Source organism: Panacibacter ginsenosidivorans, from assembly GCF_007971225.1.
Taxonomy (GTDB): Bacteria; Bacteroidota; Bacteroidia; order Chitinophagales; family Chitinophagaceae; genus Panacibacter; species Panacibacter ginsenosidivorans.
Genome location: NZ_CP042435.1, coordinates 3,869,020 through 3,926,690, shown reverse-complemented (window position 1 = coordinate 3,926,690; position 57,671 = coordinate 3,869,020). Strand labels below are relative to the sequence as shown.

General features: G+C 38.6%; 46 protein-coding genes (1 of these 46 running past the window's edge). 33 read left to right on the top strand and 13 right to left on the bottom strand.

From position 1 onward, the window contains the following. Positions 1-359: the final stretch of a rhomboid family intramembrane serine protease gene (locus FRZ67_RS16470; protein WP_147191234.1), read on the top strand. Its footprint begins 475 nt before the window's first position; the window shows 359 of its 834 coding nt (coding positions 476-834); its start codon lies off the left edge, out of view; its stop codon occupies positions 357-359. 166 nt (positions 360-525) lie between these two features. Here FRZ67_RS16470 and pbpC read toward each other — a convergent pair whose 3' ends face one another. Further along, complete coding sequence (gene pbpC / locus FRZ67_RS16465; RefSeq protein ID WP_225975371.1) at positions 526-2,835, bottom strand: penicillin-binding protein 1C; 2,310 nt, start codon at positions 2,833-2,835, stop codon at positions 526-528. A gap of 260 nt (positions 2,836-3,095) precedes the next feature. Beyond that, the gene (locus tag FRZ67_RS16460; protein WP_147191230.1) at positions 3,096-3,335 is read right to left on the bottom strand and encodes a hypothetical protein; all 240 of its coding nucleotides are present in this window, start codon (positions 3,333-3,335) and stop codon (positions 3,096-3,098) included. A 258-nt stretch (positions 3,336-3,593) separates the two neighbouring features. Between FRZ67_RS16460 and FRZ67_RS16455 the strand changes: the two genes are divergently transcribed. From FRZ67_RS16455 to FRZ67_RS16440, 4 genes are all read left to right on the top strand, one after another. Further along, positions 3,594-4,571 carry a Gfo/Idh/MocA family protein gene (locus FRZ67_RS16455; RefSeq protein ID WP_147191228.1) on the top strand — a complete coding sequence of 326 codons (978 nt, stop codon included), beginning with the start codon at positions 3,594-3,596 and terminating at the stop codon, positions 4,569-4,571. 10 nt (positions 4,572-4,581) lie between these two features. Further along, positions 4,582-6,006 (top strand): sugar transferase, encoded by a 1,425-nt coding sequence (locus FRZ67_RS16450; protein WP_147191226.1) that lies wholly within the window; start codon positions 4,582-4,584, stop codon positions 6,004-6,006. Positions 6,007-6,364: 358 nt separating this feature from the next. After that, the gene (locus FRZ67_RS16445; RefSeq protein WP_147191224.1) at positions 6,365-9,184 is read left to right on the top strand and encodes a M1 family metallopeptidase; all 2,820 of its coding nucleotides are present in this window, start codon (positions 6,365-6,367) and stop codon (positions 9,182-9,184) included. Positions 9,185-9,188: 4 nt separating this feature from the next. Further along, positions 9,189-10,094, top strand: a complete 906-nt coding sequence (locus tag FRZ67_RS16440; protein WP_147191222.1) for a hypothetical protein — start codon at positions 9,189-9,191, stop codon at positions 10,092-10,094. 84 nt (positions 10,095-10,178) lie between these two features. Here FRZ67_RS16440 and FRZ67_RS16435 read toward each other — a convergent pair whose 3' ends face one another. From FRZ67_RS16435 to pruA, 3 genes are all read right to left on the bottom strand, one after another. Next, positions 10,179-10,856: a 2-C-methyl-D-erythritol 4-phosphate cytidylyltransferase gene (locus tag FRZ67_RS16435; protein WP_147191220.1), complete on the bottom strand. Its 678-nt coding sequence runs from the start codon at positions 10,854-10,856 to the stop codon at positions 10,179-10,181. Positions 10,857-10,985: 129 nt separating this feature from the next. Beyond that, positions 10,986-11,240, bottom strand: a complete 255-nt coding sequence (locus FRZ67_RS16430; RefSeq protein WP_147191218.1) for a hypothetical protein — start codon at positions 11,238-11,240, stop codon at positions 10,986-10,988. A 143-nt stretch (positions 11,241-11,383) separates the two neighbouring features. Further along, complete coding sequence (gene pruA / locus FRZ67_RS16425) at positions 11,384-13,015, bottom strand: L-glutamate gamma-semialdehyde dehydrogenase (RefSeq protein ID WP_147191217.1); 1,632 nt, start codon at positions 13,013-13,015, stop codon at positions 11,384-11,386. Positions 13,016-13,407: 392 nt separating this feature from the next. On the opposite strand from pruA, the gene FRZ67_RS16420 reads away from it, so the two are divergent. Continuing rightward, positions 13,408-16,908, top strand: coding sequence for a PAS domain S-box protein (locus tag FRZ67_RS16420; protein ID WP_147191215.1), 3,501 nt, complete (start codon positions 13,408-13,410; stop codon positions 16,906-16,908). Between the two features lies 1 nt (position 16,909). Continuing rightward, entirely contained in the window at positions 16,910-17,275 is a 366-nt protein-coding gene (locus tag FRZ67_RS16415; RefSeq protein ID WP_147191213.1) for a response regulator, read from the top strand. Between the two features lie 242 nt (positions 17,276-17,517). On the opposite strand, the gene FRZ67_RS16410 is transcribed toward FRZ67_RS16415, so the two are convergent. Beyond that, positions 17,518-20,421 carry a leucine--tRNA ligase gene (locus FRZ67_RS16410; protein WP_147193249.1) on the bottom strand — a complete coding sequence of 968 codons (2,904 nt, stop codon included), beginning with the start codon at positions 20,419-20,421 and terminating at the stop codon, positions 17,518-17,520. 358 nt (positions 20,422-20,779) lie between these two features. On the opposite strand from FRZ67_RS16410, the gene FRZ67_RS16405 reads away from it, so the two are divergent. From FRZ67_RS16405 to FRZ67_RS16335, 15 genes are all read left to right on the top strand, one after another. Further along, a complete protein-coding gene (locus FRZ67_RS16405; RefSeq protein ID WP_147191211.1) occupies positions 20,780-21,658 on the top strand; it encodes a cell division protein FtsX in 879 nt (292 codons plus the stop codon). 150 nt (positions 21,659-21,808) lie between these two features. After that, positions 21,809-22,069 (top strand): DUF3098 domain-containing protein, encoded by a 261-nt coding sequence (locus tag FRZ67_RS16400; protein ID WP_147191209.1) that lies wholly within the window; start codon positions 21,809-21,811, stop codon positions 22,067-22,069. A gap of 64 nt (positions 22,070-22,133) precedes the next feature. Then, a complete protein-coding gene (locus FRZ67_RS16395; RefSeq protein ID WP_147191207.1) occupies positions 22,134-22,931 on the top strand; it encodes an undecaprenyl-diphosphate phosphatase in 798 nt (265 codons plus the stop codon). Positions 22,932-23,142: 211 nt separating this feature from the next. Next, a complete protein-coding gene (locus FRZ67_RS16390; RefSeq protein ID WP_147191205.1) occupies positions 23,143-24,423 on the top strand; it encodes an MFS transporter in 1,281 nt (426 codons plus the stop codon). Beyond that, entirely contained in the window at positions 24,420-25,259 is an 840-nt protein-coding gene (locus FRZ67_RS16385) for an MBL fold metallo-hydrolase (protein ID WP_147191203.1), read from the top strand. Before FRZ67_RS16390 ends, FRZ67_RS16385 begins: the two co-directional genes overlap by 4 nt. 175 nt (positions 25,260-25,434) lie before the next feature. After that, the gene (locus FRZ67_RS16380) at positions 25,435-26,658 is read left to right on the top strand and encodes a DEAD/DEAH box helicase (protein ID WP_147191201.1); all 1,224 of its coding nucleotides are present in this window, start codon (positions 25,435-25,437) and stop codon (positions 26,656-26,658) included. A 15-nt stretch (positions 26,659-26,673) separates the two neighbouring features. Beyond that, complete coding sequence (gene nth, locus FRZ67_RS16375; RefSeq protein WP_147191199.1) at positions 26,674-27,333, top strand: endonuclease III; 660 nt, start codon at positions 26,674-26,676, stop codon at positions 27,331-27,333. Positions 27,334-27,632: 299 nt separating this feature from the next. Then, positions 27,633-28,940, top strand: coding sequence for a Gfo/Idh/MocA family protein (locus FRZ67_RS16370; RefSeq protein ID WP_147191197.1), 1,308 nt, complete (start codon positions 27,633-27,635; stop codon positions 28,938-28,940). Positions 28,941-29,146: 206 nt separating this feature from the next. After that, complete coding sequence (locus tag FRZ67_RS16365) at positions 29,147-29,968, top strand: 3-keto-disaccharide hydrolase (RefSeq protein WP_147191195.1); 822 nt, start codon at positions 29,147-29,149, stop codon at positions 29,966-29,968. A 121-nt stretch (positions 29,969-30,089) separates the two neighbouring features. Then, positions 30,090-30,704, top strand: coding sequence for a TetR/AcrR family transcriptional regulator (locus tag FRZ67_RS16360; RefSeq protein ID WP_147191193.1), 615 nt, complete (start codon positions 30,090-30,092; stop codon positions 30,702-30,704). A 23-nt stretch (positions 30,705-30,727) separates the two neighbouring features. Next, the gene (locus tag FRZ67_RS16355) at positions 30,728-31,681 is read left to right on the top strand and encodes an HlyD family secretion protein (RefSeq protein WP_147191191.1); all 954 of its coding nucleotides are present in this window, start codon (positions 30,728-30,730) and stop codon (positions 31,679-31,681) included. 6 nt (positions 31,682-31,687) lie between these two features. Continuing rightward, complete coding sequence (locus FRZ67_RS16350) at positions 31,688-32,605, top strand: ABC transporter ATP-binding protein (RefSeq protein WP_147191189.1); 918 nt, start codon at positions 31,688-31,690, stop codon at positions 32,603-32,605. A 1-nt stretch (position 32,606) separates the two neighbouring features. Then, a complete protein-coding gene (locus FRZ67_RS16345; protein ID WP_147191187.1) occupies positions 32,607-33,353 on the top strand; it encodes an ABC transporter ATP-binding protein in 747 nt (248 codons plus the stop codon). Between the two features lie 171 nt (positions 33,354-33,524). Beyond that, the gene (locus tag FRZ67_RS16340) at positions 33,525-34,631 is read left to right on the top strand and encodes an ABC transporter permease (protein ID WP_147191185.1); all 1,107 of its coding nucleotides are present in this window, start codon (positions 33,525-33,527) and stop codon (positions 34,629-34,631) included. Between the two features lie 149 nt (positions 34,632-34,780). After that, entirely contained in the window at positions 34,781-35,899 is a 1,119-nt protein-coding gene (locus tag FRZ67_RS16335) for an ABC transporter permease (protein WP_147191183.1), read from the top strand. A 195-nt stretch (positions 35,900-36,094) separates the two neighbouring features. Here the strand turns inward: FRZ67_RS16335 and FRZ67_RS16330 are convergent, their stop codons facing one another. After that, positions 36,095-37,018: a PfkB family carbohydrate kinase gene (locus tag FRZ67_RS16330; RefSeq protein WP_147191181.1), complete on the bottom strand. Its 924-nt coding sequence runs from the start codon at positions 37,016-37,018 to the stop codon at positions 36,095-36,097. A 369-nt stretch (positions 37,019-37,387) separates the two neighbouring features. Between FRZ67_RS16330 and FRZ67_RS16325 the strand changes: the two genes are divergently transcribed. Further along, entirely contained in the window at positions 37,388-38,527 is a 1,140-nt protein-coding gene (locus FRZ67_RS16325) for a tetratricopeptide repeat protein (protein ID WP_147191179.1), read from the top strand. 208 nt (positions 38,528-38,735) lie between these two features. On the opposite strand, the gene typA is transcribed toward FRZ67_RS16325, so the two are convergent. Then, on the bottom strand, positions 38,736-40,547 hold the full coding sequence (gene typA, locus FRZ67_RS16320) for a translational GTPase TypA (protein ID WP_147191177.1): 1,812 nt from the start codon (positions 40,545-40,547) through the stop codon (positions 38,736-38,738). Between the two features lie 358 nt (positions 40,548-40,905). On the opposite strand from typA, the gene FRZ67_RS16315 reads away from it, so the two are divergent. Then, positions 40,906-41,202, top strand: a complete 297-nt coding sequence (locus FRZ67_RS16315; RefSeq protein ID WP_147191175.1) for a hypothetical protein — start codon at positions 40,906-40,908, stop codon at positions 41,200-41,202. Between the two features lie 63 nt (positions 41,203-41,265). On the opposite strand, the gene FRZ67_RS16310 is transcribed toward FRZ67_RS16315, so the two are convergent. Together FRZ67_RS16310 and FRZ67_RS16305 are read right to left on the bottom strand one after the other, a co-directional pair. After that, on the bottom strand, positions 41,266-42,084 hold the full coding sequence (locus FRZ67_RS16310; protein ID WP_147191173.1) for a sugar phosphate isomerase/epimerase family protein: 819 nt from the start codon (positions 42,082-42,084) through the stop codon (positions 41,266-41,268). Between the two features lie 308 nt (positions 42,085-42,392). Beyond that, entirely contained in the window at positions 42,393-45,728 is a 3,336-nt protein-coding gene (locus tag FRZ67_RS16305) for a vitamin B12-dependent ribonucleotide reductase (RefSeq protein ID WP_147191171.1), read from the bottom strand. A gap of 486 nt (positions 45,729-46,214) precedes the next feature. Here FRZ67_RS16305 and FRZ67_RS16300 point away from each other — a divergent pair, with 486 nt between their 5' ends. Together FRZ67_RS16300 and FRZ67_RS16295 are read left to right on the top strand one after the other, a co-directional pair. Further along, complete coding sequence (locus FRZ67_RS16300) at positions 46,215-46,412, top strand: hypothetical protein (protein WP_147191169.1); 198 nt, start codon at positions 46,215-46,217, stop codon at positions 46,410-46,412. A 57-nt stretch (positions 46,413-46,469) separates the two neighbouring features. Further along, on the top strand, positions 46,470-46,901 hold the full coding sequence (locus tag FRZ67_RS16295) for a hypothetical protein (protein WP_147191167.1): 432 nt from the start codon (positions 46,470-46,472) through the stop codon (positions 46,899-46,901). Between the two features lie 113 nt (positions 46,902-47,014). On the opposite strand, the gene FRZ67_RS16290 is transcribed toward FRZ67_RS16295, so the two are convergent. From FRZ67_RS16290 to FRZ67_RS16280, 3 genes are all read right to left on the bottom strand, one after another. Continuing rightward, positions 47,015-47,833: an SDR family oxidoreductase gene (locus FRZ67_RS16290; RefSeq protein WP_147191165.1), complete on the bottom strand. Its 819-nt coding sequence runs from the start codon at positions 47,831-47,833 to the stop codon at positions 47,015-47,017. 30 nt (positions 47,834-47,863) lie between these two features. Then, positions 47,864-48,436 (bottom strand): guanylate kinase, encoded by a 573-nt coding sequence (gene gmk / locus FRZ67_RS16285; RefSeq protein ID WP_147191163.1) that lies wholly within the window; start codon positions 48,434-48,436, stop codon positions 47,864-47,866. Positions 48,437-48,509: 73 nt separating this feature from the next. Further along, on the bottom strand, positions 48,510-49,271 hold the full coding sequence (locus FRZ67_RS16280) for an HAD-IIB family hydrolase (protein WP_147191161.1): 762 nt from the start codon (positions 49,269-49,271) through the stop codon (positions 48,510-48,512). 506 nt (positions 49,272-49,777) lie between these two features. Between FRZ67_RS16280 and FRZ67_RS16275 the strand changes: the two genes are divergently transcribed. From FRZ67_RS16275 to FRZ67_RS16245, 7 genes are all read left to right on the top strand, one after another. Next, positions 49,778-50,704 carry a DUF58 domain-containing protein gene (locus tag FRZ67_RS16275; RefSeq protein WP_147191159.1) on the top strand — a complete coding sequence of 309 codons (927 nt, stop codon included), beginning with the start codon at positions 49,778-49,780 and terminating at the stop codon, positions 50,702-50,704. A gap of 73 nt (positions 50,705-50,777) precedes the next feature. After that, positions 50,778-51,701: a hypothetical protein gene (locus FRZ67_RS16270; RefSeq protein WP_147191157.1), complete on the top strand. Its 924-nt coding sequence runs from the start codon at positions 50,778-50,780 to the stop codon at positions 51,699-51,701. Next, entirely contained in the window at positions 51,691-52,701 is a 1,011-nt protein-coding gene (locus tag FRZ67_RS16265) for a vWA domain-containing protein (protein WP_147191155.1), read from the top strand. Before FRZ67_RS16270 ends, FRZ67_RS16265 begins: the two co-directional genes overlap by 11 nt. Positions 52,702-53,018: 317 nt before the next feature. Next, positions 53,019-54,854: an ABC transporter ATP-binding protein gene (locus FRZ67_RS16260; RefSeq protein ID WP_147191153.1), complete on the top strand. Its 1,836-nt coding sequence runs from the start codon at positions 53,019-53,021 to the stop codon at positions 54,852-54,854. A gap of 199 nt (positions 54,855-55,053) precedes the next feature. Continuing rightward, positions 55,054-56,058, top strand: a complete 1,005-nt coding sequence (locus tag FRZ67_RS16255; protein WP_147191151.1) for a VWA domain-containing protein — start codon at positions 55,054-55,056, stop codon at positions 56,056-56,058. Next, positions 56,058-56,795, top strand: coding sequence for a tetratricopeptide repeat protein (locus tag FRZ67_RS16250; RefSeq protein WP_147191150.1), 738 nt, complete (start codon positions 56,058-56,060; stop codon positions 56,793-56,795). The genes FRZ67_RS16255 and FRZ67_RS16250 overlap by 1 nt, the downstream gene beginning before the upstream one ends. 21 nt (positions 56,796-56,816) lie before the next feature. Then, positions 56,817-57,605: a hypothetical protein gene (locus tag FRZ67_RS16245; RefSeq protein ID WP_147191148.1), complete on the top strand. Its 789-nt coding sequence runs from the start codon at positions 56,817-56,819 to the stop codon at positions 57,603-57,605. Positions 57,606-57,671: the final 66 nt, after the last annotated feature.

Below are 57,671 nucleotides of genomic sequence, written 5' to 3'. Positions count from 1 at the left end.
CTATAAGATCAAGATCAAAAAATGTAGGTCATGACGCACATTTAGGCGGGGGATTAGCAGGAATGCTGGTAGCGCTGATCATGTACCCCGCTGTTTTTGCCTATAATTATATACCCATACTGCTTATTGCAATTCCGGCAATTGCGTTTATCTATATCATTATTACAAGGCCGGGCATTTTACTGGTAGATAGCTTTTTTTATAACAAGCACAAATTTTATTCAGTAGATCATAAATACAATTATGAAAAGAAACAAAAGCAGGATGAGTTGGATGAATTACTGGATAAGATAAATCGCAGAGGTATAAACAGTTTATCGCAAACAGAAAAAGAAAGGTTAAAAGAACTATCGCGATAAATATTTTTTAAATACCGGCCTGTAGCTTTTCATGGCAGCATCGTTGCGTCGCAATCACTTCATCAACAGAATATAAATTGAACAATAAGTGGTGCAACTATTTTTTGCAGCACAAGTGTGCGACGCAACAGAAGCTTAATTTATATTCTGAAGTTTGGTACATAAATTACTCATCTTTTTTCTTTTGCAAAATCTCAAAATGTCTTGTAACACTTTCTCCATTTTCATCCACAATAGTAAGTGTATGCAGGCCAGGCGAAGGATCAACAGCCATTTGATGGAACTGTGTTGTAGTGCCAATGTAAGTATCATCGAGATGCCAGAATAATTTTGCTTTATTATTGCGATTTGTTGCAGCAAATATTGTTTTCCCACGATTGCCAGATATTTCCAACGGTACATAAATACGTGCATTTTCATCGGGGTAAATAATGTCAACAGGTTTTATATTTTCATCAACACAATCGGGCATAAAAGGTGGCAAGGTTTTATAATCCCCATGTCGCTGTTTATAATAATATTCAACCGTTGGCGGCAATACAAACCATGAAACATGTTTCATATCTGCAGGAGACATACAATTTTCAGTAACACGATAATTGCCCGATGCATCAAGATGAATGATGCGATGATAAGGACATATTGCAGCTTTTGCAGCACGCTCCGAAACCATGAGCGTATCTACATCGGGGCAATCGGGCCCTGCTTTATAACCTGATTGATGACACACTGGCATATACATAAACCCGGACGCTGGTGGCTCAAACCATTTTGACGTTGGTAACAAACGAAATATTTCGAATAGGATTGGTGCCGCTGTGTTGATACCGGTAAGGTCAGGTCTGCCTTCGCCTGTGGTATTGCCCACCCAAACAATTACACAATACTTTGGTGTAAAACCAACCGCCCATCCATCTCGAAAACCAAAACTGGTACCGGTCTTCCATGCAATATGTTGTGCAGAAGAAAATAAACCCCATAAGCCTTCTTCACCTGGGCGCATTACTTCATTCATTGCATTGAATGTATTCCAGATAGATGTGTAATCGAAGAGTTGTGTTTGCTTTTCCGTCGACTGTCGACCGCCGGCAGTCGACGGAGTATACTTAGGCATGAACCAATCATCGCTATTCCATTTGTCTTTGTTATTGTGTTCATGAATATACATTCTTGCCATGCTGCTGTAAACACCAGCTAATTCATAAGGAGATATTTCACAACCGCCGAGTATTAAACTCATTCCATAAAAACCTGCGGGATTGTTCAATGTAGTAAAGCCACATTGCTTCAAGACATCATAAAAACGCTGATACTTGTATTGCATCAACATTCTTACTGCGGGTATATTTAAACTTCTTGCCAATGCACGATTTGCGGGAACAGCACCATCGTAACCAAGATCAAAATTCTCCGGCATGTACCCTCCAATTTGTGTTGGAATATCTGTTACAAGCTGCCTTGGTAATAATGTTCCTTCAGAAAGTAAAGACGCATACAACAATGGCTTCAAAGTACTGCCCGGGCTGCGTTTGGAAGCAAGCACATCTACATTGCTCTGCAATAATGAATCATCGGGAAGATAAACATTCCCGGTATATGCAAGAATGTTTCCTGTTTCTACTTCAACAATCATTGCTGCAGCATTATTAATCTGATTTCCTTTTAGCTGGTTATGATGCTGCAGAATAATGCTGTTGATTTGCCTTTGTAAATTAATGTCTACGGTTGTTTGTGCATATGTAAGGTTATTCGCATTTTTATTAGCAGCATAATCTTTCTTAAACCTGTCTAGTAAGTGCGGAGCCAATTGCGGTAAGGGTTTCGGCGCACCTGGCAATGGTTCAAGTTTTGCAAGACCGGCTGTTGTTGCATCAATAAATTTTGCTTCAACTAATTTATCCAGTAAGGAATTCCGTTTGCGCAATAATTCATTTCTGTTCTTACCGGGATGCACCAACGAAGGAGCATTAGGCAATACAGCCAACGCTGCTGTTTCACCCCAGCTTAAGGAAGAAGGTGCTCTTCCATAATAACGCCACGATGCCGCATCAAGCCCTACTACATTACTGCCGAATGGCGCATTGGATGCATACAATGCAAGTATCTCGTTTTTGTTGTAAGAAAATTCCAGCCGTAATGCAAGAATAGTTTCTTTGAGTTTATTCCATAAAGAACGTTCATTGTTTTGTTCATGCATGCGTATAACCTGCATCGTTAATGTGCTGCCACCGCTTACAACGGAACCATTTTTTATATTTTGTACCAGCGCCCTTCCTAAAGCAAGGGGGTCAACACCGGGATGATAAAAAAATCTTTTGTCTTCAAAAGTTGTAATGCATTGAATAAATTTTTCAGGAACATTTTCATCGTAAGGAAAACGCCATTGCCCATCTGCTGCAATAGATGCATTCAACAGCTGATCGTCTTTATCTGTAATTACAAAACTGGTTGGCGCAAGAAAAAGTTTCGAGGACAAACAAAGTACAAACCAAATAAGCAGTGCCACAGGAATAATGAACCTGATCTTTAATTTAGCCGAATATTTTTTTATGTAAATAAGAAGGTTGATGAAGCAATAATTATGCTTTTAAAATTCGGGAATTTTATAATTAGTTTAGTGCGTATTTCAAAAGAAGCGCAGTAATTAACATTTTTCTTTTTGCATACGGCTATCGTTCTTTTAGCATCAACTGTTGCGTCGCACCCTTTTACATTAAGAATAAAACTCAACAATGATCATTTATATTTTGAACATAGAAAGCTGCCTATCTTGGAAAGCAACTCTTCGTCTGCAATATTTTCATTCTCCCATTTATGTTCACTACGCTTAATATCGCCAATATTTTTGTCATCCAGTTTGGCATTAAAACAAGCAGGCATTCCGTTTTCAACGGGAAATAAATATGGAGTAGCTGTTACTGCATGTAATTTACCATTATGATAAAGTGCAAAATGTATTTCTTCCAGTATGCTCATACTTTTAAAATTTCAAATAGCTTGCCAACACACCATTAAATAATAATTTAAATTAACGTGTTACTTTTTATAGAATTATTGTGTATTAATTTGCCCAATGAACCTAAAGCTGAAGTGCTTGCGACGCAACAGGTGATGCCATGTAAAACAACAGTTGGTATAATGCTTCATAAAAAGGTAAGCTAATAACACTCATGAATAGTTCAAATCCAAAAGCTGCAATCTGCAATCCCTTATCTTTACAGGCAAATTTTTTATATGCTGAAAGTTGGTGTTTTTGGTGTTGGTCACCTGGGAAAATTTCATTTGAATAACTGGAAGGAAATTGAAGGCGTTGAGCTTGTTGGCTTTTACGATCCGAATGATGCAGTTGCCAAAGAAGTAATTGAAAAATACGGTTTAAAGAGGTTTGATGATGTAACCAGCCTGCTGGCTAAAATTGATGCGGCAGATATTGTGGCCCCTACCAATCACCACTTTGTTTTATGTGAAGCAGCTATACGTGCAGGTAAACATGTATTTGTAGAAAAACCATTAGCCAATACCATTGATGAGGGCAGGCAAATAGTAAAAATGGCAAGGGAAGCCGGCGTGAAAATACAGGTTGGCCATGTGGAAAGATTTAACCCTGCGTTCCTGGCTATAAAGAATATGAAACTGAACCCGGGTTTTATTGAAGTACACAGGCTGGCACAATTTAATCCGCGTGGCACAGAAGTGAGTGTGATACTCGATCTGATGATACATGATATCGACATTATTCTGAGCATTGTAAAAAGTGATGTAAAAAATATTTACGCCAGCGGTGTAGCGGTAATGACTGAAACGCCGGATATTGCCAACGTACGCATTGAATTTAATAATGGTTGTGTGGCCAACCTTACCAGCAGCCGCATTAGCATGAAACGAATGCGCAAGATGCGGGTGTTTCAAAAAGATGCATACATTGGCATAGACTTCTTAGAGAAAAAAACAGAGATCATAAAATTGCATGAAGAAGGTGATGTAAATGCTTTTTCTTTTGATCTTGAAACGCCGGGTGGAGGTACAAAAACGATCTCAGTTATAAACCCGGAAACAAAACCTTTAAATGCGATAAAAGAAGAGCTTGCTTCTTTTGTAGATGCCATTATAAATAACAAACCAACAGCCGTTTCAGAAATAGATGGCTTTCTTGCAATGGAAGTGGCGCATCGTATTTTGGAAAAGATAAGCACAAACAATATTCCCGCTTGATATAATCAGCATGCAAAACTCCCGGCCAATACACATAAGCACTTATATAATCAGCGATATTTTTGCATCCGCTATAGTATGGACGGGTATTGCACTGCAGCGAAAAATTCAACTGCAGGAAAATCCTCAAACGCTTACTCGCTTATTTACAGAAGATACTTATTTTCCCATATCTCTTATGCTTACAGTGTTGTTTTGGCTGGGTCTTTACTCCGTTATGGGTGCATACAACAAATCAGTGTACAAGAGGTCGAGGCTTACAGATTTCAACAGCAGTTTTATACAGGCTTTTACGGGCTCTATTATTCTTTTGTTTGTACTATTCATGAACGACAGCGAAAGAACTTATACCTATTTCTATACTACTTTCTTTTCATTGCTGATCTTTCAGACCATTGTAACAACTACAGGAAGATTTATCATTATAAGCATTGCCAAAAAACAACTGGCCGCAGGGAAGTTCTCTTTTAAAACCATTATCATCGGTAATAACCGCAAAGCCTCTGACGCTTTCAGGGAAATAAGAAAAAGTAACAGGGTTACCGGCTATGACATTATTGGTTTTGTATCTACAGACCCGGCACAAAAAAATGGGCTAACAAAATCACTCACTTGTCTTGGGGATCTTGCTTCGATGGAAAATATCATACATCAAAAACATGTGCAGCGTGTAATTGTAGCGCTTGATAAAAACGATGCAATGCTTAAAGAAGAAGTTATTAGCAGGCTTAGTGAAAAAGATGTGGAAGTAAAACTGGTACCAGATACTTATGAAATTCTTTCCGGTGCCGTAAAAACAGAAAATATATTGGATGCCGTATTGATAGATATAGATACAGGTTTAATGCCAGCGTGGCAGCGGAATATAAAACGTTTGATAGATGTTGCAGCTTCCCTTATTACAATGCTTTTGTTAAGTCCATTAATGATCTTTGCCGCTATTAAAACAAAAATTTCTTCGCCCGGCAGTATTATATTTTCACAGGAACGCATTGGTTACAAAGGCAAGCCTTTTATCATTCATAAATTCAGGTCTATGTATATGGATGCTGAGAAAGATGGCCCGGCGCTTTCTTCCGAAAATGATCCGCGTATGACCCCCTGGGGCCGGTTCATGCGTAAATGGCGAATAGATGAATTGCCACAACTCTGGAATATACTGACAGGTGAAATGACTTTTGTAGGCCCACGTCCCGAAAGAAAATTTTATATAGAACAAATAAATGCCCAAACTCCTTATTACCGCTATCTGCTGAAAGTAAAGCCAGGATTGACTTCCTGGGGTATGGTTCATTTTGGTTACGCTTCTTCAGTGGATCAAATGATCAAACGCATGAAGTACGATCTTGTGTACATAGAAAATGTTTCTCTGCTGCTCGATCTTAAGATAATGGTATACACATTAAAGATCATTTTTTCCGGGAAAGGAAAATAAAGTCAATGTGCAAATGTGAGCATATGAAGATGTGTACATGAAATACAAGTACAAAATTATTTACCCAACTACTGTACTTCTTTTAGGCTTTCGTTGTGTCACTCACTTGTACGTTTGGAACAGGTATGAGCTATCAGCATTCAGTAAGCAAAGTTTATTTATCTGAAACCTGACTGCAGATTGCCGAAACTTAGGCCTCGTACAAGAGTGCGACGCAACAAACGATGCCATAAAAACTATTGCCTGGCTCATAAAAATTTATCTTACTAATTTTTATTTTATTTGAATTTTTAGTTTGCTTATTTCTCATACTTTCACATTAATTCTTCTCTGTATCTTCAAGCCAAAATAATTGTTTGTGAGATTAACCGGAATGGTTTTTATTTTTCTATTCTTTTGCGTAAGTAGTTTTAGCCAGCAAACGTACTGGCAGCAGCATGTTAACTATATCATCGATGTATCGCTGAATGATGAAGACAATACACTTACCGGTTTTGAAAAAATGGAATACATTAATAACTCACCGGATACGTTGCGCTATGTTTTTATACATCTCTGGCCCAATGCATATAAGAATGACCGCACTGCTTTTAGTGAACAACTCCTAAAAAATGATCGCACAGATTTTTATTTTTCGTCAGAAGAAAAACGTGGCTATATCAATCGCCTTGATTTTAAAGTTGCTGATGTAACCGTTATACCTGAAGAAACAAAAGATATTGATATTATTAAACTAACATTGCCAACAGCACTGGCGCCAAAACAATCTGTTTTTATTTCAACGCCGTTTCATGTAAAGCTGCCCTATCTTTTTTCGCGTGGTGGTTACAGCGATCAATTCTATGCTGTTACACAATGGTATCCCAAAGCAGCACTGTATGATAAAGATGGATGGCATGCGATGCCATACCTTGACCAGGGTGAATTCTATAATGATTTTGGCAGTTATAAAGTGAGCATAACATTACCGGAAAATTACAAAGTTGCTGCAACAGGGATGTTAACGGTAACAGAGGCCGGGCCAACGTTAAAGAAAAATGCCACTCCTGATAAAACAACTAAAACGAAAAAGCCTTTCTTTCCTAAAAAGGAAAAAGAAGAAGATGAGAATATTCCTTCTTCATTCAAACAAAAAATTTACACTTACTCAGCAGATAGTGTAACAGATTTTGCATGGTTTGCCGATAAAAGATTTATTGTAAAAACAGACACCATCCAACTGTCTACACATATAGTAAAGGCAAGTTGTTATATACTTCCTGAAAATGCAGAAATCTATGCAAACAGTATAAAGTTTACAAAGAATGCTATCCGTTTTTACAGTAAACAATTTGGTGAATACCCTTATCCCACTGTGAATGTTGTGTCTGCACCGCAATCAGTGAAATATGCCACCAGCATGGAATACCCGATGATCACGATGATAACAGAATCGAGTGAAATGGAAGTGGATGCAACGATGGCACATGAAATTGGTCACAACTGGTTAATGGGTATTTTGTCAACGAATGAAAGAGATCATGCATGGATGGATGAAGGCATTAATACATATGTAGAAAGAAGATACAGGGAAAAATATCATCCTGCTGTTGATGAAAAAGTAAAAGATCTTGATTTGTCCGGCTTGAACGGTTCAGGTGTGCATGTTTTACTTAATACTACAATGGGACTTAAAAAAGATCAACCTATAGATCTCACAAGCGATGCATATAGTGAATTTAATTACGGCGCCGATGTATATGAAAAGACTGCAGACTGGATGGAATATTTAGGGACTGTTGTTGGCAAAGACACACTTTTAAAAATAGCGCAGCGATACTATAGCAATTTTGCATTTAAACATCCACAACCGGATGATCTGAAAAAAACTGCAGAAGAAGTTACAGGCAGGAATCTTTCAAGTGTGTTTAATAAATTATATACAACAGGTGCTGTTGATAGCAGCAAAATAAAAACGACCACCAAATTCAGATTTGGCATTCCGGGATTTAATGAAAAGTACAAATACATTACTTTAACACCACTGGTTGGTTATAACAATTATGACAAAGTAATGATCGGTGGAATGATACACAACTGTCAATTGCCGTTACAAAAATTTCAATTTCTTATAGCGCCAATGTATGCAACAGGCAGCAGCACAGTTACTGGCGCAGCAAGGCTTTCGTATAATCATTTTACTAAAAGAACATGGCTGGAGACTTCTGTAAGCGGCATGCATTATTCTATTAATGATTATGAAGATGAATATAACCCTAAATTGTTTTTAGGTTTAATAAGAATTGTTCCTTCAGTTAAACTATCCTTATATAACAAAGATCTTCGTGAGAAGAGTAAATGGATCTTCCAGCTAAGAAGTTTTATACTAAACCAGGATGAACTCAATTTTAAAAATGTTACTACAGCAACAGATACATTTGATCTTGCATTTAAAGAACCAAATCATTCAGTCATCAATCAGTTGAAAGTTACTTATGAAAATAACCGAAAACTTTATCCATACAATGCTAATGTTACAATAGACCAGGGCAAAGACTTTCTACGTATTGGTTTTACAGGGAAATATTTCTTCAATTACAATGAAACGAAGCAAGGCGTAACAGCAAGGATATTCGCAGGCAAATATTTTAAACTTAATAATGATAATTCCTTCAGTAGTTACAAGACCAATTTAAATATGACCGGTCCAAAGGGTGATGAAGATTATACATTCAGTAATTACTTCATCGGCAGAAATGAATTTGAAGGCTGGCAAAGTCAGCAGATCATGGAGCGGGATGGTTTCTTTAAAGTAAGAACAGACCTGTTAGGAGAGAAAATTGGCAAATCTGATGATTGGCTTGTTGCTATAAACCTGAGTGGCGATATACCAGATAAAATAAATCCGCTAAATATTTTGCCATTTAAGCTGCCGATCAAATTATTCCTTGACATTGGTACATACAGTGAAGTGTGGAAAGATGATGAAGCAGCAGGTAAATTTTTATATGATGGAGGTTTACAGGTTTCCTTATTTAGAAATTGCCTGAATATTTATTTTCCTTTACTATACAGCAAAGTGTATAGCGATTATTTCAAATCTTATATTGGTGATAACCGTTTTGCCAAAAACATTTCTTTTAATATCAACCTTGATGTTTTTCAACTAAATAAATTAAGCCGGGATATTCCATGGTAGTAGTATGAGTGCTCCGCAAATTAATATCATACCTTCTCATAACATTGATCAGCAGAAATGGAATAGCTGCATTCAAAACAGCAGCAGCCCAATGATCTATGCCTATACTTATTATCTTGATCACATGGCAGACAACTGGACTGGAATTGTGATCAATAATTATGAAGCGGTTATGCCAATACCATGGCGCCGTAAACTTGGAATAAAATATTGTTATGATGTTCCATTAATACAACAGCTTGGCTTTTTTACAACAAGCGATAATAATTATACTGAGTTGTTACTAACAGAATTATTTAAGTTCTGTAAATATGGCGATTACAATTTCAATTTTCAAAACAATGTTGCCGGCGCAAAACTGTGCGACAATTTTGTAAAAGATATTTCTTTAAACTACTATAATCTTAGTAAGCATTATAACGAAGACTTACTTAAGAATTTAAAAAAAGCATCAAAGCAATCATTCATTTATTCATCAGGAAATTACGTTGATGCAATCAACATGTACAAAGAGCTATATAGTAAAAGACTGAAGAATATTTCGTTGAAAGATTATGAAAATTTTGAAAAGCTCTGTAACTATTTGCATACGCAAAATAACACTGCTGTAAGAAAAGTCGTTAGCGCAAACAACGAATTACTTGCAGTAGCATTATTATTGAAAGATAAACAACGTTTATATAATTTAATGAACAGCACTACAGGTGCTGGAAGAAAAACAGAAGCAAACCACTTTTTATTTGATGAAATATTTAAAGAGTTTGCTGGCTCAAAATTATTATTTGATTTTGAAGGCTCTGATATAAATAGCATCAGGAAATTCTACGAAAAATTTGATGTTGTTAATCAATCTTATCAAAGATTACATTTCAATAATCTTCCAGGGTTAATAAAATTGGTAAAGCATTAATTAATGTTGAGTAGAGTACTAACTGTACAAGAGTGCGACGCAAGAAAATCTTAATAGTAGTAATAAGTTGGGTTCATAAAAATATTAAAACGCAGACCTGTCTTCAATAATTCTTTCTGCGATCAACAGATCAATAGGCCTTGTGATCTTTATATTATCATACTCACCATCCGTTAAGTACACAGGCGAACCAAAGGCTTCCACAACAGTTGCTTCATCAGTAAAATCATCGCTGTATGCCTGTTCAAACGCGGGCAAAATAATATTACTTAAAAATGTTTGTGGCGTTTGAATAATGCGCACCTGTTGCCTGTCGCTAATATAATGCGAGCCATTTTTTACAATGCGAATTGAATCTGTTGCTGCTACTGCAGGCACTGCACTTCCTTTTTCAATAGTTTGGTTATAGCAACGCCTTATCAACGGAACACTTATCAAACAACGCACTCCATCATGCACAAAAACAACAGCCTCGTTTTCCACTTTTTTTAATCCTTCTTTTACGGAATCAAAACGTGTATTGCCGCCTTCTACCATCGAAACCTTTCCTTCGGCATTCAATTGATTGATGATCTTTTCACCTTTCTTCAAATGATCTTTTGGCAACACAAGAATAATATGCATATCATCATAAGCACGCAAAAAAGAATCCATGGTGTACCAAAGTACCGGCTTACCTTTTAGCAATAAAAACTGTTTGGGAATAACATTGCCCATTCTTGTTCCAGAGCCGCCCGCAACGATCACCGCATATTTTTTCATGTATTCAAAGAAAGGAAATTAATCGCATTTTATATAAGGGATTATTATGTAGTCAGCTACAAACCACTGTGGAACTTTTCTTGCGTCGCACTCTTCTGCGGCTTTATCGTTATTCGGCAAGGAAGAAATTTAGCTAAGATATTTTCTCAACTGGTTTTCAATTTCGCTGCAGGGAACAAACATGGGTTTCTTTGTTATATCAATATTGATCTCATTATTCACGATCGTGTAAGTGCCAATTATCTGTCCCATAAACGTACTGATCTCAAATCCTCCGGCATCTTCATTGCCGGTAAAGCTGCCACCTGAACTTGTAATAGCGTTCTTCGCAACTCTTATTACATGATGCACATCGCTGTCGAATTTTATAGAGAAATTACACATGGTCTTATTTTATTTTATCAAAATGGATACAAATATCAATCCTCAAAGTTAAAATGCGCATTCACTTAAATCAAAAACAAAAGAAGCTGATAAAATTTATCAGCCTCTTCCGGAGTATTTCTCAACTCTTTAAATCATGCCTTCTACGATTCTTTCAAAAACGCATACCTGTAATCTGTTGGCGGATTATAAGTTTCTTTTATCGTTCTTGCACTTAACCAACGATACAAATTGATCATGCTACCAGCTTTATCATTTGTTCCGCTTGCTCTTGCGCCGCCAAATGGCTGCTGACCAACTACTGCGCCTGTTGGTTTATCATTGATATAAAAATTACCTGCGGCATTGCGCAACTTAGCTGTAGCCAACACTACAGCATCTCTGTCTTGTGCAAGAATAGAACCAGTAAGTGCATAAGGAGAAGTGCCGTCAAGGATTGCCATTGTCTCTTCAAACTTTTCTGCATCGTAAACATAGATCGTAAGTACAGGTCCAAAGATCTCTTCGCACATAGTTACATACTTTGGATCTTTTGCTTCAATAACGGTTGGTTCAATAAAATATCCTTCCGTTTTGTCGCATTTACCACCCACTAAAATTTTTGCTTTCTTGTCTTTTTTTGCAGCAGCGATGTATGCAGCTATTTTATCAAAACTTTTTTCATCTATAACGGCATTGATAAAGTTGCTGAAATCTTCCACAGTTCCCATTCTCATTGTCCCAATTTCTGCAACTAACTTTTCTTTTACTTCTTCTGCAATGTTAGAAGGTATATATGCTCTTGATGCAGCAGAACATTTTTGTCCCTGGTATTCGAAAGCGCCACGTGCCAATGCTGTAACCACAACATCCGGGTCTGCACTTTTATGTACCATCACAAAATCTTTACCGCCTGTTTCACCAACAATGCGTGGATAAGATTTATATTTTGCTACATTCTCTCCAATCGTCTTCCACATTTGATTGAACACACCTGTTGATCCTGTAAAATGTACCCCTGCAAAATCAGGATGTGCAAAACAAACGCTGCCAAGTGTTGGTCCATCAACGTAAATAAGATTGATAACACCATCCGGCAAACCTGCTTCTTTTAAAATGCGCATAATCATCTGCGCTGCATACACCTGCGTATTAGCTGGTTTCCATACAACTACATTACCACACATAGCAGCACTTGTTGGTAAGTTGCCCGCAATAGCAGTAAAGTTGAAAGGCGTTATTGCTAATACAAAACCTTCAAGCGGTCTCCACTCCATCCTGTTGTGAACGCCGGGGGAAGAGATCGGCTGTTGTTTATATATCTCGCTTAAATAATGCACATTGAAACGAAGAAAATCTATGATCTCGCATGCACTGTCTATCTCGGCCTGGTATGCATTTTTACTCTGACCAAGCATGGTTGTGCCATTCATGTAAGTGCGATATTTTGTAGCCATCAGGTCAGCGGCTTTCAAAAATATATGCGCCCTGTCTTCCCAGGGCATATCAGCCCACGCTTGTTTTGCTTTTAATGCGGCATCAATTGCCTGCTTCACATGTTTCTCATCACCTAAATGAAAATAGCCAAGCGTATGCGCAATTTCATGCGGTGGGTGCATGCTTATTTTATTGCCACTTTTTACAGTCTTGCCGCCAATATACATGGGCACTTCTATCGGTTTCTTCTTTAATTCTGCCAGTGTTTTTTTGAGCGCCGCTTTCTCCGGTGAGCCCGGTGCATACTGCAATACAGGCTCGTTTGCAGGAAGCGGGTAAGAGAAATATCCAAGGTTCATGTACAAATATTTAGGGGCGCAAGTTAATAAAAGAAGCTGACATGCGTTAGCTACGAACAGGCTGCTTATAATGTATTGATTAATTTTATGAGCCGGGCTGCATTACAGCTATCATCGTCTGTTGCGTCGCACTCTTGTGCTGTTGAATATCTGTCGACAGTTGACGGTTTTTCCAAACGCACAAGTGAGTGACACAAGCGGCGATGCCATGAAAGGATAAAGCAGGTAAAAAAGTTTAACTGATAATGGTGTATAAAGATCTAAAGCGGTACTTGTTTTGCATAATAGGTAAGTAAAGATCAAATCCTGGTTTATGATTTTATTAATCGCAGAGATAAAAAATCATTAATTTACATAATTTAAAGATCCATATTCCATAACCTGTTTTAATAATGAAAGTCAGCAGCAGGGAAGTAAATTATAATTTCTTAAAAGGTGGTGGGGAGACCGCTGAACTTATTGCATCTATAGATTGGTCGCAAACATCATTGGGAGCTATAGAATGGTGGCCTCAAAGTCTTCGTACCACTCTAAGCATAATTCTGCATTCAAAGTTCCCTATGTTCCTTTTTTGGGGGCCCGATCTTATTTGTTTTTATAATGATGCGTACAGGCCAAGCCTTGGAAATGAAGGTAAGCACCCCCATGCATTGGGTAGCCGTGGGGAAGATGTATGGCCGGAAATATGGCACATTATTAAACCTTTGATAGACCAGGTAATGAGTGGTGGTGAAGCTACGTGGAATGAAGACCAGCTTATACCTATATACCGTAATGGCAAATTAGAAGATGTTTACTGGACATTTAGTTATAGTCCTGTCAATGATGAAAATGGGGATGTTGGTGGTGTTTTTGTTACGTGCTCAGAAACATCACAAAAGGTAGAGCTCCTAAAAAAGTTTGATTCCAATGAAAAAAAATTCTTCAACATGATTGAGCAGGCCCCCATGGGTATTGCCATATTTATGGGAGAGGAATTTATAATTGAAGTAGCAAATAAAAGATACCTTGAAATAGTTGACAGAAAAGCAGAAGATGTGCTTTCGAGGCCTATGTTTGAAGTAATGCCTGAGGTAGAACCAGTAATAAAACCACTAATCACAAATGTATTAAAAACAGGAGAACCTTACTATGGGAATGAATTTCCGGTTCAGTTAAAACGCTACGGGCAAACCGCCACTGCATTTTTCAATTTTACCTACCAACCGCTGATTGAAGATGATGAGATAAAAGGTGTAATTGTTGCTGCACACGATGTAACAAAAATTGTAGAAGCCAAACAGGTATTACATGAAAGCGAAAAAGCTTTTCGTGATTACATCAATGCCTCTCCTATGCCGTTTGCTATTTATTTAGGAAGGGAAATGCGTGTTACCATGGTGAATGATGCAATATTAAAAACATGGGGCAAAGACAGTTCTGTGATTGGAAAAACTTTCAGAGAGGCATTACCAGAACTGGAGGGTCAGCCTTTTTACCAGCTTCTTGATGATGTGTATACCACTGGCATCCCTTATCATTCAGATGGAGATCGCGTTGATCTTATGATCAATGGTAAGATGCAAACATTTTATTTCAATTTCACTTATACACCACTAAAAGATACAGAAGGAAATACTTACGGCGTCTTAAATACAGCAACGGATATAACAGAGCTGGCACGTGCTAAACGAAACCTTGAAGATGCTGAAGAAAGAGCTCGTCTTGCAGTAGAAGCCGGTGAATTGGGGACCTTTGATCTTGATCTTGCCACAGGAGCAATATATTGTTCTCCGCGTTTTTATGAAATCTTTGGATCTGCAAAAGCAATAACCCGGGAAGAAGGTGTTGCAAGAATGCTTCCGGAGGACCTGCCTGGGCGCAACATGGCTTATGCAACCGCACTTCAGAATGGGCGTTTAAATTATGAAGTAAGAATAAGGTGGGATGATGGCAGCATTCACTGGATGAAAATGGATGCTAAATTCTTTTTTAATGAAAATGGTACACCAGTTAGATTACTTGGTACTACGGAAGATATTACCAATGAAAAAAATGCATTGCAGAAGATAGAGGAAAGTGAAAAACATTTCCGTAACCTAATACAGGAAGCACCAGTACCAAAGGCATTGCTGCATGGCCCTGACCATATTGTAGAAATTGCAAACGACGCGGTGTTGGTATTATGGGGTAAAGACAGCAGTGTTATCGGAAAACCATTGATTGCTGCATTACCCGAATTAAAAGGCCAGCCTTACCTGGAAATACTTAAAGAGGTGTATGAAACAGGTAACACCTATAAGGGTAACGAACGCCCTGTTCATATTGAAGTGAATGGTGAATTGAAAAAAATTTACATCAATTTTATTTTTAAAAGATTACAGAGTTATAAAGCAACAGAGCCCGATGTATTAGTGACCGGATATGATGTTACTCAACAGGTGCAGGCAAGAAGAAAAATTGAAGAGAGTGAAAGGGAACTGCAAAAAATAAATCAACGGCTCGAAATTGCCCTGGAAGCAGGTAAGCTGGGTTCTTATGAATTGGATATTTCTACCGGCGAAATGAATTGTACGCCGCAATGCAAAGCAAATTACGGTTTGCCGCCCAATGCAGATTTTAATTTTGCAGATCTTCTAAAAATGATCATCCCTGCTCATAAAGATTATGTGCAACAAGCTATAGAAAAGGCCATTAAAAATCATACTGTTTACAATGGCGAGTATTGTGTTACCTGGCCCGATGGCAGCCCGCACTGGATAAGGGTTTCAGGGAAAGGAACCTATGATGCATATAATAATGCATTAAAGATGATCGGCGTAACACACGATATTACTGAAGGTAAGCTGGCCATACAGCGGCTGGCAAACAGTGAGCAGCGTTTAAATATGGCCCTCGAATACACCAACATGGGTTCATGGGATCTTAACCTGCAAACACTTGATATTATCTATACCCCAAGGCTGGCAGAAATATTTGGTTATCCACCAACGGCAAAGATCACACACCCGCAAATGCGGCAACATATTCATCCTGAAGACCTGAAACCTGTTGTAGAAAAGGCCTTTTCCAATGCTATTAAAACAGGATTTTATTTTTATGAAGCCCGTGTTATAAGAGAAGATGAAACAACACGTTGGATAAGAACACAGGGCCGTGTAATTTATGATGCTGATAAAATTCCTATACGCATGTTGGGGACAATTATGGACATAACTGAGGAAAAAAATGAACAACAGCGCAAAGATGAATTCATGGGCATAGTAACGCACGAATTAAAAACACCCCTAACTTCAGTAAAAGGATTTGCACAATTCCTTCATCAGCGGGCTGTACAGGCCGAAGACAATACGTCTGCTGTGCTGTTGCAAAAAATGGTATCGCAGATTAACAAACTTAACCTGCTTGTACAAGATCTGCTTGATGTAACGAGGATGGAGGGCGGCAAAATGAAGTTCCAGAATATTGAGTTTAATTTCAATGAGCTTATTTACGAGGTAGTAGAGCAAATTAGTATCACCACCAGCAAAAAAATTATAATTCAGGACAAGGCATGGAATGGTTCAATTATTGGGGACAGAGAGAGAACCGGACAGGTTTTAACCAATTTGCTGACAAATGCTATAAAATATTCCCCCGATGCAGATAAAGTGATCATTTCGCTAACTTCAACAAAAGATAAGGCTATTTGCAGCGTTACAGATTTTGGAATTGGAATAGCAAAAGAAAACCAGCAATATGTATTTGAACGTTTTTACAGAGAGACAGAAGCCCATGTAACTACATTTCCCGGTTTAGGTTTGGGGCTTTATATATCAGCAGAAATAATAAAACGACAGAACGGCAAAATATGGATGAAAAGCGAAAAAGGCAAAGGGTCCGTATTCAGTTTTAGTCTTCCAATAAATAATTAACATGAGCAGGAAAAAAGTATACATAGCCGATGATGATCCTGATATACTGGAAGTACTCACCATTATACTGGAAGGTCGTGGCTATGAAGTAATGACTTCTCCTGATGGCAGATCGCTGCAGACGTTACAGGAATTTCCTGATCTTATCTTTCTCGACATCCGCATGTCAGGCAGTGATGGGAGCGAAATATGCCGCATGCTAAAAAGCAGAACAGAAACCGCATCTATACCCGTAGTACTTATTTCAGCAAACAGGAACTTGCATGAAATAGGTGAATCATGCGGCGCCGACGCCGTGATTCCAAAACCTTTCGATATAAAAGATATTGTAAACGCAGCAGGCAAATACACTATGTCTGTGAAGTAAATTTTACTTTTTATTTTACCGGCTTTGGTTTTTCTATGGCATCTTCGTTGTGTCACTCACTTGTGCCCCAAACCCCTGAAGGGGCTTTGCAATCTGCATTTCTTAACTCCCCTTTAGGGGATGGGGGCATCAACAGTACAAGAGTGCGACGCAACAAAAGCATCATAAAGCGATACAGTTGGGCTCATAACAAAAAAGCTGTTACAAAATCTGTAACAGCTTTTTATTTCTAAGCATCTTATTTATATCACCACATTGATCATTTTATTTTTTACATAAATGATCTTCCTGGGTTGGTTTCCATCCAGCCATTTTTTTATCACCTCATTTTGTAATACCATTTGTTCCACCTCTTTTTGTTCAAGGTCTAAAGCAAGATTCAATGTGGTACGCAATTTACCATTTACACTCACCGGGTATTCTTTCGAAGATTCTACCAAATATTTTCCTTCAAATTTGGGATAGCTTGCATCCAGTATACTTGTTGTTTTTCCCAGCTGGCTCCACAACTCTTCGCATACATGCGGCGCATAAGGTGTAAGCAATATCAGCAAAGATTCAAGCACTTCTTTTTTGTAGCATTTCAAATCATGCAGGTCATTTACACAAACCATAAATGCACTTACCGCTGTGTTGAAAGAAAAACGTTCTGTATCATCTTCAATCTTCTTAATGGTCTTGTGCAACACTTTTAATTCTGCATCTGTTGCTTTGTCTGTATTCCATACTTTGCCTTTCATTTCATCATAGAACAAACGCCAGAGTTTGCGTAAGAATCGGTGCACACCTTCAATGCCTTTGGTATCCCATGGTTTGCTTTGTTCTACTGGGCCTAAAAACATTTCATACATGCGGAAAGTATCGGCGCCATATTGTTTAACTAAGTCATCAGGGTTTTCTACATTGAATTTAGATTTAGACATTTTTTCTATTTCAAGTTGACAATAGAAATATCTCTTTCCTTCTTCAGTTAAATCTTTTTCCCATATAACGGCATTTATCAGCGCTTCTCCAACTTGCTTTCCAAACTTCATTTCAGAGTCAACTAATTTTTTATACTCATCTTCAGTAATGCGATTTTTACTATCAATATATTTATGTGCGTATTGAATTCGATTAGTTCCAGTTTGCGCTTCTACTATCTCATAATCTATCCCCTCATTATTAAACTTTTGTTTGTAATCTTTTGCAGTATTATACGAGCTAGTAAAAACTCTTCTAGTTTTATCATGAACACTTAAAGCAAAAATGTAATCTGCAAAAAATGATTTTCCCTGTATCATTCCCTGGTTCACCAACTTCTTATAAGGTTCATCATGACCAATCAAACCAAGATCAAATAACACTTTAGTCCACATGCGGCTATACAATAAATGCCCAACTGCATGTTCAGTACCGCCTATATATAAGTCAACCTGCCCCCAGTAATCACTTACTTTTCTATCACAAAAAACCCCGTCATTATGCGGGTCCATATAACGTAAAAAATACCAGGAAGAACCAGCATAACCAGGCATTGTATTCGTTTCTAAATGCTGTGCTGTCCATTCAGGAATATTTGCCAAAGGCCCCTCTCCTTCCGGTCCGGGTTTATAACTTTCTACATGTGGTAATTCAAGTGGCAGTTCGCTTTCATCTAATGGAATAGCAACACCTTTTTCCCATTTTATTGGAAAAGGTTCACCCCAATATCTTTGCCGACTAAATGCCGCGTCACGCATTTTATAATTCACTTTGCGTTTGCCTTTGCCCCAGCCTTCCAGGTCTGTGATCACCACTTCTGCTGCATCACGCATCAGCATACCGGTAAGAAAATCGCTTTCTACCAGCTCTGCATCATAAGTCGAATTGGCTTCTTCCCCGTTGAATTTATCACCAAGAATATTGGTAATATTTATACCGAAATGTTTGGCAAATCGAAAATCCCTGTCATCTCCACAAGGCACCGCCATAATAGCGCCTGTACCATAACCGGCCAATACATATTCGCTAATGTAAATGGGAATTTCACGATAGTTAAGCGGGTTAATTGCATACGCGCCGGTAAAGCAACCACTGATGGCTTTCTCAGCCATGCGCTCTCTTTCACTGCGGTTTTTTACGTAAGCTATATAATCTTCCACGTCCTGTTTATATTTGGCCGTGGTGATCTTTTCAATGATCTCATGCTCTGGTGCTACTACCATAAAGTCAACACCAAAAATGGTATCTGGTCTTGTGGTATAAACAGTTAATTTTTCAGCGCTGTCATGCACACTGAATTCAATTTCTGCACCATAACTTTTACCGATCCAGTTGCTCTGCATTTCTTTCATCGCTTCACTGAATTCTACTCTTTCAAGACCTTCCAGTAAGCGATCAGCATATTCTGTAATGCGCAAATACCATTGACGCAATTTCTTTTTTACTACAGGATAACCACCACGCTCACTTACACCATTTACAACTTCGTCATTGGCCAATACAGTTCCCAAAGCTTCGCACCAGTTCACTTCTCCGTAACCGCAATAAGCAAGACGATACTCCATTAATATGCCTTGTTGTGTAAACTCATCAAAGCCCTTCCACTGTTCTGCGCTGAACTGATTGCCTTTTTGATTGGGAACCTGGTAGTTTGAATTGGGAACAGGATGATTTTTATTGCCTTCTTTTTCAAAAGCAGCAATCAACACATCAATACTTTCCGCTTTGTTATTTTTCCGATTGTAAAAACTTTTGAAAAGTTGCAGAAATATCCATTGCGTCCATTTATAGTATGATGGATCAGAGGTTTTTACTTCCCTGTCCCAGTCGAAAGAAAAACCAATTTTATCCAGTTGACTGCGGAAATTTTCAATGTTTTGTTTGGTACTGTCAGCAGGGTGCACTCCATGTTCTATGGCATATTGTTCTGCTGGTAAACCAAATGCATCATACCCCATCGGGTGCAGCACATTGTAACCTTTCAATCTTTTGAAACGTGCAAAAATATCACTGGCTATATAACCCAGCGGGTGCCCCACATGCAAGCCGGCACCACTTGGGTAAGGAAACATGTCAAGCACATAATATTTCGGTTTGGAAGAGTCGTTTGGTACTTTATAGGCACCATCATTCTTCCATTTGCTTTGCCATTTCTTTTCTATACTGCCAAAATTGTATTCCATAAGTCCATCCCTCAAGGGAATAATTTTATTGTTATATTTTTTGAACCCGGCTGAATAACGCTTATGATACTTCCGTTGCGTCGCACTCTTGTACTAAAGAATAGCTGCGAGCTGTTAGCTGCGAGCTAATAGCCTTTGCTTGCAGCTCATGGCCCGAAGCTCGTGGCTGAAAAGATTTCCGAACGTACAAGTGAGTGACACAACAGGCGATGCCTAATAGGCTGCTGCTGGTTTCATAAAATTCATAACCAACATAATAAGCCGTTAAAACTATCGTTAAGTGTGAGTGCAAATGTAAGCGAATCCCCTAAATTTGCGCGGCATGCAGTAGCTGTACATAATCCATTAAATTTAAATTATGGCGGAAACAGGGAAATCATCATCACTAAGGCGCAGCAAGCCCAATTATATTTACAGCATTGTTGGTGTGGCATTGGTGCTGGTAATTATGGGTGTAATGGGATGGATGCTGCTGAACTTTAGCAAAGTGGGCAACACTTTTAAAGAAGATATTCGCATAAGTGCATACCTGCGTACACAAAATAAAGATACCATTGCACAGATACAGCAGTTCATTGCTGCACAACCCTTTGCCAAAGACGTTAAATATATAGATAAGGACGCTGCAAAAGACCTGTGGAATAAAGACAACAATGAAGACTGGGGAAAGATACTGGATGTAAATCCATTGCCTGAAAGCATTGATTTTTTTGCAAAGGCTGACTATGTAAATCCGGACAGCCTTACTAAGATTTCCACTTTACTGATGGGCACTTATGGTAATCAGATAACAGACCTGCAATACCCACAAGTGTTAGTAAGCAGCATTAGTGAGAAGACAAAAATTTTCAGCATTGCATTTATTGTTATTTCCGTTGTGCTCTGCGTGATCGTGATATTTAGTATTGATAATACCATAAGGCTTGCTATGTTCAGCAACCGTTTCTTAATAAAAACCATGCAAATGGTGGGTGCCACAAGGGATTTTATAAGCAAGCCAATGGATATAAGAGCGATTATTAACGGGCTTATAAGTGCAGGCATAGCCATTGCTATTTTGCTTGGTCTTATAACCTGGCTGGAAAGCCTGATACCATGGTTGGCAGCCATAAGAGATATACAACTAAACCTGATCCTATTTGGCGGAATGATCATTTTAGGTGTAGGTATTTCGCTTTTCAGCACACACAGAAGCGTAATCAAATATTTGAAAATGAAACTCGACGAGCTTTATTAAACCTGTGTGACAACAGTTGGTCTATGTAAGACTTTGAACAAAACCAAGGCATAACTAAGTATAATTTATTTCATTTTAAATAGGGCTTAACGCAGTGTTTGATTTTTTAAACATTATTACATTATCTTGCAGCCCTTTAAATAACGCAGCATGACAGATCAGAAGCAAAAACCTTTACCAACATTGTTTACAAAGGATAACTATACATGGATGATCATTGGCGCTGTGGTTATTTTGCTGGGTATGGTACTGATGTCCGGCGGCAAAAATGAGAACCCGGCCGTATTTGATTACAACGTAGTGTACAGTACAACAAGAATTACTATCGCTCCCATTTTAATAGTACTCGGTTTACTTATTGAAGTATATGCGATCTTCAAATCACCAAAACAAGCTGCAAACAAATCTTAGAATGCATTTTACCCCATGCACCATCTATCCAAAAAATAACTGATAAACCACCAACACACTTAATATGTCCACCATTCAAGCAGTAGTATTAGCCATAGTAGAAGGCCTTACTGAGTTTTTGCCTATTTCTTCAACAGGGCACATGGTAATGGTAAGTTCTCTTATGGGAATTGGAAAAGAAGACTTTACTAAATTTTTTGAAATAGCGATACAACTGGGTGCTATCCTGGCTGTTGTAGTTTTATACTGGCGCAAGTTCATCAATTTCAAAAGCTGGAAATTTTATGCAAAACTTATTGTGGGTGTGATACCCGCCTTAATATTTGGAAAATTACTGAGCAATACGATTGATGAATTGCTGATGGATCCTACTTATACTGCATTAGCAATTCTTGGGGGTGGTGTGATACTGCTCTTTATTGACAACATGTTTTATAAAGTGGCTGTAAAAGAAGAGAAAGATATTACGTTTAAGAATGCAATTATTATAGGTCTGTGCCAGTGCGCTGCGTTAATACCGGGTGTAAGCCGTTCTGCAGCTTCTATCATAGGTGGTTTGCAGCAAAAATTATCAAGGAAACTGGCAGCTGAGTTTTCTTTCTTCCTCGCCGTACCAACCATGGCTGCAGCAACCGGTTATAAACTATGGGAAATACTGAAACTTCATCCTGAAGCATTACATAATTCAGCCAACTTAAAATCGCTGCTTGTTGGCAATGTCGTAGCTTTCGTTATTGCATTTTTAACGATGCGTTTCTTTGTTGATTTTCTGAAAAAACATGGCTTTCGTTTTTTTGGATGGTACAGGATCTGTGCAGGTTTGATCTTCCTGCTTATGGTAAAGATGAACCAGATAAGATAATAATAATTTAAAAGTACAATATTGAATCCCGGTAATTACCGGGATTTTTTTGTGGGCCAAGCAGCTGAACTGTAATGAACCACCTGTTGCTTCGCACGCTTGTACGTTCAATTCAGTATGCAGCAACTGCAACAGGCGCATATAATAAATATAAAATGCTTAATTTTCTGCCCCCGCATATAAGCGGGACATTTTTTATTAAATAAACCCCATGCAAACCGCTTCAAAAAAAGTAATCAACGGATGGGCCATGTACGATTGGGCTAACAGTGTTTATAGCCTTGTGATCACATCCACGTTTTTCCCTGCATACTTTACAGCTATAGCACCTGAGCAGGTAGAAATTTTGGGAAGATCCTATTACAGGGATTCACTGGCATCTTATGCAATTGCCTTATCATTTCTCATCATTGCTATTTTATCACCGATTCTTTCTTCTATTGCAGACTATAAAGGAAATAAGATCGCTTTCATGAAGTTCTTTTGTTATCTCGGTTCACTGGCCTGCAGCTTAATGTTTTTCTTTACAAAGGACAATATTGAATTCGGCCTGTTTCTCTCAATAGTAGCTTCTATTGGTTATTGCGGCAGTATTGTATTTTACAATGCTTATTTGCCGGAGGTTGCCGCAGAAGAAGACCAGGACAGGATCAGTGCAAAAGGTTTCGCACTTGGTTATACCGGTAGTGTAATACTGATGATATTAAGTCTTGCTTTTGTAACACTCAATGATACTATGAACTGGGGTCTGGGTTCATGGCCGGTGCGTATTTCTTTTTTATTAGTTGGCATATGGTGGGCAGGCTTTGCGCAAATTACTTTTAAAAGGCTGCCGCCCTCAAAAGCATCCGACGGACATCCGGAACATAATATTTTAGTAAATGGCTTTCATGAATTAAAAAAAGTATGGAATCAATTAACGCATCATCCCAATTTAAAAAGATTCCTGCGCAGTTTTTTCTTTTATAATATGGGTGTACAAACCGTTATGTACATGTCTCCTTATTATGCAAAAGATGAAATAAAAATGGAGTCAACACAGCTTATCATTACTATACTTATTATTCAGCTTGTGGCAATTTTAGGGGCGTATATTTTCTCACTAATATCAAAAAAGACAAATAATATAGTTGCCCTTTGCTGCATTATCCTATTGTGGATTGGCATTTGCGTTTTTGCTTTTCTTACAACAACGGCAAATGAGTTTTTCGTTTTGGCTTTTTTGGTTGGCCTGGTTATGGGTGGTGTACAATCTATGTCGAGATCTACTTATTCAAAGCTGCTCCCTGAAACAAAAGATACAGCCTCTTATTTCAGCTTTTATGATGTGTGTGATAAGGTTGGTACTGTAATAGGTACGTTGTCTTTTGGCTTCATAGCAGAGATATTTGATGGCATGCGCAACTCTGTACTTGCACTAATGATTTACTTTATTATCGGTTTAATACTTTTGTTATTTGTAAACCGCAAAATGAAAGCAGCTACTATATGAAACTCTACACTATTGACACCGGGAATTTCAAATTAGATGGAGGCGCCATGTTTGGCGTAGTTCCTAAAAGCATCTGGAACAAATTAAATCCATCAGATGAAAATAATATGTGTGACTGGGCCATGCGTTGTTTGTTGATTGAAGATGAAGATAAACTTATACTGATAGATAACGGCCTTGGCAATAAACAGGATGCAAAATTTTTTTCTTACTATTACCTGCATGGAGATGCAACGTTAGATAGTTCACTTGCCAAACATGGTTTTCATAAAGATGACATAACCGATGTAATACTTACGCACCTTCATTTTGATCATTGTGGTGGCAGTATTGATCGTGTGGATGGCAAATTAGTTCCGGCTTTTAAAAATGCTACATTCTGGAGCAATGAACGCCACTGGAACTGGGCCACCAGACCCAACGAAAGAGAGAAAGCATCTTTCTTAAAAGAAAATATTCTACCTATACAGGAGCATGGTCAATTAAAGTTTGTGCCGGATGAAGAAGGCTATCAACTCTTTGAAAATATAAAGATCCGTTTTGTGAATGGCCACACCGATGCCATGATGCTGCCTCAGATCAACTATAATGGCAGAACAATCATTTATATGGCCGACCTGCTTCCTGCGACTTATCACATCCCTTTACCTTATGTAATGGCTTACGATATGTTTCCACTCACCACATTGAATGAAAAAAAATCATTTCTTACAGAAGCACTTGCTAATGATTACATACTCTATTTTGAGCACGATCCCGTAACAGAATGTTGTACACTACAGCAAACAGAAAGAGGAATAAGAGAAAAAGAAAAGTCTAAGTTGAGCGACATCTGATCAGTTTTTTTGCTGCATAAAGTATCCAACCGTACAAGAGTGCGACGCAACGAAAGCTTTAGAATAATACTGTAGCGGGGCTCACAAAAGTCCGCAAACACGCTTCCATCAACGAACTGTAACATTTAACGCACATCTGCGTATCTTTACTGCATTCGCAAAAAGAAACAACAACTTGACATTCAAAGATTTTAAGCTCGACGAAAGATTGCTGGAAGGCATTAAGGCAATGGGTTACGAAAATGCTACACCTGTACAGGAACAGGTTATTCCTCCGATACTTGCCGGCAAGGATATTATTGCATCTGCTCAAACAGGTACCGGCAAAACAGCAGCGTTCCTTTTACCGCTCATTCATAAATTAATTACTATACCGCATGATCATCACCAAATAAATGCTATGATCATTGTGCCAACCCGTGAACTGGCAATACAGATTGCACAGGCGATGGAAGGGCTTTCTTATTTTACTTCGGTAAGTTCGATACCTGTATATGGCGGTGGTGATGGCGCTTTGTTTACAGCAGAAAAAAAAGCATTATCAACAGGGGTAGATGTAGTAGTATGCACACCGGGCAGAATGATCGCACACCTGAATATGGGTTATGTAAAATTGGATGGTCTGCGTTATCTTATTCTTGATGAAGCGGACCGTATGCTGGATATGGGTTTTAAAGATGACATCATGCGCATTATTTCTTACCTGCCAAAGAAAAGACAGAACCTGCTTTTCTCTGCTACCATGCCGCATAAGATAAGAGAAATGGCACGTACTATTTTGCACCAGCCCGAAGAAATAAATATTGCTGTATCCAAACCACCGGAACAAATAAAACAGGAAGCATTTGTAGTTTATGAACCACAAAAAATTCCACTGATTAAACATGTGTTGAACATGAAAGATTTTGGCAGCGTTATTATTTTCTGCAGCCGTAAACAAAATGTAAAACAACTTACAAGGGATCTTAAGCAGGCAAAATTTTCTGTTGCAGAAATGCATTCTGATCTCGAACAGGATGAACGTGAGCAGGTATTGCTTGATTTTAAGAACCGAAAAATAAAAGTGCTTGTTGCTACAGATATTCTTAGCCGTGGCATAGATGTGGAAGATATCGATCTTGTGATAAACTATGATGTACCGAATGATGGCGAAGATTATGTGCACCGTATTGGCCGTACTGCAAGAGCTGCCAGCACCGGCACTGCATTTACTTTTATAAGCGAAGCAGAACAAAATAAATTTGCAGCAATTGAGCAGTTACTTGGTCATGCTGTAACAAAAGCACAGGTCCCTGAAATATTTGGTTCCACACCAGAATACGCACCAAGAACAAGGCGCCAGGGCGGTGGCGGTAAAAGAAATTATAAACCACATTATCAAAAGCGTAGATCCAATTAACTGATATTGCCTGCCATGACACGCAAAGAACGTTATGCTTTTGTGCTCGATTATTTTCAACAGCATGTTCCGGTTGCTGAAACAGAACTCGTTTATGATAGTCCTTATCAATTGTTGGTAGCGGTTATTCTCTCCGCACAATGCACAGATAAAAGAGTGAACATGACAACGCCTGCCATCTTTGAAAAATATCCCACGGTGCAGGATCTTGCGCAAACAGATTTTGACACCTTGTTTCCTTTCATCAAAAGCATTTCTTATCCTAATAACAAAACGAAGCACCTCATCAACATGGCAAATATGGTGGTGAAGGATTTTAACGGCAAAATTCCAATGACCGTTGATGAACTCGTTAAACTTCCCGGCGTTGGCCGTAAGACGGCAAATGTTATTACATCCGTTGTAGATGCACAACCAAATATGGCGGTTGATACGCATGTGTTTCGCGTGTCTGCACGAATTGGTTTAACAGTAAATGCAACAACACCTCTTGCAACAGAAAAACAATTGATCTCTTTTATACCAAAAGAACTTATACATATTGCACATCACTGGCTAATATTGCACGGCCGTTACACCTGCGTTGCACGTAATCCTAAATGCGAAGAATGTGGTTTAAGGCCTGCGTGTAAATATTATCACACAGTGCAGAAAAAAGCATCTAAAGAAAAGTAATTTTTGTTATCCTGGCATTTGAATAAGCATTAAGCTTTTCTTGCGTCGCACACTTGTACTGATACAATTCTATCAACTACTTAAACTATTTTATTGATATAAATTTTACACTAGGCAATAAGTGTATTTTTTGACTTTTTTAAACCATTGTTACGTACATTTAAAAGCTCATTTAAGTATAGAACGTATAAGTGAGTGACACAACGAAGTTGCCATTAGCACTAAAGCTTGTTACAAAAAAATATTATTCATTGTCCTCAACATTGCCCTCAGGGGCCGGGGACTTAACAAACAGCCATATGAAGCGCAGACAATTTTTACAAAACTCATCTATGTTCGCTGCGGGCTCTTTAATTATTCCCGCATCTTTACAAGCTGCCAAACGCATTGCAGCAAACGATAAAATTAATATCGGCGCCATTGGTATTAATGGCATGGGCTGGAGTGATACAAAGGCCATGTTGAAAAATCCCGAAGCCCAATTAGTTGCCATTTGCGATGTTGACAGGAATGTGCTGGATAAAAGAATGGAAGAACTTGCAAAAGACAATATTAAACCAGCTACCTATGGCGACTATCACAAATTATTAGAAGATAAAAATGTTGATGCCGTTATCATTGGCACACCTGATCACTGGCATTGTAAAATAATGGCCGATGCATGTGCCGCGGGTAAAGATGTGTATTGCGAAAAACCTGCAGGCAATTCTATTGCAGAGTGTGCAGTAATGGTTGCTACACAAGAAAAATATAATCGTGTAGTGCAGGTGGGTCAGTGGCAACGCAGCAATAAACATTACCAGGATGCTATGGCATTTGTACACTCAGGACAGTTAGGCAATGTGCGTTTGGTAAAAGCATGGGCATACCAGGGATGGATGGAATCTATTCCTGTAAAACCAGACAGTGCACCGCCTCCGGGTGTTGATTATGATATGTGGCTTGGCCCTGCAAAGAAACGGCCGTTCAATCCTAATCGTTTTCATTTCAATTTTCGCTGGTATTGGGATTATGCAGGTGGCTTGATGACTGACTGGGGTGTACACATGATAGATTATGCACTCATTGGTTCCAAAGCACCTTTGCCCACAAGCATTGTAGCAAGCGGTGGCAAATTTGCATATCCTGATGATGCGGAAGAAACACCTGATACGCTCACTACTGTTTTTCAATTCAATGGTTTCAATCTTTTGTGGGAACATGCAACAGGTATCAACGACGGGCCATATCAGCGCGATCACGGTGTTGCATTCATCGGCAACAACGGAACATTGATCGTTGATCGTGGCGGTTGGGAAGTGCTACCTGAAAAATTAAAAGGCAAAGACATGATGCCCGCCGTGGCAAGACAACAAAGAGTAGATGATGGTCTTACTTTGCATACAAAGAATTTTATAGAAGTGGTAAAATCAAGAAAGATCGAAGACCTCAAATGCCCTGTTAAAGATGCAGCACATGTTGCTACTGTTTGCCAGATGGGTAATGTTGCCTTCAGAACCGGTAAGAAAATTTACTGGGATGCAAACGCAAAAAAATTCACTGATGAAGATGCCAATAAATTCTTAGCTGCTGAATATCATAATGGGTATAGTATGCCTAAAGTGTAGGAATATTTTTATGAGCCGGCCTGACGAACATATTGCATCACCTGTTGCGTCGCACACTTGTACAATAGAAAATAATTCAAATGTAAAAGGCAAAATTCAAAAGATAGAATTGTAACCACTCCCCGGCCATTTTTACTTCTTAGTTTTGAATTTTGACTTCTATAACCCATAACTTTAAACACGAAACTTCAAACATATACATAACAATGAACAGAAAAATTATTTTATCCGCTGCTTTCATTTTTAGCTTAGCAATAGCAAAAGCACAAACAGAAGCCGACACTGCAACCATGTATCCGGGGTTATATTATCGTGGGGATACAACAAAACCCCAGGCAACCGAATTTTACAAACCGGTTCCGCCAATTGTTACGCCAGGTAAAAGTTTTGGCGATGCGCCATCAGACGCCGTTATATTATTTGATGGAACAAGTCTAGATAAATGGGAATCTGCAAACGATACAACAAAGGCTGCAGATTGGATAATTGACGGAGGTGAATTGACTGTAAATAAAAAAGGTGGTGGGAGTATTCAAACAAAACAAAAATTTCTAGATTATCAATTGCACATTGAATGGAAAGAGCCGGTGGATATTGAAGGTAAAGGACAAGCGCGTGGCAACAGTGGTGTGTTCTTAGCATCAACAGGTCCCGGCGATGCAGGTTATGAAGTTCAGGTGTTAGATTGTTATAATAACACAACGTATGTAAATGGCCAAACTGCGGCTGTATATAAACAGGGTATTCCTTTGGCCAATGCGTGTAAAAAACCGGGCGAATGGCAAACATATGATATTGTGTGGACAGCGCCGAGGTTTGATGCTTCAGGCAAACTAATCGATTCTGCCCGCGTAACTGTTTTTCATAATGGTGTTTTGGTACAGAATAATTTTCATCTAAGAGGTGTAACAAGATATATTGGTCTGCCTTATTATAAAGCACATGGGGCATCTTCTATTAAATTGCAATCGCACGGCGATCCAAGCAAACCTATCAGCTATAGAAATATCTGGGTAAGACCGCTTTAAAACAATAATCTTTTATAAAAAAGCAGCATCAGTTGATGCTGCTTTTTATTTCTGTTCCAGGAAATTTTAATTTGACAATATTCATGAAATTTTACCTTTGTTAACCATTTGGTTAAATTATATGGTTAAAAAACAGATTGATGCAACCGCCGAGCAACGTATACTGGCAGCCGCTAAAAAGATATTTCTTTCAAGGGGGCTGGATGGTGCACGCATGCAGGACATAGCGGATGAAGCAGGCATCAATAAAGCAATGCTGCACTACTATTTTCGTAGTAAGGATAAATTATTCGAAATGATCTTCGAAGATATTGCCAGGCATTTTATGCCGCGCATAGTAGAAATTTTTGAGTCAGATCAATCTTTATTTCAAAAAATAGAAACATTCTGTGGGGCATATATTGACCAGGTTAGACAAACACCATACCTTCCTGTATTTGTGTTAAGCGAAGCTACAAAAAGGCCGTCTGCACTTATGAAGAAAATGTTTGACAATAAAAAACCACCGGTACATCTTTTTTTTCAGCAGGTGCAAAAAGAAATAGAAAAAGGAATTATAAAACCTATTAATCCGGTGCAGTTATTTCTTAACATGCTTTCCATGTGCGTATTTCCTTTTATGGCAAAACCAATGCTGGAACATGCGGCAGGGATCACTAAAAAACAATTTGACGCTTTAATGGAAGAACGTAAAAAAATGGTGCCGGCTTTTATCATTGCGTCAATAAAAAAATAAAATGAACACTTCAATATAATCGTATGAAAAAAATATGGGCCGTTTTACCTGTTGCAATGTTTATGTTCTCCTGCAACAGCGAAGAAAATAACCATGATGCTTCCGGCAATTTTGAATCGGATGAAGTAATTGTATCATCAGAACAAAATGGCCAGCTTTTATCTTTTACTGTGCAGGAAGGAGATAGCTTATCCAAAGGACAGGTTGTTGGTTTTATTGACTCAACAAACCTCGTATTGCAAAAACAACAGGTGCAGGCAACTATTCAATCGCTGGCAGAAAAAACTGCTGACGTACAACCACAGGTTAAACTGCTGAATGACCAGCTTGCAGTGCAGCAATCACAGCTTGATCATCTTATTAATGAAAGGGATCGTTATGAACGATTGGTAAAAGCAGAGGCCGCCACACAAAAGCAATTAGATGATATGAATGCCCAGGTTGACCAGGCACAAAAACAAATGCTGGTAACAGAACAACAAATAAAAGTACAACTGAACAATACCGGTACACAGAACAGAAGTATCATGAGTGAAAGTGACCCTTTAAGAAAGCAGGTAGCACAGATCAACCAGCAATTATCAAAAGCAAATATTGTAAATCCCATCAATGGAACAGTCCTCGCTAAATATGCAGAAGCCGGCGAGATCACAGCGACAGGCAAAGCATTGTATAAAATAGCTGATCTCAGTTATCTAAATCTTAGGGCATATATAACAGGCGTACAATTACCGCAGGTAAAATTAGGACAACAGGTAAAAGTAATGATCGATGATAGTAACGGTAAATACAAAACTTACGATGGCACTATAATATGGATCTCAGGCAAAGCAGAATTTACGCCAAAGACCATCCAGACAAAAGATGAGCGGGCTAACCTCGTATATGCCATTAAAATAAAAGTAAAAAATGATGGCTATCTAAAGATCGGTATGTATGGTGAAGTAAAATTTGAAACTGCTGACAAGAAGCAATAGCAACAGATGAAATCAGTAATTGTAAATGATCTGGTAAAAAATTATGGCACAAAGAAAGCAGTTGTAAATGCTGTGAAAGGTATTTCATTTGAGGTAGAGAAAGCAGAGCTCTTTGGCATTATTGGCCCGGATGGCGCCGGTAAAACATCTTTGTTTCGTATGCTAACCACATTGCTTTTACCAGATGGAGGAAATGCATCTGTTGATGGCTCTGATATTGTAAAAGATTTTAAAGCCATCCGAAATAAAGTAGGCTATATGCCGGGCAGGTTTTCACTTTACCAGGATCTCACTGTGGAAGAGAACATGAATTTCTTTGCCACTATTTTCAATACCTCCATTGAAGAAAATTACGACCTCGTAAAGGATATTTATGTACAGATAGAGCCTTTCAAAAAGAGAAGAGCGGGGAAACTCTCCGGTGGTATGAAACAGAAGCTGTCATTGAGTTGTGCGCTCATCCACAGGCCAACAGTTTTATTTCTTGATGAACCAACAACAGGTGTTGATGCTGTTTCCAGGAAAGAGTTCTGGGAAATGTTAAAACGTTTAAAGCAACAAGGTATTACGATACTTGTATCTACGCCTTATATGGATGAAGCAAGTCTTTGCGACCGTGTGGCACTTATGCAAAATGGACAAATACTTTCTTCAGGAACGCCAGCTGCAATAGTTAATGCATTTAAAGAAACAGTGCTTGCTATAAAAGCAGATAACATGTACCGTTTACTCAACGACCTTGCGACATACGGCGATATAAAAGACAGTTATTCATTTGGCGAATATCATCATGCGGTAATGAAAGAAGGCTATAATGAAGAAGCTTTAAAAAAATATTTGCAGCAACAAAATTATACGCAGGTTGAAATGCATGTAACAAAACCGGGCATTGAAGATCGCTTTATGCAACTGATGAAAAATTAAAATGGAAAACGAAAAGATCATAACAACAGAATCTCTTACCAAACGCTTTGGCGATTTTACCGCTGTTGATCATATCTCGTTTGATGTGCATAAAGGAGAAATATTTGGTTTTCTTGGCGCAAATGGTGCAGGCAAAACAACAGCCATGCGTATGTTGTGTGGATTGAGTTTGCCAACATCAGGTAAAGCAAGCATTGCAGGTTTTGATGTGTACAAGCAAACAGAAAAGATCAAGCGCAGCATTGGTTACATGAGCCAGAAATTTTCTTTGTATGAAGACCTGACCATCAAAGAAAATATCCGGTTCTATGCAGGTATATATGGCAAGAGCAATAAATTCATCAAAGAAAAAACCGCTTTGCTCTTACATCAGTTGCATCTGGAAAGCGAAGCAGATAAACTGGTAAGAGCGTTACCATTAGGATGGAAACAGAAGCTTGCATTTTCTGTTGCAGTATTTCATGAACCCCAGCTTGTTTTTTTGGATGAACCAACCGGCGGTGTTGATCCTGTTACAAGAAGGGAGTTCTGGAATCTTATATATGAAGCGGCCGCAACAGGCATTACCATTTTCGTGACAACACACTACATGGATGAAGCAGAATATTGTAACCGTGTTTCCATAATGGTGGATGGAAGAATTGATGCGCTTGATTCGCCTGCTGAGTTGAAACGGAAATATGAAGCTGCATCAATGGATGAAGTGTTTTTGCAGCTGGCAAGAAAAGCAGCACGTTCTGCAGATTAGTAATATAATTTTTTGAGCCAGCTATAAAATAAGTATGAAACTGCCGTTGCGTCGCACTCTTGAGCGCTTTGCACAATTATGATCTAAACGTACAAGTGAGTGACACAACAGCCGATGCTATGAAAAACAATAACTGGTAACATAATAATTTTTAAAGCTCATAGCTTTATCATGAAACAATTTTTCGCATTCGTTAAAAAAGAATTTTATCACATATTCAGGGACAGGCGCACACTGTTCATACTGCTGGCACTGCCCATAGTACAGATCATTATTTTTGGTTTTGCATTAACCAATGAAGTAAAGAATACAAAGGTTGCCGTGCTTGATCAATCGCACGATAATGCAACAGCATCTCTTATACATGAGATAGATGCGAGTAAATATTTTGATCTTGCTGTCAATATACATAGCCAGTCGGAAATTGAAAACATTTTTAAAACAGGCGCTGCAAAACTGGTCATTGTATTACCTGCATCTTTTGAAAGCGATCTGCAACATTTGAACACAGCACAGGTGCAACTGATTGCCGATGCATCTGATCCCAATACAGCAACCACATTAATAAATTATGCTACATCTGTTATAAGAGATTACCAGCAGCGTATAACAGATGAAAGAAAAATTCCTTACACTATCAGTGCACAGGTAAGAATGTTATATAACCCACAAATGAAAGGTGCGTATAGTTTTGTACCTGGTGTAATGGCAATGGTATTAATGCTGGTGTGCACATTAATGACGGCCATAACTATTGTGCGTGAAAAAGAATTGGGCACCATGGAAGTAATGCTGGTATCACCATTACAACCATTGAAAATTATTCTTGCAAAGGCAGTTCCTTATTTGCTTTTATCAATTGTCAATATCAGCAGTATTTTATTGTTGAGTGTATTTGTTCTGGATGTGCCTATCAATGGTAGTTTGCTTTTATTGATGATGGAAAGCATTTTATTTATCATTACCTGTCTTTCATTCGGGCTGTTGATTTCTGCAGGAACGGATTCGCAGCAAACAGCTATGTTCATTGCACTTACGGGGATGTTCCTGCCAACGGTTATGCTAAGTGGTTTTATGTTTCCTGTAGAGAATATGCCTTTGCCGCTAAGAATTATATCAAATGTAGTCCCGGCAAAATGGTTTTATATCATTGTAAAATCTGTAATGATAAAAGGAGTTAACCTAAGCGGCATCTGGAAAGAAACACTGATATTAATAGGCATGACTATTTTTCTTTTATCGATGGCTATAAAAAAGTTTAAGATAAGATTGGCGTGAAGAAAGCTGCGAGTTATAAGCGACGAGCTGTGAGCTTTACAACTGGCAGTATCTTGATAATTTTTTTAAAGGATAATTAGAGTAGCAAATACAATACAGACAACATATTAAGCTCGTAGCCCGCAGCTATCAGCTCAAAGCTTTTTAAAATGCGTACACTTTTATTTTTATTACAAAAAGAATTCAGGCAGGTCTTTCGCGATCCGTCTATCATACGCATGATCTTCGTTATGCCTTCCATACAATTATTGGTATTACCATGGGCGGCTGATTATGAAGTAAAGAATATTAATCTTGTGGTTGTTGATCATGATCACAGTGCTTATACACAAAAGCTTATCTCTACTATAACTGCTTCAGGCTACTTTCAGCTTGATATATACACAGCGTCTTACACAGATGCATTGCACGAAATAGAACAGGACCGTGCAGATATCGTGCTGGAGATTCCTGCAACTTTTGAAAAAGATTTTATAAAAGAGCAGCATACCAATCTTTTTATTGCAGTTAATGCCATCAATGGCACCAAAGCTGGTTTAGGGTCCGCTTACCTCCAAACGATACTTACTGATTATAATAAAGACATCCGTGTAAAATTTATACAGCAACCAAAATTCAATACAGCACCTGTAATAAATGTCACGTACAGCAATTGGTTTAATCCACTGATGAATTATAAATATTTTATGGTGCCCGGCATCATTGTAATACTACTAACGATGGTTGGTTCTTTTCTTGCATCACTCAACATTGTAAAAGAAAAAGAAACAGGTACCATAGAACAGATCAACGTAACGCCCATCAAAAAATATCATTTTATTTTAGGCAAGCTTATTCCATTCTGGATACTCGGGCTTATGATCTTAACCATCGGTCTTACTATTTCTTATTTTGCTTATGGCATTGTACCCGCCGGCGGTTTCCTTACCATTTATATTTTTGCAGCCGTTTATTTATTAGCAGTACTGGGCCTTGGCTTACTTGTTTCCACTTATTGCGGCACACAACAACAAGCCATGCTTATCTCTTTTTTCCTGATGATGATCTTCACATTAATGGGTGGCCTCTACACACCAATAGACAGTATGCCTGAGTGGGCACAATGGATAACACGCTTTAATCCGGTCACTTATTTTATAGAAGTAATGCGCATGGTGGTATTGAAAGGCAGCAGTCTTGCAGACATCCGCAAACACATTTTTATTGTACTTGGTTTTGCAGCGGTATTGAATACCTGGGCTGTGCTAAGTTATCGTAAGAGATCATAATTCTGTTTTTGTTAGCCCGGCTGTATTGCATGTGGCATCGCCTGTTGCGTCGCACCCTTGTACGCTTTGCACAATAATGATCTGAACGTACAAGTGAGTGACACAACAAAAGCATCATAATAATTCTACAGTTTGTTACATAAAAAAAGCATCACTTAACATGGATGCCTTTTATGAAAAGTATTTTCTTAATTTTTATGCCAACGCAATATCAAAGTTTACCAACTGCACAAACTCATTTAACCGTGCATCAATATCTGCTTTGGTAATTTCTTTCAAACGTTCTGTTCCAAATTTCTCTACACAAAAACTTGCCATAGCAGAACCAACGATGATAGCTGTTTTCATATTCTCAAAAGAAATGTCTTTTGTTCTTGCCAGGTGACCAATAAAACCACCTGCAAAAGTATCTCCTGCACCGGTAGGGTCAAATACATCTTCCAAAGGTAATGCAGGTGCAAAGAACACATTATTGCCATGGAATAATAAAGCACCATGCTCTCCCTTTTTTATGATAAGATATTTGGGGCCCATGGTTAAAATTTTCTTTGCAGCTTTTACAAGAGAAAATTCGTTACTTAATTGTCTTGCCTCGCTGTCGTTGATCAACAATGCATCAACCATGCTAATAGTAACTTTCAGGTCGTCCATGGCATTTTCCATCCAGAAATTCATGGTGTCCATAATGATGAGCTTTGGCCGTTTATTCATCTGCTCAATAACAGTCGACTGAATTCTTGGCAGAAGATTTCCCAGCATTACAAACTCTGCATTCCTAAAATGCTCAGGAAGTTTGGGATCGAAATCTCCGAGTACATTCAGGTCTGTGATCAATGTGTCACGGGTATTCATATCCATATGATAGCGGCCACTCCAGAAAAAAGATTTTTTATCGGGCACAATTTCAACACCACTCAGATCAACACCACGGGATGAAAGTTCATCCAGTTCTTCTTTAGGAAAATCGTACCCCACAATCGATACCTGTTGGATCTCTTTTACAAAATGCGATGCAGCATAGGCAGCATAAGTTGCAGCACCACCAACGATCTTGTCTGTTTTGCCAAAAGGTGTTTCAATAGCATCAAATGCCATGGAACCAACAACAACTAAACTCATACAGTAATGTTTATTTTAACGGGCGCAAACCTATTGCATTTAAGGGATATAGCAGCGTTTATTTATTACATCAGCAGTACAAGGTAAATGAAGCATAATAACCGCAAAGACGCCGAGTCGCAGAGATATTATTTATCCTTCTTTTTGTGTCTTTCCGCCCCTGCGGTTTTCTTTGCTTAATACAGTATCTGCAGTACAAGAGTGCGACGCAAGAGCAGATGCCATGAAATATTGCAGCCCACTAACAAAATAAAAAAAGCAATATTCACAAAGTAAATGCAAAAGCCGGGCTCAAAAAAGAATTTATACCACCTGGCGGGTATCCTGTAAAAGAAAGTATCATCGTAACTTACTGTAAATTTATTCGACATGTGTAAGCATATACCCCTCTTATTTTTCTTTGCTATTCTTCTTGCGCCTGCCATTGGCCAGTCCACAAAATCGGCCACCGATCTCTATAATGAAGGGAAAAAATTAAACGAAGATGGTAAGCATAAAGAAGCTATTGAAATGTTTAAAGCAGCAGTGGCAAAAAAGCCGGATTATTCTGAAGCTTTATACGAAATTGGCTGGACCTACAATGATCTGGAAGATTATGAGAATGCCATAACTTATTTGAATAAAGCAAAGCAATACGGGCCCTCTGTTGTAAAAATATATTTTGAACTGGCTTATGCGTATGATAATAATAATAACAAGGATGAAGCAATAACTAACTATAAAAAAGTATTGGAATTATATCCTGATTATTACGCCGCCGCAAAAAATCTTGGCGATATTTATTATGCAGACGAAAAATATGAAGAGGCTCTTACGTATTTTAAAAAATATATTGATGGCGGCGAAGATGTAGATAATGGATATTATTATAAAGTGGGCTGGTGCATGAATGATCTTGAACAATATGAAGATGCTGCTACTTATCTTGAAAAATATGAACCGGAAGGAGATGATGATAAAGCAAAGAAATGGGCAGAGATCGGTTACGCACATTATAAAAGCAGCAAGTTCGAAATCTCTGTTCTTGATTACAGCAAAGCATTGGATTATAAACCAGGCTATGGTACAGCCATAAGGGGTATGGCAGACAGCTACTACGACCAGGAAAATTATGATGATGCCTTACGATATTACAAACAGGCTGTGGAAGAAGATGAAGAACATTCCAAAAGTTGTTATTACAAAATTGGCTGGATCTATAATGACAAAGAAAATTATGAAGATGCGATAACTGTTTTACAAAAAGCAATTGAATATGATGAAAAAGATGCAGGCAACCGCGAAGAACTTGGTTATGCGTATTACATGACGGATAAATATGATGATGCCATAACACAATTAAACAAGGCAATTGAGCTGGACGAAAATTCAAAGCTTGGTTATTATTACAAGGGCCTTTGCTATATAGCATTGAATGATAAAGCAAGCGCAAAAGAAGTATATGAAAAACTTAAAACAATTAATGAAGAACAGGCTGAAAAATTATTGAAGAAAATAAATGGCGAATAAAAAATTCTGAGCCCGGCGCCATTGCTACTATTAAACTTCTGTTGCGTCGCACACTTATACGCTTTGCTTTTTTTTCAACTTATACATCCCACATGACTTGTGAAGCTGAAGCAAAGAAGGCTGTTGATTTTTCAACAGCCTTCTTCTATTCTAAAACCTTTGTATTTTTTCATTAGCACATTTTCAGATCCACAAATTTGCACATCACCTATGCCATCTCTGTCTTCATGCTTTTTTGTGCTTTCTTTCTTTCTTCTTCATCGAGTATTACTTTGCGTAAACGGATGTTCTTGGGCGTTACTTCAATACACTCATCCTGCTGAATATATTCCATACATTCTTCCAGTGTCATCAATATTTTTGGAACGATGCGTACAGAATCATCACTACCACTTGCACGGTGGTTGGTGAGTTTCTTGCCTTCCGTTGCATTTACCACAAGATCGCCTGGCTTAATATGCTCGGCAATGATCTGGCCTGCATATACATCTTCATTCGGATCGATAAAAAAGGAACCCCTGTCCTGTAGCTTATCAATTGAATAAGCAGTTGTTGTAGCCTGGTTCTTTGATAATAATACACCATTATTTCTACCGGGAATATTTCCTTTCCATGGTTTGTATTCATTGAAAGTATGTGCCATCACTGCTTCACCGGCTGTATTGGTAAGCATGTTGGAACGAAGACCGATCAACCCTCTTGAAGGAATTTCAAATTCAAGATGTTGCATCTCTCCTTTTGTTTCCATCACATGCATTTCACCTTTACGCTGTGTAACCAGGTCTATTACTTTACCGCTGAATTCGGCAGGTACATCTACCACAAGATTTTCGTAAGGTTCACATTTTTTGCCATCAATATATTTTACCAAAACCTGCGGCTGACCCACCGTTAATTCATATCCTTCACGGCGCATGGTTTCTACCAATATACCTAAGTGAAGAATACCGCGGCCATATACTAAAAAGCTATCCGCGCTGTCTGTATCTTCTACACGCAATGCAAGATTCTTTTCTGTTTCTTTCATTAAACGATCACGCAAGTGACGGGATGTAACAAACTTCCCATCTTTGCCAAAGAAAGGTGAGTTGTTGATACTAAACAACATGCTCATCGTTGGCTCATCCACACTAATAAGTGGTAAAGCTTCCGGGTTTTCCACGTCAGCAATGGTATCGCCAATATTAAAATCTTCCAGGCCAACTACGGCACAAAGATCACCGGCAATTACTTCTGTTACCTTTTTTTTGCCCATGCCTTCAAACACATACAGCTCTTTTACTTTCAATCTTTTGATCGTTCCGTCTGCCTGCATCAAAGCAATTGGCTGATTTTCTTTTATCACACCTCTTGCAACTTTACCAATGGCAATACGGCCAAGGAAAGAAGAATAATCCAAAGAAGTGATCTGCATCTGCACCGGCCCTTCATTTACTTTTGGAGCTGGTACATATTTGATGATACCATCAAGCAATGGCGTAATATCTTCACACTGTTCATTTTTATCGTTGAACCAGCCATTCTTTCCGCTACCGTAGTAGGTAGGAAAATCAAGCTGATCTTCTGTAGCATCCAGATTAAAGAAGAGTTCAAATACTGCTTCGTGCACTTCATCAGGGCGACAGTTTGGTTTATCTACTTTGTTGATTACAACAATTGGTTTCAGATGCAGTTGCAATGCTTTCTGCAATACAAATCGTGTCTGCGGCATCGGGCCTTCAAAGGCATCCACCAACAGAATTACACCATCCGCCATTTTCAATACACGCTCTACTTCACCACCAAAGTCACTGTGCCCCGGCGTATCAATAACGTTAATTTTTACATCTTTATAGATTACGGCTGCGTTTTTACTAAAGATGGTAATGCCACGTTCTCGTTCCAGGTCGTTGCTGTCCATGATCAGCTCACCTGTATCCTGGTTCTCACGAAACACTTTGGTAGCGTGTAATATCTTGTCTACCAATGTGGTTTTGCCATGGTCAACGTGGGCAATAATTGCGATGTTCCTTATTTCCATATTAAAATTTCAGGCGGCGAAGGTACGCATTTTCAACGGGATGGCGGCAAAGAAGAGCATGAATATTATGTTACGTGCCGTGGTGCAGGTGGCATCGGTTGTTGTGTCACTCACTTGTACGTTCTGAATAGCAGGCAAGAAGGCAAAGAGCCATTAGGCAAGGAACATTGCATTGTTCGATGCTAGTTATTCACTGTTCATTTATTTTCAATAGTACAAGTGTGCGACGCAACGGAAGCTTAATAGAGCAAAGAAGTTGTGGTCAAAAATTTCTTGCAATAACTCAAAACCAGGCGTAACTTAATAGGCGCTTACGTACCCATTATCACACTTATTGTTCACTCTTAAATTTTTGGTTATGTACATTGTGCGTGACATTTTTAAGTTGCGGTTTGGTCATTACCGCGATGTAAAGCTATTGATGGATGAAGCCATGAAAAAAGGCATGTTCCCGGAAGCAAAAAGTATGAGAATGCTTTCTGATTTTACAGGTGACAGTTACCGGCTTATTCTCGAATCGGGCTATGAAACATTAGATGCTTTTGAAAAGTCTTTGACAGGTGGCATGGCAAAAGGTGATTGGAAAGAATGGTATGAGAAATTTAAAGAACATGCAATCGGTTCTCATCGTGAAATTCTGAAACAAGTGATGTAAAAATAAGACCCGCTAAAAAAATTTAGCGGGTCTTTTAAAAATATCTTGCCTGTTTCATTTACATTATAAACTTTTTATATACTTCAAACTCTCCGGTACCTGCTGCACAGAGCGGCTCGATTCATCTTCTATAAAAAAATGTTCTACACCTTGTTGTTTAGCAATTTTCATAATGGCAGCAATACCCACATCACCTGTTCCCAATACAACATTTGTTTCTACATCCTGCTCACCTTTTTGATTATTGAGTGTGCCCGGTTTCCTGTCTTTTAAATGCATCAGTTTAAAACGGCCGGGATATTTTTTTAAAAGTGCAACAGGGTCCTGACCCGGGTTTTTTATCCAATAAACATCCATTTCAAAATTTGCGTATAATGGATTCATGTTTTTCGCCATATAGTCAAACACAGTTCCATCTTCGTAAGGCCTGAACTCGTAGCCATGCGCATGATAACAAAACGTCAACCCATTTTCTTTAAACAATTTACCCGCCGTATTAAAAACTTCCACCGCTTTCTTTGCATCGTCAATAGTAAATGCTCCGTTATGAGGCACCCACGCACACATAACATATGTTGCTCCAAAGAATTTCGCTTCATCAATAATAGCCTGGGGATCTTTTTGCAACTGGTCAAAATCTGCACCAACGCTTACCATTTTCAACTCATTTGCTTCAAGCAGTTTTTTGTATTCATTTTTATCCAAGCCGTAAGTGCCGCCGCCTTCAATTTCTTTAATGCCCATTTTGTGGATCATTTCAATGGTGCCCTTTACATCTTTCTTAAACTGCTCCCTGAAAGTGTACAACTGCACGCCAATTTCCTGTGCCTGTACAGCACACGCTAAAACAATAAAACCAACAAGTAAACTGAGATTTTTCATACAACAAGTTTTAGCGGAAGTTAAGCAAGATTATGATACAAACATTTGTGCTTATGGCATCATCTGTTGTGTCACTCACTTGTACGTTCAGAACATTTATGGTCATTACGAATCTTTACTCATAGCCTTGAGTATAGTAAAGCTGTGGCAATCTACTTCGCTCCCCGCTATGACGATACATATTCTTGAGTACAAGAGTGCGACGCAACGAAAGCTTAATACTTGTACTTCAGCTAAGTACATAAAAGAAAAACCACGCTCAGTAAACTGGCGTGGTTTATTATATCTATCAATCCAAAAGTTCAACATTAACTACAGCCCATGCTGTTACCGCAATTCAAACACTTGTAACAAGTACCGCTGCGGAGAGTGATATGGCCGCATACATTACAGGCCGGTGCATCGCTCTGCATATTTTTTGCCGCCGCATTTACTGCATCCAGGCCAGCATCTGCTCGTACTGCAGTTTTTTGTGCACGGTGCGGTTGTGGCATTGGCGCTGCTGATACATGCATGTTACTCATTTCGGGTTTGCCGATAAAGGTAACCTCGCCTTCATCTTCTCCTGTATTGCCAAGTACGGGTTTATCAATTACATGTACTAAATCTGTTCTGCCCAGGTATTCATACGCCAATGCACGGAACACAAAGTCAACAAGCGATGTGGTTGTTTTAATGTTCGGGTGATCTACCATACCGGCAGGTTCAAATTTGGTGAACACAAATTTTTCCACAAACTCTTCCAATGGCACACCATATTGTAAGCCTACTGAAACTGCAATTGCAAAGCAGTTCATCAGGCTGCGGAGTGTAGAACCTTCTTTGGCAAGATCAATAAAGATCTCTCCCAATGTTTCATCCTGGTATTCGCCGGTACGCAGGAAGATAACCTGTCCGCCCACTTTTGCTTTCTGTGTAAAGCCACGGCGTTTTGCAGGTAATGTTTTTCTTTCAACGATCTTACTCAACTCACGTTTCAAGGTCGTATCGTTACTTGCCTGCATACGTTTATGCATTTCTACCAGTAATTCTTCAACAGTAAGTTTGCTAAGATCTACTATGTTGCTTTCCTGTATAGTTGCTGCCGGTGTTGCTTCTTCTTCTTTTGCTTCTTCTGTTTTCTTTTTCTTATCAGACTTGTTGCTGAGTGGCTGAGACAGTTTAGAACCATCGCGGTATAATGCGTTTGCTTTTAAACCAAGCTTCCAGCTAAGTAAGTAGCAGTCTGCAATTTCTTCTACTGTAGCTTCATGCGGCAGGTTGATGGTCTTTGAAATAGCGCCGCTTAAGAATGGCTGACAAGCACCCATCATTTTGATATGACCATGTGCATGAATAAAACGCTCACCTTTCTTACCGCATTTGTTTGCGCAATCGAATACAGGTAAATGTGCATCTTTCAGTAATGGCGCACCTTCTACTGTCATGGTGCCGCATACATAATCATTGGCTGCATCTATTTGCTCTTCTGTAAAGCCTAATGCTTCGAGCAGGTTAAAGTTCCAGTCATTGTATTGCTCTGCAGTAAAGCCAAGTCTTTCCAAACAATTTTCACCCAAAGCAAATTTGTTGAAAATGAAACCGATCTCGAAAGCAGCTTTGGCAGCTTCGTTCAGTTTCTTTATTTCATCTGCTATAAAACCTTTCTCACTTAATGTTTGTGGATTGATGAAAGGAGCACCTTCAAATGAAGCAGAGCCAACCGCATATTTGATGATCGCATCCATTTCTTTCTCAGTATAACCAAGATTCTTTAATGCGGCAGGAACGCTTTGATTAATAATCTTGAAATAACCACCACCAGAAAGTTTTTTGAATTTCACCAAAGCAAAATCTGGCTCAACGCCGGTTGTGTCGCAATCCATTACCAAACCAATAGTTCCGGTTGGAGCAATTACGGTTGTTTGTGCATTTCGGTAACCATATTTATCACCAAGTTGCACTGCATCATCCCAGGCTTTGGTAGCAGCTTTTAATAAATAGTCAGGACAATATTTTGCATTAATACCAACTGGTTTAACACTCAATCCTTCATAAGCTTCGCTTGCATCATATGCAGCAGCACGATGGTTGCGCATTACACGCAGCATGTCGTTTTTGTTTTCTTCATATTTAGCGAAAGGCCCGAGTATTTCTGCTAATTCAGCAGATGTTTTGTAAGCAATACCTGTCATGATTGCTGTTACAGCACCGGCAATGCCACGTGCAGCTTCACTATCATAAGGAATACCGCTTACCATTAATACAGTACCAAGATTTGCAAAACCAAGACCCAATGTTCTGTAATCATAAGACAGTTGCGCCACTTCTTTTGAAGGAAACTGCGCCATCAATACAGAGATCTCTAACACTACAGTCCATAAGCGACAGGTGTATTCAAAACCTTCCACATCTAATAAATTCTTTTCTGTATCAAAGAATTTCATCAGGTTGGCGCTTGCCAGGTTACATGCGGTATTATCAAGGAACATGTATTCAGAACATGGATTAGATGCATTAATGCGGCCGCCTTGCGGACATGTATGCCATTCGTTGATGGTTGTATCATATTGTGTACCCGGATCAGCACAACGCCACGCAGCGTAAGCGATCTGGTTCCATACTTCACGTGCAGGAATTTTTTTCATTACGCGGCCATCTGTTCTTGCTTTCAATTCCCAGTCACCATCCTGTTCCAGTGTTTCAAAGAAAGAATTAGGAATACGAACAGAGTTATTAGAGTTCTGACCCGCAACAGTCATATAAGCTTCGCCTTCATAGTGACTATCGTAACCTGCAGCGATTAACGCCCCCACTTTCTTTTCTTCCTCCACTTTCCAGTTGATGAACTTCATGATCTCAGGATGATCCAGATCAAGACAAACCATTTTAGCAGCCCTGCGTGTAGTACCACCACTTTTAATAGCGCCTGCAGCACGGTCACCGATCTTTAAGAAACTCATCAAACCACTGGATGTACCGCCGCCACTTAGTTTCTCTCCTTCGCCGCGGATCTGTGAGAAATTGGTACCAACACCTGAACCATATTTAAAAATGCGAGCTTCACGAACCCAGAGGTCCATAATGCCGCCATCATTCACTAAATCATCGCTCACGCTCAAAATAAAACAGGCATGCGGCTGAGGGCGTTCGTATGCGTTTTGAGATTTTTTCAAAACTGCATCAACAGGGTCTACATAATAATGACCTTGCGGTTTACCAGTTATACCATAGCTTTCATGCAAACCAGTATTGAACCATTGCGGACTGTTAGGCACGCATGATTGATTTAGTATACTGTAAGCAAGTTCTTCGTAAAAAACCTGGGCGTCTTTTTCGGTAGCAAAGTAACCATAACGCTCACCCCACATGCGCCAGCAATTAGCCATGCGATGAGCCACCTGTTTAATCGAAGTCTCACGACCCAAAGAACCATCAGGTTGCGGCACACCGGCTTTACGAAAATATTTTTGCGCCAGGATATCTGTAGCAATCTGGCTCCATTGTTTAGGCACCTCTACATTGTTCATTTCAAACACCACCTCACCATTTGGGTTACGAATAATGCTGGTGCGGTAATCGTACTCAAAGAGGTCATAAGGGGTTTTACCTTCTACAGTAAAGCGGCGACTAAACTGCAAACCTTTTTTAGGTTCATTTGCCATGGTTACAAAAAATTATATAGTTAGAAATTTATTTTACCTGATCGTTGACTAAGAATCGCGAAGCAGGAAACGAAAATATCTTTCTGCTTTGAAAAAACAAGTTTTGAAATATGCACACTTTGTGGAAAATAGAAGTGGAAAAATCCATAGGTCAACCCTGTGTTGCGTTACAGCAATTATCCACAAAAAATGGTTAGTAAGTTAATAAAAAAGGGAAGAGATGCAATAGATTTATTACTATATACTTTGATAAAATTTTGAAGGAAATACTTATGTACCGGGCTTTCTGTACAAAATTTGGCTTTTGTTGCGTCGCACACTTGTACTACAACAAGGCTATTTGGCAAAAAACCGGCCTCATATATTCAATTAGGGGGCTTTTTATGCAAAATGTAAATATTTATTTAATTCCTATTAATTTAGTAGGAGTTAAATAAAACCTCCTATCTTTACAGTCTAATTATTTTTTTTGAAAAACTTGTTATTATGATACTGGCCGTGCTAACCATATCTTTAGTCATTTCGGGAATTGTTATTTATTCTTCTATCAAAGGCGCAATCGCACTTGATGAAAATTTCAATCCTGTAAAAGAAAACATCGAAACGGAACATTTAGGAAAACCCAAAAGCCGCAGCAGAACAATGATCTTCCTGGATTTTTCCAGGTCAAGAAATATTGCCTGAATTATTTTTTTACAGACGAATAACCTTAGTTTGTAAGGAATTGCGGTACTTTGGGTTATGCATAAGTACCCGCAAAAACCTGAACTGGATATTATTCGCGAAATACTTACATCTGCCATCGAATACCGGCCTGATTCTGTTTTTCTAAAAAGCCTGCTCCAGCAATATCTTGAACGTGGTAGTTTAAGCAAAAAGCAATTACAGGGATTACATGATAAAGCATCCAAAATTAATGAAATACCAACCGGTAAACTTGCAACACTTGAAGCTAAGATCATAAAGATGCCGGACAGGTTTAAATCTGAAATTCCTGAAACAAAACCATTATATACAAAAGATGAATCTGCAGGCGATCTTATAAAAACAATACTTACAAAATATCCTCAACATAAAAGAGTACTCTTCTTAAAATCTAAATTCGATAACAACGAAGTGCTTACTGCAACAGAAATTGCTGAACTAAAGAAATTTAGCAAGTTGCTTGTATAGTGAAATCCAAACGTTAAAAGTAAATGTTGTGCATTTGTTCAACAAATTACAGAACGTACAAGTGAGTGACACAACGAAGTTTAATAGCAGCAATAAGCTTGTCAACTAAAAAATTAAATAAAAAGATCCTGGTATAATTTTCCTCCGGGCTTTACAGCATATTTATCAAGATCCGTAACACCTTCTTTTGCCAGCACTTCTTCATCAATAAAAGTATTGCCGGTGTACTGCAAATTTGTTTTGCTGAGAATAGCATAAGCAGCATCTGCAAGTATTGCCGGCGTTCTGCTCATGTTTGCCAACATTTCTCCGCCGAGTAAATTACGCACTGCAGCAGTATCAATTGTAGTGCGCGGCCACAAAGCGTTTGAAGCAATATTGTATTGTTTTAATTCTGCAGCCCATGCAAGCGCCATCATGCTCATGTTGTATTTGCTCATGGTATAAGCCACATGCGGACCCAGCCATTTTGCATCAATATTTATGGGCGGAGAAAGTGTAAGTATATGCGCATTCGTTCCTTTCTTTAAAAGCGGAATACAATGTTTGGTAACAAGAAAAGTACCACGCACATTAATGCTGTGCATCAGGTCAAAACGTTTTGCTTCTGTTTGTTCTGTATTGGTTAATTGTATGGCAGAAGCGTTGTTGATAAGCACATCAATACCACCAAATGTTTCAACTGTTTTTTGAACTGCAGCAATAATATTTTCTTCATTACGAATATCAACCTGCACCGCCAAAGCTTTGCCGCCAGTGACTTTCACTTCCTCTGCGGCGCTAAATATAGTGCCACCAAGTTTTGGATTTTCTTCTGTGCTTTTTGCGGCTATAACAATATTTGCTCCTTCGGCAGCAAAGCGCAATGCCATTGCTTTGCCAATACCGCGACTTGCACCTGTTATAAAAATTGTTCTGTTGTTGAATGACATGGAAAATTGCTTGGAAATATTATAATAAGATCAATCTAAAAATTCATTGATTGCCTGTTCCGTTTCTTCACATGCTTTTTCAAGCACATCATTCACCACAATTTTATTGAACTGGTTCCGGAAAGAAATTTCATAACTGGCTTTTCCTAATCTTATAGCAATGCTTTCGGGTGTTTCTGTGGCACGTGTTCTCAATCTTCTTTCCAGTTCTTCCAAAGAAGGTGGTTCTATAAAAATAGAAAGTACTTTTCCTTTGTATTGTTGCTGCACATGAATGGCCCCTTGTACATCAATATCCAGTACAGGAGTTTTGCCTGCTTCCCATATTCTTAATATTTCACTTTTGAGGGTTCCATAATACCGTCCTTCATACACCATCTCCCATTCTATAAAAGCATCATCTTTTATCTTTTGCTGAAACTCTTCTACGCTCATAAAATAGTAGTGTTGCCCATGCACTTCATTAGCTCTTGGCTCTCTTGTGGCAGCAGAAACAGAAAAAGTAAGCTTTGAATACTTTTTAAGCAGGTATTGCGTAATGGAACTTTTACCTGCGCCTGATGGTGCAGTAATAATGATCAGCTTATGATTATTAGTTGCCATGCGCAAAAGTAAATGCAAAAGCAGTTGCAGAAAAATAAAGGAATTGTTTCCAAAACACTACTACATTTTCTAATCAATTTTCCTGGAAAGGCTTAAATGATGCTACACATAAAGCGGGCTCTGCAGACACTCTGAACTCTTCAAAAAATTGCATTGCTTCAAAAATGCCGCCTGCACCGGCGGCTTCAGCGTGATATACTTTTTCTAAATCATAAGTAGCTTTTATCAATGCTTCTTCTGAGCCACCAACAGCAACACTTTTAAAGCCACATTTATACATATCAAGATCATTCATTGTGTCGCCTGCTACCAAAACATCTTCTGCAGGTATTTGCAAATGGTTGATAAGACTGGTAAGTGTGCTTCCCTTATTTACTCCTTTGGGTAATATATCCAAAAATTTTCCGGCAGAATAAATTGCATCGCAATTGAGTTGCGCCGCCAGTGTTTTAGCATTTTCAAGAAACGCTTCATCTTTTAAAAAGAATGAACATCTTCTTTGCTGTGGCACCTGCTGGTATTGCAACCATTCAATATTTTTAAAATGCTGAAGAATATTAAAAGTGCCCGGCCAGTATGTTTTTATAGTTTCCTGTAATGGTTGCACTGGCTGCAATGTTTTACCATTGACAACGGTAGCGCCTACATCACAAATAATATAGTTAGGCCTTGGGATAAGATCATCATTAAAAAGTGTTACCACATTCTCAAGCCCCCTGCCGGTAACAAATACAAGCAGTAACGATGGATCATTTTTCAACAGGTTGTATAATTTTCTGCGATGATGCAGCTCTCCTCCCAGGAATGTTCCGTCAATATCTGTAGCCAATAACATCTTTAAATATTTAGGTTAACAAAATAAGGTGTTTAAAAAAGCGTAAAACTAATTTTAATTACCTGCACTTATTTGTTAACCGAAACTCTTTCCCATCCGCCAATTTCATAAAATGGCTGTAAACCTTGCTGTGTTTGAAACAGCGCGAATGTTAAATGATTTTAAAATTAATCCTGAACCAGGCTGCATTGCTGCTATTATACAACGGTTGCGTCGCACTCTTGTACTGTATTTCATAATTCAGGCAATTTTATATATTGTATAAAAACTATCTTCTATTTATCAGGCATATTTTTATGCAGCAATGCATTCCTGTAACCGAATGCCTAAATTGTGTCACGATTTTTGCAATACGGGTAAGTGAAAAAATTTGTTCGGTTTCAATATATACTTTTGCAGTATCCTTTGATGAGTAAGGCGCTAAACGTTGAAGAGTGCGACGCAACTAAGTTTTATAGTAGTAATGAAGCCGGGCTCATAAAATAAATAAATGATCATACTGCTATATGGCGTTGTTCAAAAAAAATAAAAAAGCAGATACTGAAGAAAAGAATACTTCACCTGGTGAAGCAGTTTCTTCATTACTAAAAAGAGTTAGGGAACTGGAAATAAAAAGTAAGCGGTTAACCAATCATTTATTTACCGGGGAATACCACACCGCATTTAAAGGCCGTGGTATGGCATTTAAAGAAGTGCGGGAATACCAGCCCGGAGATGATATAAGATTTATTGAATGGAACGTTTCTGCACGCATGGGGCATACCTACAGTAAATTATTTGAAGAAGAAAGGGAATTAAGTGTGCACCTTTTGGTAGATGTTAGCGCCAGCAGTTTGTTTGGCACTTTCAAACAAACCAAACGTGATCTTATCACAGAAATATGCGCTGTGCTTGCCTTCTCCGCAATCAGCAACAATGATAAAGCAGGCCTTATTCTCTTTAGTGATAAAGTAGAAAAATATATTCCTGCAAGAAAAGGAAAAGATCATGTGTTGTACATGATAAGAGAATTACTCAATCATGAGCCTCACTCGGCACAAACAGATATTCAAAAAGCATTGCAGTTCCTTAACAGGACAACCAAACACAAAAGCATAGTTTTTATTCTCAGCGATTTTGCAGATGCAGGTTATCATGATGCATTGCGTGTGGCAGCCAAACGCCATGATGTGATTGGCGTGCAGGCCTACGACCCCAGAGATGAAAAACTACCCAACGTTGGATTATTGCAGGTACACGATGCTGAAACAGGTAACACTGTTTGGCTTGATACCGGTGATGCCTATATTCGCCAACGATACCATAACCAGTTCCTGAAAATTATGGAGGATGCAAAACTTACTTTCCGTAATGCCGGTGCAGATCTTATGCAGGTGGCAACAGGAGAAGACTACGTAAAGAAGCTGCAGGAATTTTTTAAAAGAAGAGCATAATTAAACGATAGAATATCTTACAGTGAAAATATCCGGAGAGGGGAATAGAAATAATAGCAGAAAAAAATTGTGCATGTTGTTTACATGCGCTTTGCTTTTTTATGCAGGCATGGCTCAAAAAGTATCCGTGACTGCCGATCGTAATAAAATATTGCTGGGTGAGCAGATCATAATGCAGTTAAAAGCAGAAGATATTAATCCACGTACTTCTGTCCTGCAAAACTGGTTTATCTTGTCTGATTCCACAGATCATATTAAGATCGTAAAGAAAGAACCAATTGATACTATTGAAATAAACGGTTATACAACTTACTTACAAAAGATTACTATAACATCTTTTGATTCCGGCAGATGGCAGATCACTCCTTCGCCAATCATTTTACAGGATAATGCTACAGGTAAAAAAACATTACTCAAAACAGGTTCTGTTGTAGTAGATGTATTACCTGTAGATGTTTCCGGATTACAGGATTACCATGCATTAAAGGATATTCTTGATGTGGAAGCCAAGCCAGATTACACATTGTATATTCTTATTGCAGGCTCAGTAATTGTATTAGTAATTGCAGTATTGCTCTTAAGAAAAATGTTTGCAAAAAAGAACCTTGCACCGCCAAAACCTGTTTATAAAGGCACAGCGCTTGAATATGCATTGCAACAAATAAAAGAATTGCAGCAACAAAATTTAATTGCCGGCAATCAGGTGAAATTATTTTATACAAAACTCAACAATATATGCAGGGAATATTTCAGTACACAGCTTACAGTTAATGCATCCCAAACCACCAGCGATGAATTAATGCTTACGCTGATCGTGTACCTGCAGGATGAAAAAAAGAGAACTGCATTTTTTCAACTAATGCGTTTAACAGATGCGGTAAAATTTGCAAAATATATCCCCGATGCAACGCAACATGAAGAAGCAATACAAACTGCTGTTGCATCTTTACAGCATATTGATCAACAAATAAAACAAACAAAGCAGCATGATAACTGATTGGCTGCAACATATTGAATTTGCCTATCCATGGGTGCTGGGTTTGTTGATCCTGCTGCCTGTAATGATCTTTGAATACATCCGCGGCAACAGAAGGCGACAGGCTTCTATGCTTGTTACCACCACTCATTTCATCCAGGGTGCAAGAGATCTGAAAACAGCAACATTGCATTTACCTTTTATGCTAAGATGCCTTGCTGTTGCGGCACTTGTAGTTGCGATGGCATTGCCACGGTTAAAATATACAGAGCAGTTAACAGAAGGTGAGGGTATAGACATTGTGCTTTGCTTTGATATCAGTGGCAGTATGCTGGCAAAAGATTTTCAGCCCAACAGGCTGGAAGCGGCTAAAACAGTGGCACAGCGGTTTGTACAACAAAGACCGGGCGACAGAATTGGTATTGTTATTTTCAGCAGTGCGAGTTTTACTTTGTGTCCTATAACGCCTGATCATAATGCGGTGCTGGCGCAGATCAACAATATAGAAAGCGGTTACCTGCAGGAAGAAGGAACTGCAATAGGTTCAGGACTTGCTGCGAGTGTAGACAGGTTGCGCAAAAGCAAATCAAAAAGCAAAGTGGTTATTTTGTTAACCGATGGCGTAGATGTTGGTGGCAGTGTTCCACCCGATCTTGCCAAGCAAATGGCAAAGCAATACAATGTAAAGGTTTATACTATTGGCATTGGCAGCGATAAAGAAATTAATGAAGAAACCGATTCGCCTGTTCTGGGACACGTTACACAAACAAGAAAACTGGAGTTCAATGAAGACCTGCTGAAAGATATTGCGCAAACAACCGGCGGCCAGTATTTCCAGGCCACAGACAATGAAGCATTGCAAAAAATTTATGCAAGCATTAATCAACTGGAGAAATCAAAAATACAGGTGACCACCTACGATCATTATACTAATAAATTTCTCCCATTCTTAATAGCAGGCATTATTTTATTACTGCTCGAAATGATACTGCGCTATACCTTTTTTAAAAAATTCCCTTAGTATTTTTTTGAGCCCGGCTTTGAATAGGCATAAGGCTTACGTTGCGTCGCACACTTTTACGTTCTTATCATTTATCGTCATTGCGAAGCTTTACTCAAAGCTATGTGAAAGGCAAAGCTGTGGCAATCTTCCGTTAGTTACTAATATTTAAAAGATTGCCACATCCCGATGGCTACAAACAAGAACATTCATCGGGATTTGCAATGACGATAGAATTGTTACAGTACAAGAGTGCGACGCAAGAAAAGTTAAATGGATAAACGGCAGACCGGCTAATAAATTCTTTATGGATTATCTCTTTAACTTTGGCCTCCATTATGAGTGAGACACCCAAAAAAAAGGTTTTTGATTTTTCTTTACTGCGCCGGATATTTCATTACGTAAAGCCATACCGCTTTCATTTTATTTCTAGTGTGGTACTGGCTATATTACTGGCATTAATTACACCTGTACGTCCGCATTTTATTCAGCTTACCATTGAAAAAGCAACAGGTAAAGCAACCGAAACGCCAATTATTTTAAAATGGCTTTTCTTCAACACGGATCTTAATGATGCCACAAAATTTATAATTGCAGTGACTGTTTTCCAGGTTGCCTTTCTTTTTATAGAAACTGCACTACGCTTTTTATTTTCTTTTCTTACTTCATGGCTGGGACAAAGCGTGGTAAAAGATATGCGGGTAAGTGTGTTCAGAAAAATACTGGGTTTAAATCTCAGGCAGTTTGATAATACACCAATTGGAACACTTACTACAAGAACCATCAATGATATTGAAAGCATCAACGATATTTTTTCTGATGGGCTGATACAGATCATTGCCGATATGTTGTCAATTGTTGCAGTATTGGCCTGGATGTTTTATGTTGACTGGAGGCTTACACTGATCTCTCTAATACCATTTCCCATACTTATTGTAGCTACTTATTATTTTAAAGAAAGTGTGAACCGGAGTTTTATTAAAGTGCGTAACGCTGTTGCAGCATTGAATGCTTTTGTACAGGAGCATATCACCGGAATGCAGGTGGTGCAGGCCTTTGCAGCTGAAGACCGTGAGTTTAACAAGTTTAATAACATCAATAAAAAATACCGCAATGCAAATATCAAATCCATTTTTGCATACTCTGTTTTCTTTCCTATTGTAGAAATAGTGCTTGCTGTAGCAACTGGTCTTGTAGTGTGGTGGCTTGCCAGCATAGCTGTTAAAAACCCGGCTATCAATGAAGACCTTGGCGGTAAACTTGTTTCGTTTACCATGTACCTGAACCTGATCTTTCGCCCGTTACGTGTTATTGCCGATAAATTCAATACCATTCAAATGGGCATGATAGCTGCCGAAAGAATTTTTAAAGTGCAGGATAATCCTGATTTTACAAAAAATACAGGTAGCTATAATCCTGCAGTCTTAAAAGGCGCCATTAGTTTTGATAAAGTTTGGTTCGCATACACTGATGAACATTATGTGTTAAAAGATATCAGCTTCGAAGTAAAGGAAGGCGAAACCATTGCATTGGTTGGCCATACGGGAAGTGGCAAAACATCTATCATCAGTGTATTGAACAGGTTATACGAAATTCAAAAAGGCTCTATCAATCTTGATAGCGTCAACATCAGTGAGTATAATATAGACAGACTGCGTGCCAGCATTGGTGTGGTGCTGCAGGATGTATTTCTTTTTTCCGGCTCAGTAATGGACAATATCACCTTGCGTAACCCCGACATAACAAAAGAGCAGGTAATAGAAGCTGCAAAAATGATCGGCGTGCATGATTTCATTATGCGTTTGCCTGGTGGTTATAGCTACAACGTTATGGAAAGAGGCAGCACGCTTAGCCTGGGGCAAAGGCAGCTCATTTCTTTTATCAGGGCTTTGTTGTACAATCCATCGGTGCTTATTCTTGATGAAGCGACTTCTTCCATTGATACCGAAAGCGAACAGCTCATTCAAACCGCGATTGACAAACTGATCTCGGGCCGCACTTCTATTGTCATTGCTCACCGCCTATCTACCATAAGAAAAGCATCAAAAATAATTGTACTTGATAAAGGCGAAATAAAAGAAGTAGGCACGCACGAAGAATTATTGGAAAAAGAAGGTTACTATTCAAAATTGCACAGCATGCAGTTTGAAAATAAAAAAGGCATTACTGTGTAGTTAATTTTATAGAAGGTGAAGGATTTTTGGTACCCGGCTTTTTGAATAAACATCAGGCTTCCGTTGCGTCGCACTCTTGTACTTTTATTTCTACAATGGGCATAGAATAGGCTTATGATTTTTTATTTATACGTTTTGTTATAAAATTAAATTCCTGCTCTACATTTGGCTTGATGCTTGTAGCTTGCAGCCAATACTTATGATCTCTTTCCAAAACATCGAATTCCTTTCCGGGCTGCTTTTGTTAATACCACTGGTGGTGATCTTTATATTGGTCCTGCGCTGGAAACGTAAAACAACAAAAGCGCTTGGTGATGAAACACTTGTCTCAAAACTTACCGCTGGTTATTCGGCAAAACTCTATAAAGTAAAATTTGTAGCTGTGCTGGTAGCATTGGCGCTTTGTATTGTGGCTGCCACCAATGTACGCACTCCTTTAAACAGCGGGAAAGAGCAAACTGCAGGGATCGATATTATGGTAGCACTCGATGTAAGTAAAAGCATGTTGAGCAATGATATTAAACCCTCCCGCTTAGAGCGTGCCAGGCAACTGGTAAGTATGCTTATTGACCAATCTGATAATAACCGTGTAGGGCTTGTGCTTTTTGCCGGCAAAGCTTACCTGCAAATGCCTTTAACAGCAGATCTTGCAGAAGCTAAATTATTTTTGTCGAATGCATCTGTAGACGCAGTACCTGTACAAGGCACTAACATAAGTGAAGCATTGCAACTCTGTAACAATGCACTGGATACAAAAGAAAAAAAACATAAAGCAGTTGTGCTTATTTCAGATGGCGAAGATCATGATGCAGGTGCAGAAAAAACGGCTGTAACACTTGCTGATAATGGCGCCATTGTATATACGGTAGGCATTGGTACTGCAGAAGGTTCTACCATTACAGAACCTGGTACAGGCACCCTTAAAACAGACCGTAATGGAAAAACAGTTATCAGTAAATTGAATGAAGAAGAACTAAAGCAAATTGCCGGCGCTACAGGTGGCAATTATTTTCATATGGAAGATGTAACAAAAACAGTTACAGAAGTTAGTTCAGCATTAAATGGTATTGAAAAGAAACTGGTAGAAAGCGGTGGTGAAAGATCCTATCTTTCTATATCTCCATTTATAATTGCAATAGCTTTGCTGTTGCTGGTCGTTGAGATTTTTATTCCGGAAAGAAAAAAGACAAAATCATTTGTATAGTGGCATTTAAAAAAAATCATATTGAAAAAGTATATTCCCTGCGTTTGTTGCACAAAGCTTCGAACGATGAAGTGAGTGACACAACAGGCGATGCATTTGATTACAGCAGCTTGCTATTAAAAAAATATTTTACTGCTTTATTGTTTATGGTGTTATGTAATTTTCAAATTGTTGCTGCACAAAAAACAAACCTTATAATAAAATCTGGCAATGAAGCTTATAAGAAAGGTGATTACAAAAGCGCAGAAAAATTATACAAAGAAGCATTGACAGAAGATAAAAATAATCTGGCTGCCAAGTTCAATTTGGGAAATGCATTGCTTAAGCAACATAATATCGCAGAAGCCGTTCAATATTTTACACAGGTTTCAGAAGCTGCCAGCGACGATGCATTTAAATCAAAAGCATTTTATAATAAAGGCTTAACAATGGTAAAAGCGCAGCAACTGCCTGAGGCGATAGATGCTTTTAAACAATCTTTATTGTTGGCACCTGACGATAATGACACCAGGGAAAACCTGCAGAAAGCCATTGAAGAATTAAAGAAGCAGCAGCATAGCCAACCGCCGCCCCAACAAAATCAGCAGAAAAAACCTGACCCCAAAAAGCAGCAGAACAAAATACCCAATAAAGATGTTATGGAGCAGAAATTTGATGAACTGAGTGATAAAGAAAAACAATTACAAAAATTGCTGCAGAAAAAAAGCACTACTGATCAACCCGAAAAAGACTGGTAATTTTAAACTTAATATATAAAAATGAAAAAACTGATCATTGCATGTTTTGTGTTCCTGGGTTTTGCACTTGCTTCCTGTCTTGACACAGAAGAAACAATAACTGTAAAAGAAGACAATAGTGGCACCTACCAGCTTACTATGGCAATTGGTAATTCTCCAATGTTGCAGGGAGCCTTGCAGCAAAGCGGCCAGACACTTGAAAAAAAAGATACGGTTATTTATTTTAAAGGTTTTACTGATACTGCCACAACACTTAGCGCCGAAGAGAAATCAATTCTTGAAAATGGCAAGTTGCATCTTGCAATGAATGGTGATATTAAAGCAGCATTTGAATTGCCTTTTAAAAACATGGACCAACTGCTCTACATCAAACAACATATGTTTGAAATGATCAGTAAAATAAGACCACAAAATTCTGATGACAGCAGTGCTGCAAGTATGTTTTCTGGAATGGATATGATGGGAGGCGGCGGTGCACAGGGAATGGAGGGTGCCGGAAAATTATTAAACCCGACTCGGGATGCATTTGATTTTGCCATCAGCCATAACATGATCAGCAATAAAATAAAAGATAAAGCAAGCCTCACTGAAGCCTTTGGTTCAGACAGTATGCAGATGATCAAACAAATGCTCCCTATGATCGGCGACTTAAATTATACAACAACTTTTGTATTACCATCGCCTGTTAAGCATTATAGTGGTGGTGCCGACAGTAAACTTTCTGATGATAAAAAGACCATTACTTTCATAAACAGTTTATCCGGATTACTGGATAAACCTGAATCTTTGGAATATACCGTGGAATATTAAACTTCCGCTAATCATAAATATAAAAGGGATGCTGTAAAACCGCATCCCTTTTTGTTTGTTACTTTT

Bases quoted from the DNA above. Each gene is read 5' to 3' on its own strand.
- FRZ67_RS16270 (WP_147191157.1), top strand. From the start codon at position 50,778: ATGTTGTTTACATGCGCTTTGCTTTTTTATGCAGGCATGGCTCAAAAA.
- FRZ67_RS16255 (WP_147191151.1), top strand. From the start codon at position 55,054: ATGATCTCTTTCCAAAACATCGAATTCCTTTCCGGGCTGCTTTTGTTA.
- FRZ67_RS16430 (WP_147191218.1), bottom strand. From the start codon at position 11,240: ATGTGTAATTTCTCTATAAAATTCGACAGCGATGTGCATCATGTAATA.
- nth (WP_147191199.1), top strand. From the start codon at position 26,674: ATGACACGCAAAGAACGTTATGCTTTTGTGCTCGATTATTTTCAACAG.
- FRZ67_RS16325 (WP_147191179.1), top strand. From the start codon at position 37,388: ATGTGTAAGCATATACCCCTCTTATTTTTCTTTGCTATTCTTCTTGCG.
- FRZ67_RS16295 (WP_147191167.1), top strand. From the start codon at position 46,470: ATGCATAAGTACCCGCAAAAACCTGAACTGGATATTATTCGCGAAATA.
- typA (WP_147191177.1), bottom strand. From the start codon at position 40,547: ATGGAAATAAGGAACATCGCAATTATTGCCCACGTTGACCATGGCAAA.
- FRZ67_RS16390 (WP_147191205.1), top strand. From the start codon at position 23,143: ATGCAAACCGCTTCAAAAAAAGTAATCAACGGATGGGCCATGTACGAT.
- FRZ67_RS16435 (WP_147191220.1), bottom strand. From the start codon at position 10,856: ATGAAAAAATATGCGGTGATCGTTGCGGGCGGCTCTGGAACAAGAATG.
- FRZ67_RS16345 (WP_147191187.1), top strand. From the start codon at position 32,607: ATGGAAAACGAAAAGATCATAACAACAGAATCTCTTACCAAACGCTTT.
- FRZ67_RS16385 (WP_147191203.1), top strand. From the start codon at position 24,420: ATGAAACTCTACACTATTGACACCGGGAATTTCAAATTAGATGGAGGC.
- FRZ67_RS16260 (WP_147191153.1), top strand. From the start codon at position 53,019: ATGAGTGAGACACCCAAAAAAAAGGTTTTTGATTTTTCTTTACTGCGC.
- FRZ67_RS16455 (WP_147191228.1), top strand. From the start codon at position 3,594: ATGCTGAAAGTTGGTGTTTTTGGTGTTGGTCACCTGGGAAAATTTCAT.
- FRZ67_RS16275 (WP_147191159.1), top strand. From the start codon at position 49,778: ATGGCGTTGTTCAAAAAAAATAAAAAAGCAGATACTGAAGAAAAGAAT.
- pruA (WP_147191217.1), bottom strand. From the start codon at position 13,015: ATGAACCTTGGATATTTCTCTTACCCGCTTCCTGCAAACGAGCCTGTA.
- FRZ67_RS16335 (WP_147191183.1), top strand. From the start codon at position 34,781: ATGCGTACACTTTTATTTTTATTACAAAAAGAATTCAGGCAGGTCTTT.
- FRZ67_RS16280 (WP_147191161.1), bottom strand. From the start codon at position 49,271: ATGTTATTGGCTACAGATATTGACGGAACATTCCTGGGAGGAGAGCTG.
- FRZ67_RS16360 (WP_147191193.1), top strand. From the start codon at position 30,090: ATGGTTAAAAAACAGATTGATGCAACCGCCGAGCAACGTATACTGGCA.
- FRZ67_RS16265 (WP_147191155.1), top strand. From the start codon at position 51,691: ATGATAACTGATTGGCTGCAACATATTGAATTTGCCTATCCATGGGTG.
- FRZ67_RS16340 (WP_147191185.1), top strand. From the start codon at position 33,525: ATGAAACAATTTTTCGCATTCGTTAAAAAAGAATTTTATCACATATTC.
- gmk (WP_147191163.1), bottom strand. From the start codon at position 48,436: ATGGCAACTAATAATCATAAGCTGATCATTATTACTGCACCATCAGGC.
- FRZ67_RS16370 (WP_147191197.1), top strand. From the start codon at position 27,633: ATGAAGCGCAGACAATTTTTACAAAACTCATCTATGTTCGCTGCGGGC.
- FRZ67_RS16290 (WP_147191165.1), bottom strand. From the start codon at position 47,833: ATGTCATTCAACAACAGAACAATTTTTATAACAGGTGCAAGTCGCGGT.
- FRZ67_RS16450 (WP_147191226.1), top strand. From the start codon at position 4,582: ATGCAAAACTCCCGGCCAATACACATAAGCACTTATATAATCAGCGAT.
- FRZ67_RS16460 (WP_147191230.1), bottom strand. From the start codon at position 3,335: ATGAGCATACTGGAAGAAATACATTTTGCACTTTATCATAATGGTAAA.
- FRZ67_RS16330 (WP_147191181.1), bottom strand. From the start codon at position 37,018: ATGAGTTTAGTTGTTGTTGGTTCCATGGCATTTGATGCTATTGAAACA.
- FRZ67_RS16410 (WP_147193249.1), bottom strand. From the start codon at position 20,421: ATGGAATACAATTTTGGCAGTATAGAAAAGAAATGGCAAAGCAAATGG.
- FRZ67_RS16400 (WP_147191209.1), top strand. From the start codon at position 21,809: ATGACAGATCAGAAGCAAAAACCTTTACCAACATTGTTTACAAAGGAT.
- FRZ67_RS16395 (WP_147191207.1), top strand. From the start codon at position 22,134: ATGTCCACCATTCAAGCAGTAGTATTAGCCATAGTAGAAGGCCTTACT.
- FRZ67_RS16405 (WP_147191211.1), top strand. From the start codon at position 20,780: ATGGCGGAAACAGGGAAATCATCATCACTAAGGCGCAGCAAGCCCAAT.
- FRZ67_RS16300 (WP_147191169.1), top strand. From the start codon at position 46,215: ATGATACTGGCCGTGCTAACCATATCTTTAGTCATTTCGGGAATTGTT.
- FRZ67_RS16420 (WP_147191215.1), top strand. From the start codon at position 13,408: ATGAAAGTCAGCAGCAGGGAAGTAAATTATAATTTCTTAAAAGGTGGT.
- FRZ67_RS16350 (WP_147191189.1), top strand. From the start codon at position 31,688: ATGAAATCAGTAATTGTAAATGATCTGGTAAAAAATTATGGCACAAAG.
- FRZ67_RS16365 (WP_147191195.1), top strand. From the start codon at position 29,147: ATGAACAGAAAAATTATTTTATCCGCTGCTTTCATTTTTAGCTTAGCA.
- FRZ67_RS16355 (WP_147191191.1), top strand. From the start codon at position 30,728: ATGAAAAAAATATGGGCCGTTTTACCTGTTGCAATGTTTATGTTCTCC.
- FRZ67_RS16315 (WP_147191175.1), top strand. From the start codon at position 40,906: ATGTACATTGTGCGTGACATTTTTAAGTTGCGGTTTGGTCATTACCGC.
- FRZ67_RS16305 (WP_147191171.1), bottom strand. From the start codon at position 45,728: ATGGCAAATGAACCTAAAAAAGGTTTGCAGTTTAGTCGCCGCTTTACT.
- FRZ67_RS16310 (WP_147191173.1), bottom strand. From the start codon at position 42,084: ATGAAAAATCTCAGTTTACTTGTTGGTTTTATTGTTTTAGCGTGTGCT.
- FRZ67_RS16245 (WP_147191148.1), top strand. From the start codon at position 56,817: ATGAAAAAACTGATCATTGCATGTTTTGTGTTCCTGGGTTTTGCACTT.
- FRZ67_RS16440 (WP_147191222.1), top strand. From the start codon at position 9,189: ATGAGTGCTCCGCAAATTAATATCATACCTTCTCATAACATTGATCAG.
- FRZ67_RS16415 (WP_147191213.1), top strand. From the start codon at position 16,910: ATGAGCAGGAAAAAAGTATACATAGCCGATGATGATCCTGATATACTG.